This is a genomic window from Bradyrhizobium liaoningense (genome assembly GCF_018130825.1).
Classification (GTDB): Bacteria; Pseudomonadota; Alphaproteobacteria; order Rhizobiales; family Xanthobacteraceae; genus Bradyrhizobium; species Bradyrhizobium liaoningense_B.
In genome coordinates, this window is record NZ_JAFCJS010000007.1 from 57,672 (window position 1) to 115,342 (window position 57,671).

Consider the following 57,671-nt stretch of genomic DNA (forward strand, 5'->3'; position numbering starts at 1 on the left):
CTCCGTCGCCAACGTCTACGAGAACTCACACTCCATGAAGCCGCTGCTCTACAAGATCACCGGCGTGTGGGGAAACCATGAAGGCTCGATGCTGCTGTGGGTGTCGATCCTCGCGCTGTTCGGCGGGCTCGTCGCAGCGTTCGGCAATAACCTGCCGCTGTCGCTGCGCGCGCATGTGCTCGCCGTGCAGGCCTGGATCGCCAGCGCCTTCTATCTCTTCATCCTGGTGACCTCGAACCCGTTCCTGCGCATCGCCAACCCGCCGATCGAGGGACGCGATCTCAATCCGGTGCTTCAGGATATCGGCCTCGCCGTGCATCCGCCGATGCTCTATCTCGGCTATGTCGGCTTCTCGATCTCGTTCTCCTTCGCCATCGCGGCGCTGATGGAAGGGCGGATCGATGCGGCCTGGGCGCGCTGGGTGCGGCCCTGGACGCTGGTCGCCTGGATCTTCCTGACCCTCGGCATCGCCATGGGCTCCTACTGGGCCTATTACGAGCTCGGCTGGGGCGGCTGGTGGTTCTGGGATCCGGTCGAGAACGCCTCGCTGATGCCGTGGCTCGCCGGCACCGCGCTATTGCATTCGGCGCTGGTGATGGAGAAGCGCAACGCGCTGAAGGTCTGGACCATCCTGCTCTCGATCCTGACCTTCTCGCTGTCGCTGCTCGGCACCTTCCTGGTCCGCTCCGGCGTCATCACCTCCGTGCACGCCTTCGCCACCGATCCGACCCGCGGCGTGTTCATTCTGCTGATCCTGTGCCTGTTCATCGGCGGCAGCCTGTCGCTGTTTGCGGGCCGCGCCACGTCGCTGAAGCAGGGCGGCCTGTTCGCGCCGATCTCGCGCGAGGGCGCGCTGGTGCTGAACAATCTGCTGCTCACGGTCGCCTGCGCGGTGGTGCTGTTCGGCACGCTCTATCCGCTGGCGATGGAGATGCTCGCCGACTTCAAGATGTCGGTCGGCGCGCCCTTCTACAATCTCACCTTTGCTCCGCTGTTTGCCCTGTTGCTGCTCGCCGTGCCGTTCGGGCCGATGCTGGCGTGGAAGCGCGGCGATCTGCTCGGCGTGACGCAGCGTCTGCTTGCAGCGGGCGTCGCAGGCCTTGTCGCAATCGCCATTGCCTGGGGCTGGGCAAATGGCGGCGCTACGCTGGCGCCGCTGGGGATCGGGCTCGGCATCTTCGTCATTGCCGGCGCGGTCACTGATATCGTCGAGCGAACCGGCCTCGTGCGGCTGCCATTCGCAACGGCGCTGCATCGCGCCCGCGGCCTGCCGCGCTCGGCGTGGGGCACGGCGTTCGCGCATGCCGGCCTCGGCGTCGCGCTGATCGGCATCGTCTGCGAGACCACTTGGAACGGCGAATATATCGCGACCATGAAGCAGAACGAGGTCGCCCACATCGCCGGCTACGACGTGAAGCTCGACGGCCTGTTCCAGCGCCAGGGTCCGAATTACCGAGAGATGATCGCCGAGTTCAACGTCAGCCGCGACGGCGAGATGCTGAGCGTCATGACGCCGTCCAAGCGCAGTTTTACCACGCGTGGCTCCTCCACTACGGAGGCCGCGCTGCTGACGCGCGGCGCGAGCCAGCTCTACATCTCGCTCGGCGACGCCAATGCCGAAGGCGCGATTGCCGTGCGCATCTATCACAAGCCGCTGGTGCTGCTGATCTGGTGGGGGCCGGTGCTGATGGCGTTCGGCGGCGTGCTGTCGCTGTCCGACCGGCGTCTGCGGGTCGGCGCGCCGAAGCCGGCGCGGGCCAAGCAGCGCCTGCAGCCTGCGGAGTGATCCGATGCGCCGGATGATGGCCGCGTTCGTCGCGTTGATGCTGCTGGCTTCGCCCGCGGCGTACGCCGTGCAGCCCGACGAGATCATGTCGGATCCCGTAAAGGAGGGCCGCGCGCGCGAATTGTCGCGCGAGCTGCGCTGCATGGTCTGCCAGAACCAGTCGATCGACGATTCCGATGCGCCGCTGGCGCGCGACCTGCGCCTCCTGGTGCGCGAGCGCATTGCGGCCGGCGACAGCAATGCGCAGGTGCTCGATTTCCTGGTCGCGCGCTACGGCGAGTTCGTGCTGCTCAAGCCGCGCTTCGAGCGCCAGACCATTCTGTTGTGGCTGCTCGCGCCGCTGCTGCTGATCGGCGGCGGCCTGGCGCTGTGGCTGCAAATCCGCCGCCGCGCGCGAAGCGGTGCAGACGTACCGGCTCCGCCGCTCACTGCGGAGGAAGAGGCGCGGCTCGCCGCCCTGATGTCCGATGATGCGAAGTCGTCCTGACCTACGTAATGATACGTAGCCTGTCGGTCGCTGTGCGTTTCATCCTCTATTGACCTTTGTCTGGAAGCTTGTCGCGAGATTCGATTCCAGCCTCTGAGTCCCCGAGATGTTCGCGAACAGCAATCTGACGATCCGCTTCCTGGTCGGCGCCGTCGTCGCTGCATTATTGTTCCTGCTGGGCATCGGCGGCGGCACCGGCTTCGTCGCGGTGCTCTATCTCAACAACGAGATCACCAGCCTGTCGTCGGACTTTGCCGCGTTGAGCGGCCCCGCGCGTGACCATGCCATGCAGATCTACCAGCAGGCGCAGACCGCGTTCTCCTGGTTCCTGATCGCCTGCGGCGTGATCGCGGTCATAGCTGTCGCGATCTGCCTCACCACCTGGTTCGCGGTGCGCAACGGCATCCTCAATCCTCTGGCGGCGATCGTGCATGCCATGCGCGAGGTCGCCGACCAGAAGTTCGAGACACAAGTTCCGGGGCTCGGCGGCACCAACGAGATCGGCCTGCTCGCCGGCGCGCTCGAGGTGTTCAAGACCAATGGGCTGGAGCGGCGCCGCCTCACCGAGCAGCAGCTCCATGAGGCACAGCACCAGGCCGAGCGGTCGAAATTCCTGGACGCACGGATCAAGCGCTTCAACGATCTCGTCGCCAGCGTGGTCGACAGCGTGGCCGCGTCGGCCGTGCATCTGAAGCGCAACGCCGAGACGTTGTCGCGGACGGCCAACGACACCAGCACCAAGGCCAATGCGGTGGCGAGCGGCGCGAGCCAGGCCAGCGCCAGCGTGCAGACGGTTGCGGGCTCGGCCGAGGAGATGACGAATTCGATCGGCACGATCAGCCGCCGCGTCACCGATGCGACCCAGCGCGCCGAGGGCGCGGCGTCGCAGGCCGAGAAGAGCCGCGACACCATCCACACCCTGTCGGGCGCCGCCGACAAGATCGGCGAGGTCGTGCAGCTCGTGCAGGCGATCGCCTCGCAGACCAATCTGCTGGCGCTCAACGCCACCATCGAGGCGGCGCGGGCTGGCGAAGCCGGCAAGGGCTTTGCCGTGGTGGCCTCCGAGGTAAAGAATCTGGCGCACCAGACCAGCAAGGCGACGGAGGAGATCACCTCCCATGTCGCCAGCATCCAGGGCATCACCGCGGAGACGCGCGGCGCGATCGACGGCATCGCGAAGACGCTGTCGGAGATCTCGTCGATCATGTCCGGCATCGAGGTCGACACCGCCCAGCAGCGTACCGCGACGCAAGACATCACCCGCAGCGCGCAGGACGCCGCACAGGGAACCCTGGACGTCTCCAATCACATCGCCCAGATCACCTCGACCGCGGCGGAGACCGGGCGCATGGCGGACGAGGCACGGGATTCCGCCGTCGACCTGTCGCAGCAGGCCGAGACGTTGAAGCGTGAAGTCGACGAGTTCATCGTCAGCGTCCGGGCCGGTTAAGGCCGGCCAAGGCCTCGCTCGGCGCCGGTCACGGGAACTCGACTAAGTTCCTGTTGGGCCACGCTTTTCGGCCTGCGCTAAACTGCCGCATCCGCGCCGCCTCTTCATTACGAAAGTTTAACCCCGCCGCCAGCGCACGGTAAGGCGGGAGTCCCCATGTTCAGGTCCGCAAGGTGCCCGACATCCGGCACCAAAAGGAATTCAAGGCCCTGGAGATATCTGCATGACCGATCGTATCGACCTCTCGAACCTCCCGCCCTACCGGCAGCCGCGCCGGTCGGTCTTCTCTGCGCGCAAGCTCGCGCTGATGGCCTCGGTGGTCGCCGGCCTCGGCGCCGCCGTCTACGGCTTCAGCCCGTCGGTGTCGCCGGCCGACCTGTTCTCGAGCCCGGCGCATGCGCAGGTCAACAACGAGGTTCGCAAGGTCGAGCGTCCGGTCGGTTTCGCCGACATCGTCGAGCGCGTGAAGCCGTCGGTGATCTCGGTGAAGGTCAACATCAAGGAGAAGACCGCGAGCAACGATGATGGCGACGACGCACAGTCGCCGTTCCAGCCGGGCTCGCCGATGGAGCGCTTCTTCCGCCGCTTCGGCGGTCCGGATGGCATTCCCGGCCTGAAGGGCGGCGGCCGTGGCCGCGTCGTGCAGGGCCAGGGCTCCGGCTTCTTCATCTCGGCTGACGGCTTTGCCGTGACCAACAACCACGTGGTCGACGGCGCCGACAAGGTCGAGGTCACCACCGATGATGGCAAGACCTACACCGCCAAGGTGATCGGTACCGACCAGCGCACTGACCTCGCGCTGATCAAGGTCGAGGGCAGCTCCAATTTCCCGTTCGCCAAGCTTGCCGACGCCAAGCCGCGGATCGGCGACTGGGTGCTCGCGGTCGGCAATCCCTTTGGTCTCGGCGGCACTGTCACCGCCGGCATCGTCTCGGCCAGCGGCCGCGACATCGGCAACGGCCCGTATGACGATTTCATCCAGATCGACGCGCCCGTGAACAAGGGCAATTCCGGCGGTCCGGCCTTCGACACCAACGGCGAAGTCATGGGCGTCAACACCGCGATCTACTCGCCCTCCGGCGGCAGCGTCGGCATCGCGTTCTCGATTCCGGCCAACACCGTCAAGAGCGTAGTGGCCCAGCTCAAGGACAAGGGCTCGGTCAGCCGCGGCTGGATCGGCGTGCAGATTCAGCCCGTCACGTCCGACATCGCCGACAGCCTCGGCATGAAGAAGGCCGAAGGCGCGCTGGTGGCGGAGCCGCAGGCGAACGGTCCGGCGGCGAAGGCCGGCATCGAATCCGGCGACGTGATCACCGCGGTCAACGGTGAATCCGTCAAGGACGCCCGCGAGCTCGCCCGCACCATTGGCGGTATGGCGCCCGGCGCGACCGTGAAGCTCAACGTGCTGCACAAGGGCCAGGACAAGGTCGTGAATCTCACCCTCGGCCAGCTGCCGAACACCGTCGAGGCCAAGGCCGACCTCGACAAGGACAGCGGCAAGGGTGCGAACAAGGGCACCGACGTGCCGAAGCTCGGCATGACCGTTGCGCCCGCGAATTCCGTGGCCGGCGCCGGCAAGGAAGGCGTCGTGGTCACCGAAGTGGATCCGAAGAGCGCCGCGGCCGAACGCGGCTTCAAGGAAGGCGACGTGATTCTCGAGGTCGGCGGCAAGAGCGTGGCCACCGCCGGTGAAGTCCGCGACGCCATCAACGCGGCGCGGACCGACAACAAGAACAGCGTCCTGATGCGCGTGAAGAGCGGCGGCCAGTCGCGCTTCGTCGCGATCCCCCTCGCCAAGGGGTAAGCCTCAGGAGGCCCAGGAAACCAAGGAATGAAGGGTGTCGTCGGCATCAGTCGCCCCCGCCGCCGGCGCCCTTCGGGGGAGCAGCGTAAACTTCGCTTCCCCAGCCTACCTTCCGGTGGAATTACGCCCCCCTCCGTCGGAAGGCATAGGGCGGTGAGGTCCCCCCAGCTTCACCGCCCGCCTTTTTCTCGCTTCGACACTCTCCCGCTCGGCTTGCATGCGATTGCAGCTCGCGCCATGTTTAGAGAAGGTTGACCTCCTTGACCGCCGCCGAACGCACGATGCGCCTCCTCATCATTGAAGACGATCGCGAATCCGCCGACTACCTCGTGAAGGCGTTCCGCGAGGTCGGACACATTGCCGACCACGCCGCGGACGGCGAGGAAGGCCTCGCCATGGCCGAGAACGGCGACTATGACGTTCTGGTGGTCGACCGCATGCTGCCCAAGCGCGACGGCCTGTCGCTGATCGGTGCGCTACGCGACAAGGACAACGCGACGCCGGTGCTGATCCTTTCCGCGCTCGGACAGGTCGACGACCGCATCAAGGGCCTGCGCGCCGGCGGCGACGACTATCTGCCAAAACCCTATTCCTTCGCCGAGCTGCTCGCCCGGGTCGAGGTGCTGTCGCGCCGCCGCGGCGGCCCCGCCGAGGACACGCTCTATCGCGTCGGCGATCTCGAGCTCGACCGTCTCTCCCATCGCGTCGCCCGCGGCAAGGACGAGCTGACGCTGCAGCCGCGCGAATTCCGCCTGCTCGAATACCTCATGAAGCATGCCGGCCAGGTGGTGACCCGCACGATGCTCCTGGAGAACGTCTGGGACTATCATTTCGATCCGCAGACCAACGTGATCGACGTGCACATTTCGCGGCTGCGCTCCAAAATCGACAAGGGTTTCGATCGGCCGCTGCTGCACACGATCCGCGGCGCCGGGTACATGATCCGGGACGGCATTCGGTAGAGACGCCGGCGCCTCCAAGGTCCTCCAACTGGACCTTGCCGCGTCGGCGTCTATCGTCACTTCCGGCCAACGGTGTCACTATCGATCCGGTTGATGGCCGGGGGATTCCACACGCCTGTCAGCGCGTCCGACTTCGGCGCATAGAGACGCATGGTGAGGTTGAACGGACCTTTGGGTGCGGGTAGCCAGTTGGCTTCGCGATCGCTGCCGGGATTTTCATTCTGGAAATAGAGCGTCAGCGAGCCGTCGGCGTCGCGCTTGAACGGCATCCAGCTGCTTACCGCAAAGCGATTGACTGGATTGGCGACCTGGAAGCCTTCGTTGTCATACAGGGTGATCGACCAGAATGCATCGACCGGTGGCAGTCCGTCTTTGGCAAAGCGGATGATGTATTTGTTTGCGCCCTCGAGCGGCTTGCCGTTTTCATCGCCAACGCTACCCGGGTAGATCGCATCCTCCGGCAGATTGGCACCGAGTCCGACTTGGGCGACGATCGCGCGCTTCAAATAATAGGTCCCGTAAACGCCCATCGTGTCTGTGTTCATGGACCAGTTGTTTGCGACGCGCGCCAATGTCGGGACTTTCCATGCCATCAGCTTTTGCGCCTGCGCCGGCGCGCCGTCGATGGCTTTCCGTACCGTTGCGTCAACCTTGGCTATGTCGAAGCTCTTGCCCTGCTCGAAACCGATCCGCTTCATGCGCGCGAGGATCGGCTCATCGGTGATGTGTGGCGGGTTGATCTTGAGCAACTCCGCGGCATAAGCGAAGAACTTATCCCCCGCCATCGTGTCGACTTGCGTCTTCGGCGGCGTTTTGACGTCGACGCTGGGATCGATGGTTTGTGTAACGGCGACCGGGGGCTTGCCCCATCCAGACAGCGGCGTGATCTTGTAGCCCTTCTGCACCTCGTGAACTGCGGCATAGTCGGCGGGTCCATCGGTCTTGGTGCGACCGATGACCCAGACATGGGGCGTCGGCGCATTGATGCGCGTGAAGCCCGCCGGCACGTCTCCATTCCAGCCCGGCGGCACGACCAGGAAATTGGCCGCTTTGGTGCCTGTCGTGCGCATTCCCGGCGATGCAAACACATCGGACCACATGTCGAGCATCGGCAGCAGGTAATAGCGGCCACCGGTATCAGGAACCGAAACGACCATGGGCTCCTGCGTCAGGTCCAGCCAGGCGCTCGAATACAACGTGTCGAAATTGGGCCGTACCACTGCCCTCATGTCCGCGGTCGGGTAGGCCTGGATATTGTCGAACGTGTTGGGCGGGCCGCCCATTCCGCCGGTTTTGGGATCGGAATTGATGAGCTGCTTGCGTGTCACGTCCATCGTCACGAGCGGATAGAAATAGACATACGCTTCCGCGGCGATGACCTGTGCCTCGTCGGCAGAAATTGATTGAGCCGCGCTCGGCACCGATGTCGGGACCATGAAAATCAGGCCCGACAAGACCGCAGCCAGCGATGACAAATGCTTCGTCATGATCTTCCTCCTGGTTACCCCTGCAGTGGCGAGCAATTGCTTTCCTGCGGCGGAATATGTTCCCCATTTCCTTCAAGGACGGAGAAGGGACAGTGGACGAGCCAGCCAAGAAGCGAAGCGCCGCGGTCTGGTTGATCTACATCAATGGACGCCCGCGAGGGGTCAAAAACGGGGATCAAGCAATCCGCCGTCCCAAGGTCGGCTCCAGCTCCGAAAGCAGACCCAGGCAGCCCGCGAGATTGCACAGAATTAAGTAGAGAGGGGCCCCTTCTGCCTTTATCATGACAAGACGGTGCGGTTCGCGATAGCTCGATAAGGCATTGTGGCCGCTTGCCAAAAGGACCACCCCCTGAGAGGACGGCAAGGAAAATGGTTTTGAATTTACCGTTCTGCCAGTGCCGTAAATGATCCGTGACGGCATTCGGTAAACTCGTCCGCACCACGGCGTTCCGGCTGACGCTGGTCTATCTGCTGCTGTTCGCGATGTTCGCGGCCTCGCTGCTTGGCTATTTCGCCTGGAATACGCGGCGGCTGATCACCGAGGAAATCACGCAGACGGTGAATGCCGAGACCTCGGAGATCAACGAGATCTATGATCGCCGCGGCTTGGTCGGCCTCGTGCGAACGATCGAGTACCGCGCGCTGCGTCCGGGCGCCAACCTCTATCTCGTGACCACGCCGACCGGGCAGGCGATCGCCGGCAATGTCGGCTCGCTCGCGCCCGGCGTGATGGCCACGCGCGGCTGGACCGAGACCGCCTACCGGCGGATCGAGGACGCCGATGACCGCGATCATCGCGCACTGGTGCGCGTCACCGAGCTCGAGAACGGCTTCCGGCTTCTGATCGGCCGCGACCTTGCGGAGCGGCGGCGCCTGTTCGGCATCGTCGCCAAGGCGGCACAATGGTCGATCCTGATCGTCGTCGTGCTCGGCCTCGGCGGCGGCATCTTCGTCGCGCGCAGGGTGCTCCGGCGCATCGACGCGATGACCGGCACCGCGCAGCGCATCATGACCGGCGATCTCAGCGGACGTCTGCCCGTGGGGCGCAGCGGCGACGAGCTCGACCGCCTCGCGGAAAACCTCAACGCCATGCTGGAGCGGATCGAGGCGCTGATGGCGGGGCTGAAGGAAGTCTCCGACAACATCGCCCACGATCTCAAGACGCCGCTGACGCGCTTGCGCAACCGCGCCGAGGAGGCGCTGGCGAAATCGGGCTGCGAGGCCGATTACCGTGCGGCACTGGAGCGGACCATCGAGGAATCCGACGGGCTGATCCGCACCTTCAACGCATTGCTGATGATCGCGCGGGCCGAGTCCGGGCAGGCGCGCGGCAACATGGATGATTTCGACGCCGCGGAGGTCGCGGGCGGCATCCACGAGCTCTACGAGCCGCTGGCCGAGGACGACGGCATGACCTTGAAGGTCAAGGCCGATCCGACGCCGGTTCACGGCAACCGCGAGCTGATCAGCCAGGCGCTCGCCAATCTTGTCGAGAATGCCATCAAATATGGCAAGCCGGTCGCGCAGGCCGGCGGAACCGTCGTCAGCATGGACGCGCGGCAGATCACCATCGAGGCGAAGCGCGAGGGCGATCAGGTGCTGCTCAGCGTCGCCGATCGTGGCCCCGGCATTCCCGAAGCCGACCGCAAACATGCCGTCGAACGATTCGTCCGGCTGGAGGCGAGCCGCACGCTACCGGGCTCCGGGCTCGGCCTCAGCCTCGCCTCGGCTGTTGCGACGCTGCATGGCGGAGAATTGCGACTGGGCGATGCCCATCCGGGCCTCGTCGCCACGCTGGTGCTGCCGGCGCGCACGGGCGCGGGCGACAGGGTTGCTCCGCCAATACCGGATGTGCCACAGAAGGTGGCATGAACCACTCCGCGCCGGGAAACGCGGACAAGCATGGTGAGAGTCTGGCCGCACGCTTCGCGGAGGCTCCCCATATTGTCGCTTCCACAACCGACGAACGCCGTCTTGAAAACTGGCTGGCCGAGCTCGAGCCGGCACAATCGGCCCGTCTCGGAGCGTTGCTGGTTCATCCCTTCGCCCGGAATATCCTGGCCGGCATCGCGGAATTCTCGCCCTATCTGTTCGATCTGGTGCGCGCCGATGCGCTGCGCCTGATCCGGCTGCTCGAATGCGATCCGGATGCGCATCTTGCTGCATTGATCGCTGAGGCAAGGGGCGCGGTGTTCGCGGCATCCGACGAGGCCGAGGTGATGCGGCTGCTTCGCCGCATGAAGGCCGAGGCCGCGCTGCTGACCGCGCTGTGCGACATCGGCGGCGTCTGGCCGGTGATGCAAGTGACGGCGGCGCTCACCGACGTCGCGGTCTCCTCGGTGCAGGCGGCGCTGCAGTATCAGCTGCGGCAGGAAGCCGCACGTGGAAAGATCCTGCCGCCCAATCCGGAGGCACCGGAAGAGGGCTGCGGCCTGATTGTGCTCGCGATGGGCAAGATGGGGGCGGGCGAGCTGAACTATTCCAGCGACATCGATCTCATCGTGTTTTTCGATCCCGATGCGACGACGCTCGCGCCCGACATCGAACCGCAGCCGTTCTTCGTCCGCGTAACGCAGGGCATGGCGCGCATCCTGCAGCAGCGCACCTATGACGGCTACGTCTTCCGCGTCGATCTGCGCCTGCGGCCCGATCCGTCCTCGACGCAGGTGGCGATCTCGCGCGACGCGGCGCTGAATTACTACGAGCGGGAAGGGCGCACCTGGGAGCGCGCCGCGATGATCAAGGCGCGCGCCTGTGCCGGCGATGCCAGGGCAGGCGAGGCGCTGCTCGCCGAGATCGCGCCGTTCGTCTGGCGCAAGCACCTCGACTTTGCCGCGCTTGCCGATGTCCACGACATGAAGCGGCAGATGCAGACCTATCGCGGCCAGAGCGAGGTCGCGGTCGAGGGCCACAACGTCAAGGTCGGCCGCGGCGGCATTCGCGAGATCGAGTTCTTCGCGCAGACCCAGCAGCTGATCGCCGGTGGCCGCCATCCGCAATTGCGGGTGCGGCCGACGCACAGGGCGCTCGACGTGCTCGCGACCAGCAACTGGATCACCTTTGACGCGCGTGATGAGCTGACCACGGCGTACGAGTTCCTGCGCCGGGTCGAGCACCGCCTCCAGATGGTCGCCGACGAGCAGACCCATGCGCTGCCCGACGACAAAGAGGCGGTCGAGCGCTTTGCCCGCTTCTTCGGTTATCCCGATCGCGAGGCGTTTGCGCGCGACCTGCTGCGGCAGCTCGAGATCGTCCAGGGCCACTACGAAAAACTGTTCGAGGGCGATGATCCGACCGGCACGGCCAAGCTGCCGGCCCTGGACTACAGTGCGGGTCCCGATGACCCGCGCCTGCTCCAGCATCTGTCGACGCTCGGATTCAAGAAGCCCGCCGCCGTCGCGCAAACGTTGCGCGACTGGATCACCGGCGACTATCGCGTCTTCCGCAATGAGGCGACGCGCAGCGCCTTCATCGAATTCGTGCCGGCCCTGATCGACGGCCTCGCACATGCCGAGGAGCCGGATCGCGCCGTCGTGGCGTTCGATCATTTCCTCGGGGCGCTGCAGCGCGGCGGCCGGCTGATCACGCTGCTCGGCCAGAACCGCGATCTCGTCGCGCTGGTGGCGCTGGTGCTGGGCGCAGCGCCCAGGCTCGGCGAGATGCTGGCGCGGCAGCCGCAACTGATGGACGGCCTGATCGATCCACGCTTCTTCGGCGCGATGCCCGACCGGCAGGAATTGTCGGGGCGGTTAGCTGCGACCGTGCAGGACGCCGCCTCCTACGAGGAGTTCCTCGATCGCCTGCGCCTGTTCGGGCAGGAGAGCCTGTTCCTGATCGGCACGCGTATCCTGTCCGGCACCGTCTCGGCGCAGCAGGCGAGCACGGCCTTTGCCGATGTCGCCGAAGGTATCGTCCACACCGTGCATGGTCTCGTCGCCGACCGCTTCGCCGCCCAGCACGGCCGGATCAAGGGGCAGGAGACCGCGATCATCGCGATGGGCCGGCTCGGCAGCCGCGAGATGACGGCCTCGTCCGATCTCGACCTGATCCTGCTCTACGATTTCGACAGCGAGAACCCGGACTCCGATGGGCCGAAATCGCTGCAGGGCGCGCATTATTTCGCCCGCTTCACCCAGCGCCTGATCAGCGCCTTCACGACGCGCACCAATTACGGCGTGCTCTACGAGATCGACATGCGGCTGCGCCCGTCGGGGCGCGCCGGGCCGGTGGCGTCGAGTCTTGCCTCCTTCGCGGACTACCAGGCCAACGAGGCCTGGACCTGGGAGCACATGGCGCTGACGCGCGCGCGCGTGGTGTCGGCGTCGCCTGAGTTCCGGGAACGCATCGAGCGCGTCATCCGCGATGTCCTGACCCGCCGCCGCGATCACGCGATCATCGCCAACGACGTCGCCGACATGCGCGGCGCGATCGGCCAGGAGAAGGGCGAGACCGACTATTGGGATCTCAAATATGCCGCCGGCGGCATGATCGACATCGACTTCATCGCGCAATATCTCCAGCTCGTGCATGCCCACGACAAGCCCGAGATACTCGACGTCAGCACGATGCAGGTGCTGGACAATGCCTGCAGGCTCGGCGTGCTCGGACAATCGGAGACCGAGATCCTGCGCGCGGCGGCGCGGCTCTATCACGATCTGACGCAGATCCTGCGGCTCTGCGTCAGCGACCGCTTCAAGCCGGAAACCGCCGGCACCGATCTGCAGCGCGTCATGGCGCGCGCCGGCGATGCGCCGGACTTTTCCTCGCTGGAGGCGCGTGTGAAGGAAACCCAGAGCGAGGTGCGGCGCGTGTTCAGGGCGCTGCTGGAAGGGACGCCGTCAGCTTCAGCGCGGTGAGGGCTTCGCGCACGTTCGGCTCCAGGCCCGCGCCGCCGGCATCGAGATGGGCGAAGATCGCGCGCTTCATCCGGGGATCCCAGAACTTCTTGATGTGCTCGGCGATCCCCGGCACGGCCTTGTCATGGCCCTGGCTCTGGAAGAACTTGCCGATCTGGTTGGCCATGTAGATCAGGCGGTCAGGCGACATCGGCAACCTCCGTGGCATGGCGGGCGACAATCCGGCTGCCATGCGAAAACACTTCGAACCCGTCCTGGCGGGCAATGGCGATCAGCGTGATGCCCGCGGCTTCCGCGGTGCGCACCGCGAGCGCGGTCGGCGCGGAGACGGCGACCATCACCGGCGCGCCGATCGCGGCGGTCTTCTGCACCATCTCGACGGAGACGCGGCTGGTCAGCAGCACCATGCCGCCGCTTGTATCGGTGCGGCTGCGCGCCAGGGCGCCGGCGAGCTTGTCGAGCGCGTTGTGGCGGCCGACGTCCTCGCGCAACGCCGCGATGTTGCCGGCAGGAGACCAGAACGCAGCGGCGTGAACGGCGCGGGTCTGCAGGTTGATCGATTGCAGCGGCGCGATCGCCTGCATCGCCGCCATGATTTCTTCCGGCGTGAAGGTCTGCCCCTGCGGCACGACCGCTGCGGGCCGCACCGCTTCGGCAATGGACTCGACGCCGCAGATGCCGCAGCCGGTGGGACCCGCGACGTGGCGACGACGCTCGCTGATGAGTGCCGCATCTTCCGGTGCAAGCCACATCCTGAGTTCGATGCCGTCGTCGAGGCGGACCACCTCGAGCGACTTGATGTCGTCGACCGACTTGATGATGCCTTCGTCCAGACTGAAGCCGACGGCGAAATCCTCGAGGTTTTGCGGCGTCCCCATCATGACGGCATAGGTGCCGCCATTGTAGGTCAGCGCCAGCGGCGTCTCCTCGGGGATCAGCCGTGTTCCTTCGGACGTGGCGCCGTCGCGCCAGATCTCGCGGTCGATAGCCTGGACGGGCACGTGCATGCGGTTACTCCGCGGCCTCGGCCGGTACGATGCGGCGGGATTGCCGCGCCTGGGCGTCATAGGCCTTCTGCCAGTCGGACGGGCCGTTCGAGGGCGAGACCTGCACCGCGGTGACCTTGTATTCGGGGCAGTTGGTCGCCCAGTCCGAATAGTCGGTGGTGATGACGTTGGCCTGGGTGTCCGGGTGGTGGAAGGTGGTGTAGACGACGCCGGGAGCCACGCGATCGGTGATCTCCGCGCGCAGCGTTGTCTCGCCGGCACGGCTCTTCAGCCGCACCCAGTCGCCATCGCGCACGCCGCGCTGCTCGGCATCGTGCGGATGGATCTCGAGGCGATCCTCGGCATGCCAGACCACGTTGTCGGTGCGCCGCGTCTGCGCGCCGACATTGTACTGGCTGAGGATGCGGCCCGTGGTGAGCAGCAGCGGATAGCGCGGCCCGGTGCGCTCGTCGGTCGCGACATATTCGGTCACGACGAACTTGCCCTTGCCGCGGACGAAGCCGTCGATATGCATCACCGGCGTGCCCTCGGGCGCCTTCTCGTTGCAGGGCCACTGCACCGAGCCGAGCTCGTCGAGCCTGGCGTAGGAGACGCCGGCGAAGGTCGGGGTCAGCGCCGCGATCTCGTCCATGATCTCGGAGGGGTGGCTGTAGTTCATCTCGAAGCCCATCGCCTTGGCAAGGCCGATGGTGACCTCCCAGTCGGCGAGGCCGTTCTTCGGCGTCATCACCTTGCGCACGCGCTGGATGCGGCGCTCGGCGTTGGTGAAGGTGCCGTCCTTCTCCAGGAAGCTCGAGCCGGGCAGGAAGACGTGCGCGTAGTTCGCGGTCTCGTTCAGGAAGAGATCATGGACGATGACGCATTCCATCGCCGACAGCGCCGCCACCACGTGGCTGGTGTTGGGATCGGACTGCAGGATGTCCTCGCCCTGCACGTAGATGCCCATGAACGTGCCTTCGACCGCGGCGTCGAACATGTTGGGAATGCGCAGGCCCGGCTCGGGATTGAGCTTGACGTTCCACAGCGCCTCGAACTGGTCGCGCACGGCATCGCCCGAGATGTGGCGATAGCCGGGCAGCTCGTGCGGGAACGAGCCCATGTCACAGGAGCCCTGCACGTTGTTCTGGCCGCGCAGCGGGTTCACGCCGACGCCGGGACGGCCGATATTGCCTGTTACCATCGCAAGGTTGGCGATCGCGATCACGGTGGTAGAGCCCTGGCTGTGCTCGGTGACGCCGAGGCCGTAATAGATCGCGCCGTTGCCGCCGGTGGCGTAGGTACGGGCCGCCTCGCGCAGATCCTTCGGATTGACGCCGGTCAGGATGGCGGTGGCTTCCGGGCTGTTGTTCGGCTGGGCCACGAAGGCGGCCCATTCCTCGAACTCGGCCCAGTCGCAGCGCTCGCGCACGAAGGCTTCGTTGACGAGGCCCTCGGTGACGATGACATGCGCCAGCGCGGTCATCACCGCGACATTGGTGCCGGGCATCAGCGGCAGGTGCAGCGCCTTCACATGCGGCGATTCCACCATCTCGGTGCGGCGCGGATCGATCACGATCAGCTTGGCACCCTGGCGCAGCCGTTTCTTCAGGCGCGAGGCGAACACCGGGTGGGCGGAGGCCGGGTTGGCGCCGATCACGACGACGACGTCGGTGTCCTCGACCGAGTCGAAATCCTGCGTGCCGGCGGAGGTGCCGAAGGTGGTGGCAAGGCCATAGCCGGTCGGCGAGTGGCAGACGCGGGCGCAGGTGTCGACATTGTTGTTGCCGAAGCCGGCACGGATCAGCTTCTGCACCAGATAGGTTTCCTCGTTGGTGCAGCGTGACGAGGTGATGCCGCCGATGGCGTCGCGGCCGTACTTCTTCTGGATGCCGCGCATCCTGGCGGCGGCAAACGAGAACGCCTCATCCCAGGACACTTCCTGCCAGGGATCCTCGATCCGCTCGCGGATCATCGGCTTGAGGATGCGTTCCTTGTGGTTGGTGTAACCCCAAGCGAAGCGGCCCTTGACGCATGAATGGCCGCGATTGGCCTTGCCGTCCTTGTACGGCACCATGCGCACGACTTCCTCGCCGCGCATCTCCGCCTTGAAGGCGCAGCCGACGCCGCAATAGGCGCAGGTGGTGACGACGGAATGCTCGGGCTGGCCGATCTCGATCACCGACTTCTCCGTCAGCGTCGCGGTCGGGCAGGCCTGCACGCAGGCGCCGCAGGAGACGCATTCGGAGCCGAGGAAGCTTTCGCTCATGCCCGGCGAGACCCGGCTGTCGAAGCCGCGGCCGGAGATCGTCAGCGCGAAGGTGCCTTGCACCTCCTCGCAGGCGCGGACGCAGCGCGAGCAGACGATGCACTTGGAGGGATCGTAGGTGAAGTACGGATTGGACTCGTCCTTCGGCATCCAGTGGTCGTTGTCGCAGCCATGGGTCTTGGCGAAGACGTGGTTCTCGCCCTCATAGCCGTAGCGCACGTCGCGCAGGCCCACGGCGCCGGCCATGTCCTGCAATTCGCAATCGCCGTTGGCGCCGCAGGTGAGGCAGTCGAGCGGATGGTCGGAGATGTAGAGCTCCATCACGCCCTTGCGCAGCTTCTTCAGCCGCTCGGTCTGGGTGTGCACGACGAGGCCGTTCATGACGGGCGTGGTGCAGGAGGCCGGCGTGCCGGCGCGTCCCTCGATCTCGACGAGGCAGAGCCGGCAGGAGCCGTATGCGTCGACCATGTCGGTCGCGCACAGCTTCGGGATCTGGTGGCCGGCGTCCATCGCCGCCCGCATGATCGAGGTGCCCTCGGGTACGGTGACCTGGTTGCCGTCGATGGTCAGCGTCACCATCGTCGTCGATTTGGAGCGCGGCGTGCCGTAGTCGATTTCTTCGATCAGAGACATTGTCGTTCTCCTATTCCGCGGCCTGAAGCGTGGTCGGCGCCGGGACGAAGTCCTCCCGGAAGTGCTTCAATGCGCTGAGCACGGGGTAGGGCGTGAAGCCGCCGAGTGCGCAGAGCGAGCCGAATTTCATGGTGTTGCAGAGGTCCTCGACGAGCGCGAGGTTCTCATGGACGCGCTCGCCGTTGATGATCTTCTCGATGGTCTCGACGCCGCGGGTCGAGCCGATCCGGCACGGCGTGCACTTGCCGCAGGATTCCACGGCGCAGAATTCCATCGCGAAACGCGCCTGCCTGCGCATGTCGACGCTGTCGTCGAACACGACGATGCCGCCATGGCCGATCAGGCCGTCGCGCGCGGCAAAGGCCTCGTAGTCGAACGGGGTGTCGAACAGGGCGCGCGGGAAGTAGGCGCCGAGCGGGCCGCCGACCTGCACCGCACGCACGGGGCGACCCGTGAACGTGCCGCCGCCGATGTCGTCGACGAGCTCGCCGAGCGTCACGCCGAACGCGGTCTCGAACAGCCCGCCGTAGCGGATGTTGCCGGCGAGCTGGATCGGCATCGTGCCGCGCGAGCGGCCCATGCCGAAATCGGCATAGGCCTTGGCGCCCTCGGCGAGGATGAAGGGGATCGCGGCGAACGACAGCACGTTGTTGATGACGGTCGGCTTGCCGAACAGGCCGTGATGCGCCGGCAGCGGCGGTTTTGCGCGCACGATGCCGCGGCGGCCTTCGAGGCTCTCCAGCAGCGAGGTCTCCTCGCCGCAGACATAGGCGCCGGCGCCGACGCGCACTTCGAGATCGAAGCTGTAGGCGGAGCCGCCGATCTTGTCGCCGAGATAGCCGCCGCGCTTCGCGGCCAGGATCGCCGCGTTCATGGCCTCGACCGCGTGCGGATATTCGCTGCGGATGTAGATGTAGCCCTTGGTGGCGCCGACGGTGATGCCGGCGGTGGTCATGCCCTCGATCACCAGGAAGGGATCGCCTTCCATGATCATGCGGTCGGCAAAGGTGCCGCTGTCGCCTTCGTCGGCGTTGCAGACGATGAACTTGCGATCGGCTTTCGCCTGCGCGACGGTCTTCCACTTGATGCCGGTCGGGAAGCCGGCGCCGCCGCGGCCGCGCAGGCCGGACGCCGTGACTTCGTTAAGGATCGCGTCGGGACCGAGCGAGAGAGCACGCTCAAAACCCTTGTAACCGCCATGGGCGCGGTAATCGTCGAGCGAGCGCGGATCGATCACGCCGCAGCGGGCGAAGGTGAGGCGGGTCTGGCGCTTCAGCCAGGGGATCTCGTCGGTCGCACCCAGCCGCAAGAGATGCGGCGTGTTGCTGGCGAGCGCGTCGAGCAGGGAGGGGACATCGGTCTCGGTCACAGGCCCGAAGGCGATCCGCCCTTGCGGCGTTGCGACTTCGACCAGCGGCTCCAGCCAATACATCCCGCGCGAGCCGGTCCTGACGATCTCGATGGCAATACCGCGCTTGGCCGCAGCCTGCTCCAGAGCCAGCGCGACCTCATCTGCACCGACGGCGACCGCACCCGCATCGCGGGAGACGAAGAGACGCATGCTCATCGCTGTGCCTCCGCGACCAGTGCATCGAGGCGCTTCTGGTCGAGCCGGCCAATGAGGCGACCATCGAGCATTGCGGACGGCGCCGTCGCGCACAGGCCGAGGCAGTAGATCGGCTCCAGCGTGACGCGATCGTCGGCTGTCGTGTTGCCGAGGGCAACGCCAAGCTTCGCCTCCGCTCGCGCAGCCAGCGCATCGCCGCCTGCGGCCTGGCACGCTTCGGCGCGGCACAGCTTCAGCACGTGGCGACCGGCCGGCTTGTGACGGAAATCATGGTAGAAGGTGAACACGCCGTGCACCTCGGCGCGCGACAGATTGAGCGCCTGCGCGACCATGGGAATCGCGGCCTCCGGCACGTAGCCGAACGCCTCCTGAAGCGCGTGCAGGATGACGAGCGTCGCGCCTTCCTGTCCGGCATGTTCGGCGATGATCTCGGCGCCGCGCGCTTCGTCCCAAGGCTCGTAACGAGGTTCGTAAAGCGTTGTCATTGTTCGTTCTCAACCTGAGCGTTCCTTGAGCGCAAAGTATTTGGAATCGTTCGAAGATCAATAAAGCTGTCTCATGCTGCGATTGCGAATTCGGATCGATTTGCAACCACAATCGGTCGATACGAAATGGTAATGAAAACTGTTTCGGCTGCCGGTTTTTGCGTGTTGGTGCAGGCCCGGCATGCTAGCTTGCATGCCAACACAGAATCCGAGGGGACGACCGGTTGATCGACAAGCTTGAACTGCTGCTGGCGCTGGCGAAGGAGCGGCATTTCGGACGCGCGGCAGAGGCCTGCGGCGTCACCCAGCCCACCATGTCGACCGGGCTGAAGCAGCTCGAGGAGATCCTCGGTGTGATGCTGGTCCAGCGTGGCTCCCGCTTTCAGGGTTTTACGCCGGAAGGCGAACGGGCGCTGGACTGGGCGCGGCGGATCGTGGGCGATGCCCGCGCCATGCGTGACGAGATCAACGGCCTGAAGCACCAGCTCTCCGGCGAGATCCGCATTGCCGCGATCCCGACCGTGCTCGGCATGGTGGCGTCACTGACGACGCCGTTCCGCGCCCGGCATCCCGAGGTGCGTTTCAGCATCCGCTCGACGACCTCATCGGAGGTGCTCGGGTTGCTCGAAAATCTCGAGGTTGATGCGGGGCTGACCTATATCGAGAACGAGCCGATCGGCAAGGTCCGCACCATTCCGCTCTACAACGAGAGCTATCGCCTGCTGACTGCGCCGGACGGAATGTTCGGTGACCGCGAGACGGTGACCTGGAAGGAAGTGGGGCAGGTGCCGCTCTGCCTCTTGACGCCCGACATGCAGAACCGCCGCATCATCGACCGCGCGCTGCGCTCGGTCGGCGCGGAGGCGACGCCGACCCTGACCTCGAACTCGCTGCTCGTGCTGTTCACGCATGTGAAGACGGGGCGCTGGGCGAGCGTGATGCCGGCCAAGCTCGCCGAGACGCTCGGCCTGTCCGATACGGTGCGGTCGATCCCGATCATCGACCCCGAGGTCAATTACAGCATCGGCATGGTGATCCCGCAGCGCGATCCGATGACGCCGCTGATCGCGGCGCTGGTCAATGTGGCGCGGGAAGTCGCGCCGACGCTGCAATTGTAGAGCCTGTTGGGATAGGACGAGCAAGCGCCTCGTCCTTCGAGACGACCGCGGAGCCTGTCATCGGGCCGCGCTTTGCGCGGACCCGGTGGCGGTCTCCTCAGGATGAGGCTCCGCGCCATGGACTCCTTTGGCACTGCTGCCGCGCACGCTGCCCTCATCCTGAGGGCCCGCCGCAGGCGGGCGTCTCGAAGGATGGCCGCAGGCGAGCTTCCCGCCGTGCGCTAGGCGGCGGCCGATATCCCGGCGGACGCCTTGACGGCGTCGCGCGGCAGCGTCACGCGGACGACGGTGCCGACATCGATCTTCGAGCGCAGCCGCATCGAGCCGCCGTGGAGTTGCGCCAGCGAGCGGGCGATGGCGAGGCCCAGCCCCGAGCCGTGATAGGTCTTGGTGAGCTGGCTCTCGACCTGCTCGAACGGGCGGCCGAGCCGCGCCAGCGAATGCGGCGCGATCCCGATGCCGGTGTCGGCGATCATCAGCACGATCCTGTCGTCGAGCTGTCGGCTGCGGACCACGATGCGCCCGCCGTCGGGCGTGAACTTCACCGCGTTGGAGAGCAAATTGACGATGATCTGCTTGGTGGCGCGGCGGTCGGCGACGACGGAGATGGATTTTGCGATATCGGCATCGAGCGTCAGGTGCTTGTCCTGCGCGCGGCCGGAGACGACCCGCAGCGACTCCGCGAGCGTCCGTGCGAGGTCGAGCTCTTCCATGTCGAGCTTCATGCGGCCGGCCTCGATCTTGGACATATCGAGGATGTCGTTGATGACCTCGAGCAGATAGTGGCCGCTGGTCAGGATGTCCTGGCAATATTCCTGGTACTTCTCGCTGCCGAGCTCGCCGAACATGCCGCTTCCCATGATCTCGGAGAAGCCGATGATGGCGTTGAGCGGCGTGCGCAGCTCGTGGCTCATATTGGCGAGGAATTTCGACTTGGTCTGGTTGGCTTCCTCGGCGCGGGTCTTCTCGCGCTGGTACTTCTCGGCGAGGTCGGCGAGCTCGTTGGTCTGGCGCTCCAGGGCGGCCTGCGAGCGCTTGAGGTCGATCACGGTAGCGCGCAGGCGCAGATCGTTGTCGACCAGTTTCTGCTCGTGCTCCTTGATGCGGGTGATGTCGGTGCCGACCGAGACGTAGCCGCCGTCCTTGGTGCGGCGCTCGCTGATGTGCAGCCAGCTGCCGTCGTCGAGCTGCGCCTCGAAGGTGCGGGCACCCGGGCCCTGGCTCGCGGTCTCGTTGTGGCGGGTGCGCACCTCCGGCATGCGGCCGACCTCGAGCACGGTCTCGTAGGATGTGCCGGGGATGACGGCGCTGTCGGGCAGCTTGTGCAGGCGCTGGAAGTGCGAGTTGCAGAGCACGAGGCGGTCGCTGGCGTCCCAGAGCACGAAGGCCTCCGGAATGGTCTCGATGGCGTCGCGCAGCCGCAGGTCGGCTTCGACGGTCCGCTCGGCGAGGCTCTTCTGCTCGGTGATGTCGACCGCGATGCCGATCAGGTGCACGCTGGAATCGGTCGCGCCGCGCGTCTTTTCGCAGCGGACGCGCAGCCAGATCCAGTGACCGTCGACATGCTGCATGCGGAAGGTCTGGTCGATGTGGTCGATCTTCTCGGAGATCAGCTGGTCGGCGATCTCGAACAGGTCGATGTCGTCGGACTTCACCAGCGCGTTGACCTCGCCGAAGGTGAGGAGCTCGTGGCGGCCGTCGAGGCCGAGCATCGAGAACATCGACTGCGACCAGAAGATCCGGCCGCGCGACAGATCCCAGTCCCACAATCCGCAGCGGCCGCGGTTCAGCGCGGTGTCGATCCGGCCGCGCACGGCGTCGTTGATGAGATCGCCCTCGCGGGCGCGGGTGGATTGCCAGTGGAAGGCGAAGCCGAGGATCAGGACGACGAAGCCTGTCGTCGCCGACAGCGTGACCGAGAGCGCGGCGTCCGAGCCCCAGATCGGCTCGTTGCGCTCCTGGATCACGGTGACGAAGCCGGGCAGCGACTTGATCTGCCGCGAGGTCGCCATCGCAGCATTGCCGCTCGGCAGCGTCATGTCGGAGACGTTGCCGTCGCGCGGCGGCGCCGCGAGCAGCTGCGCCGTGGTGATGGCATCGAGCAGGCGGTCGTTGCCCGAAGGGTCACTGTCGATGGGAATGCGGGCGAGGAGGCGGCGGTCGATCCCGGCCGAGGTGACGATGACGTGGCGGCCGCTGGCTGTGCCCCAGGACGGGATCAGGTCGGGCAGCAGCGTCGGCAGGCGCTCGATGTTCTTCTGCCGCTCGATCCGCAACGAGGTGAGGCGGTCGATGCGCTCTGCGAGCAGATCGGCGAGCGCGGAGATGTCGTGCCGGATCACCATCCGCTTCTGGCGCGTCTGGTCGACGACCTGCACGAACGCGCCGAGGCAGATCGTGATCAGGAACGCGATGATGAGGGTCGGCACAGCGCGGCGCAACGCCGGCTCTGCGATCAGGAGCCGATGATAGGCAGGTTTCGCGATCGATTGCGCCAATCCCTTGATCGAATCGGATTGGACGCACGCGTTCGCGGCGTCTGCACGCGACATGCCTTCGGCCCCCTGAAAACCAGCTTGCAACTTGAGTTCGGAGGCAGCCCCACGTCGCTTCCGAATCAGACCGATTTGAATCCAGTTTTACCGGGCTGTCGAGAGTCAACGAATCGTTAACGCGAAATTATTCTTATCCAACGCGCAGTTCGCGCATCGCGCGTCCGCAAACCCGCGGGCGCGGGGAGTCCGAAACGAGAACGTGTGACTCCGCGCACATTGTATGTCACGCGCGCGGCGGTTCGGCGTGACTGATGACGCGCTTCACGCTCGGGAACGCGCGGCGCAACGCGCGCTCGATCGCATCGACATGCTCGTGCACCTTGATCACGCTCATCGACGGCGCAGCGCGGCAGTGGAAGTTGACGATCTCGCCGGCGTCGGTGTTGCGGACGCGCACATTATGGATGTCGTGGATCTCGCCTTCACCGGCGAACTCGGCCAGCGCGGCGGCGATGGTCTGCACCCTCTCCGGCGCGGCGTCGACGCCGAACGGCAGTTCCGGCTCCAGCGGCTCGATGTGGACGTCGACCTCCACGTCCTCGCCGAACTCCTCCTGGATGTTGCGTTCCAGCGTGTTGGCGATGTCATGGGCGGCGTCGAGCCGCATCCCGGCGTCGACCTCGAGGTCGATGCCGACGATCAGCTTGGCGCCGAGATCATGCACCGTGACGTGGTGGATGGCGAGGCTCGAATTGCGCGCGATCACCATGATGCGGTCGCGGACGGTCTCGTTGTTGCGCGCGACCGGGACCGGGGTGAAGGTGAGGTCGGCGTCGCCGAACGCCTTGTCGACGGCGGCCTGCGCCTTGCGCTTGATCTCCTCGATGCGGTCGATCGGGTAGGTCCGCGGCACCTTTGCGATGGTGTCGATGAAGGTGGTCGCCCCGACCATGCGCAGGCGCAGCCGCTCGACGTCGATCACGCCGGGCACGCTGCAGATTGCGGCCGTGGCCTTCTCCTGCGCGCCCTCCGGTGCGCGGTCGACCAGCGTCTGCACGGTCGAGCCGGCCATGCGCAGGCCGAGAGCGGCGATCATCACCGCGACCGCGGCCGCAGCCGCCGCGTCGCCCCACCAGAAACCGAGGGCGGCGAGGACCAGGCCCACGATCACGGCGCAGGAGCCCATCACGTCGGAGGCGAAGTGGAGCGCATCGGCGGCGAGCGCCTGGCTCCGGGTCTCGCGTGCGGCGCGGTGCAGCGCGCGGGCACGCCACAGATTGACGGCGATGTCGACCACGAGCACCACGAACGGCACGGCCGAGATGGTCGGCGGCGACGTTCCCTCGCGCAGCCGGCTATAGGCTTCGACCAGGATGCCGCCGGCGAGCACGTAGAGCAGGGCAGTGACGCCCAGCGCGGAGACGCTTTCCAGCTTGCCATGGCCGTAATGGTGCTCCTCGTCGGCCGGCTTGTCGGAGACCCGCACCACCGCCCAGGTGATGATGGTCGCGACCAGGTCGATCGAGGAGTGCAGGGCCTCGGAGATCAGCGCCAGCGAGCCGATCGCGATGCCGACCACGAACTTGGCCGCCGCCATGCCGCCGCTGGCGAAGATCGAGATGGCCGCGACCGAGGTTTTGTTGTGCTGTGCGCTCATGGCGGGGATTTAGCAGCCTAGAGCTGAACATCAAGCGACGATCCACAGCTCTAGTCGCAAGTGAGTTGCAGGAGCGAAGCTATTGCGAATGCTTCTGAATTGAATGGTGGCTTATGCTACGAGTTCAGTCTCGTAGGGTGGGCAAAGGCGCATAGCGCCGTGCCCACCATCCGTCCGTGATGGATACAGATCGTGGGCACGCTTCGCTTTGCCCACCCTACGGGACCGTCGCTTTGGCCGAGCCTGCCCCTTAAAGCGTCACCACGATCTTCCCCAGATGCTTGTTCGCCTCCATGTGCTCGAACGCCCTGTCGATGTCGTCGAACGCATAGACCTTGTCGATCGGCAGCTGCAGCTTGCGCGACTCGACCGCGGCCCAGATGTCCTTGCGGACCTCCTCAAAGATCTCGCGGACTTCCTCGATGGTCCGGGTGCGGAAGGTGACGCCGATATAGCTGATACGGCGCGCCGCATGCAGGTCGAAGTTGAAGTCGCCGTGCGTCCCGCCGAGCCGGCCGACATTGACGATGCGACCCAAAACCCTGGTCGCGGCGAGGTTCTGGTTGGCGACCTTGCCGGAGACCTGGTCGACGATGAGGTCGACGCCTTCGCCGTTCGTCGCCTTCAGCACCTCGTCGACCCATTTCGGGTCGGAGGAGTCGACCGCGAGGTCGGCGCCGTATTCCTTCAGCCGGCCGCGCCGATAGGCATCGGTCGACGAGCCGATCACGAGTCTCGCGCCCTTGAGCTTTGCAATTTGCATCGCCATCAGGCCGACGCCGGAGCTGGCACCCTGGATCAGCACGGCCTGTCCGGCCTGGACCCCGCCGACAGTGACCACCGCGTTGTGCATGGTCGCCAGCGCGACGGGGAGGGTGGCGGCCTCCTCGAAATTCATGTTCGAGGGCGCGCGGAACAGCCGGCCGTGATCGGCCAGCGTGTATTCGGCGAACGCCGCGCCGCCCGAGCCCATGATGCGGTCGCCGACCTTGACACCCTTCGCATCCGGTCCGAGCTCGGCGACCTCGCCGGCCCATTCCATGCCGAGCACGGTGCCGACGCCGCCGGCCGCGCCATGGGCGTGGCCCTTCCGCATGCCGGTGTCGGCGCGATTGAGGCCGCAGGCGCGGACCTTTACCAGCACCTGCGTGCCCTTCGGTTTTGGTTGAGCGACGTCGGAAATCCGAGCGCCGTCAGGGCCGTAGACGTAAGCCTTCATGAATTGCTCTCGCTTCTTGCAGTGATTATTCGGCGGCTTCGCGTTGCGGCTGAACGATCATTCCTTCCAGCCGGCTGCGGATGATCGCCTCCGCCTCGCGCACGATGCGGGAGACGAGCTCGGCGCAGCTCGGGATGTCCTGGATCAGGCCCTGGACCTGGCCCGCCGACCAGATGCCTTCGTCGGAATTGCCTGTCGCATAGACCATCTTGCCGCGGGCTCCCGCAACGAGTTCGCGGATGTCCTCGAACTTGGCACCCTCCTTCTCCATCGCGACGACCTTGGTCGAGACGGCGTTCTTCGCCACGCGCGAGGTGTTGCGCATGGTGCGGAAGATCAGCTCGGTCTCGCGCTCGTCATTGGCGACGATCTTCTCCTTGATGGATTGGTGGATCGGGCTTTCCCTGGTCGCCATGAAGCGGGTGCCCATGTTGATCCCTTCCGCCCCCAGCGCCAGCGCCGCGACGAGGCCGCGTGCGTCGGCAAAGCCGCCGGAGGCGATCATCGGGATCTTGACCTTGTTGGCGGCGGCCGGGATCAGGATCAGGCCGGGGGTGTCGTCTTCACCGGGATGCCCGGCGCATTCAAAACCGTCGATCGAGATGGCGTCGGCGCCCATCCGCTCGGCCGAGAGGGCGTGGCGGACGCTGGTGCATTTGTGCACGACCTTGACGCCGTGCTTCCTGAACTCGTCGACATGCTCCTGCGGCTTGTTGCCGGCGGTCTCGACCACCTTGATGCCGGCTTCGATGATCGCCGCGCGATACTCGGCGTAAGGCGGCGGCTTGATCGCGGGCAGGATGGTCAGGTTGACGCCGAACGGCTTGTCGGTGAGGTCGCGGCAGCGCGCGATCTCCTTGGTCAGATCCTCCGGCGTCGGCTGGGTCAGCGCGGTGATGAAGCCGAGCGCGCCGGCATTGGCAACGGCGGCCACCAGCTCGGCCCGTCCGACCCATTGCATGCCGCCCTGGACGATCGGGTGCTCGACGCCGACGAGCCTGGTGAATCGTGTCTGCAGCATGATCTGTTTCCCCCGCGCCCCGCGTGGCGCTCTGTTATCGTTTGATGGCAGCAGGATGCCGCCGGGGTCGGGAAATGTCTATTGCAGGGGTGTGCGGTAGAGGCGGGGTGTCATGCGGGGAGTGACGGGGATTCCGCCGGGCGGATAATTGGGGCGCGGCGCCTGCCACATTCACCGCCGTCGTCCTGGCGAAAGCCAGGACCCATAACCACAGGGAGATGTTGTTTTGCGCGATGGTGGCGACACACATCTTGTAGCCCGGATGAGCGAAGCGACATCCGGGATTCTCACCGCGAGTTGTCCCGGGTATCGCTACGCTCACCCGGGCTACCAAGAGCCTCAGCTTACTCCGTCGACAGCCGCACCATCTGCCGGCCGCCGTTCATTTCCTTGAGGCGGTTGACGAATTTTTCCGGACGTTGCCAGCGGTTGGGGACCTCCAGGCCCATGAATTCGGCGATGTCGCCGATGAAGCCCGTGCAGTTGGCGGTCTCGGCATTCCAGACCGGCGAGTTCGCCTGCAATTTCTTGATATAGGCGAACACGCGCTTGGCGTCGGCTTCGTTGAGATAGACGCGATAGCTCGCGGTCAGATATTCCGGATCGAGGTCGCCGTAGCTCGCACCGGTCTCGGACGGTACGAAGGTGATGTGACCGAGCACGTAGGCGAGCGTGTCGCCGGCCGGCGTGAGGCCCGCGACCTCGACCGCCTTCTCGCTGGTCTTGCCGTACCAGACGAAGGCGTGGCCCCAGCTTGCCGCCGTCCGGGCGCGGAAGTCGACATAGTAGGGGCCTTTCTCCGCGCGCGCGATGGGACGCCGCGTCGCTTGCGGTTGAGGCCGCGATGCGGTCTCGGTCGTGGCAAGCGCGTTTGCGTCGGCAACGCGCTTGTTCGCTTCGTGGGCCGAGGCCGTGGGCGTCGTGCATGCGATCATCGCCGCGAGGGCGAGCCCCGCGAGGATGCAGGATCCCGATCGATCAGCTGTGTTCGTCACGTTGAGCCCCCTCGACTTTCGGCCGCCTGCGCAGAGTCTGCGCGTCAGTAGCGCGCTGCGACCGGGCCGGGCGCCTTGCCGATCGGGGCCTTGCCGACCGGGCTCTTGCCAATCGGCATCTTGCCGATCGGGGCCTGCTCCGCCGGATAGACCGGCACAGGCTGCCGGCGCGGCAGATCCGCAGCGTTCGCAGCCGTCACCAGAGCAAGCGTGGCACCCAGAGCAAATACAATCTTCTTCACAGTCATACCCCTAGAAGGTTTGGTCCAAACACGGCAGTGCCGTGCCCCCCAGACACGCCTCACAGAAGGGCGCCCGAATGCGTCCAAGTTGCGGCGAGCGCGGGACATGTTGGCGGCATTGATCGGATGCGCGCAGATGTGATGTGTCTGGATGTTTCCGGGGGCTGCGACCTACAGCAGCGCCGCTCACCCGATCCGGTTCAAACTATTCCGGATCGTCGCGAAGATGCCGCCGATGTCCTTGCGCAACGCGTCCAGCGCGTTGAAATTCTCGAAGATGCGGGCGATGCGGTCTTCGACCTCGCGCTTGCTTTTCGTCAGCGCATCGACGCGCGAGGCCAGCGTCACGCCGGCGTTCACCTCGATCTCGCCGACGGTTTCGGCGAGCAGGTCGCGGGTGGTGCCGACCTCCGCGATCATCGCCTCGATACCGAACACCGGAGCCTTCAGCGGGACGAGGTCGGCCTGCGACTTCGACAGCTCTGTCTTGAAGGTGTTCAGCGTCGCCAGCGTCTCCTGCAACGCGCCGAGGCGCTGGCGCGACTGCAGGACGAAATCATTCAGCGCATTCTGGCGCTCGGTGAGGCTCCTGCCGTCGCCGTCGGTCTCGACGTCCGCGATCGCGCGTTCGAGCTGGCCCCGGCGCTGGCCGAGCTCCTCGAAGTCGAGGCCGATGGCTTTGAGGATGTTGGCGCTGTCGTCGATGCGGGCGAGGCGCTGCTCGATCTCGATCTTGTTCTTCGACAGCGTCTCGACGCGCGTGCCGAGCGGCGCTTCGCCGCCGGTCTCGAGCTCGTCGATGCTTTTTTCGAGGCGGTCATGGCTGAGGCTGAGCTCGCCGATCAGGGCGTTGATGCCGGCGTCGTTTGATCGCAGCGGCGCCAGCTCGGCATGGGATTTCGCCAGATCCTCCTTGTACTGGTTGAGGGTTGCGAACGTGTCCTGGACCGCGCTCACCCGCGTCAGCAATGTCGACACGTCGCGCGCGATGTCCTTCAGGCGGTCGGCGAGGTTGTTCTTGCGGTCGTCGGTCTCGAGGTCGTGCAGGGAGCGTTCGAGCTGGTTCTGGCGGTCACGGATCTCGGTGAAGACGGGCTCGACCGCGCGGCGCTGGTCGGCGACCTTGCCGACCATCTCGCGCAGCGCCTGCTGGCGGCGGCGGATCTCGGCGAGCTGGTCGTGCATGTCGGTGGCTTCGTTGCGGCCCTGCTGCAGCAGCGCGCGCTGCTCGGTCTCGCCGAGCTTGTCGTGAAGGGCGGAGACGGCCTGCCGTGGATCGCTCTCGATCAGGTGCTGGACGGTGGCGTCGAGGTGGTTTTGCAGGGCGTGGGCGACGACGACGTCTTCCCGGGTCTTCTTCAGGCGGTCGCGCAGCGTGTCGAGGCGCCGGTCTTGGCGCGAGAGCCGCCAGGCGGTTGCGCCGATCAGCGCCAGGCCTGCGGCCAGGATCGTGCCGGCCGCGAGCCGCTGCGGCATGGACAGGGCCGCGAACCACGCCGGCAGGTGACCGACGTCGTAACCGAACGCCTGCTGGGCGAGAAGCGCGAGGGCGGCCAGCAGGGCAAACCAGGCAACCAGGAAAAACAGCCACATCGTGAATTCCTCACGCCGGCACACATTTTCGCCATAGTTGCTATTGGAGAGCGGAACCGAGATCAAGCGGGGCGGGGCTTGCTGGATGCGTCTGGTCGCGCGAATCCACGACTGATTGCGTCAGCCGATCGATGGAAGGGCCTGGAGTTGCCGAGTTTTCCCGAATACGAGGTCCGTAGCCCGGATGGAGCGCAGCGCAATCCGGGGTCTGTACGCGCAGCGCCAATGGTCCCGGATTACGCTGCGCTCCATCCGGGCTACGGCGCTCATCCGGGCGACGGCGTCGTGTGCGCTATCACTTCCCGAGGAAGTTCGAGCGCATCTTGTCGGCGAACCAGACCACGAAGATCGCGGCGAACGAGAGAGCAAAGTATATAGCCGTCCACAAGAGTGCATTTTCGGCATTCGTCATGGCGTCCTCCCTGGCATCAGAAATCGATTGCCGGGAAGGATAAGGGCAGCCGCGACGGCGCGATTTGCGCAGGATCAATGTTGCCGCGCTGCGGCGAAAATGACCGGAGCGGCTACAGCCGAAATTCGTTGGTGAGCTCGCCGATGCCGTCGATCGCGACGGTGACCGTATTCACCGGCTCCTTCATCACCCCGACGCCGACCGAGGTGCCGACGGCGATGAGGTCGCCGGGGAGCAGGGTCATGTCGTGGGAAATCCTGCTCACCAGCTCCTGCGCGGTGAAGATCATGTCCGAGATCGGATAGTTCTGCCGCTCGGCGCCGTTGAGGATGGTGCGGACCACGAGCTTCGCCGGATCGAGGCCGGTCGCGATCACTGGCCCGAACGGACCGTAATCGTCGATGCCCTTGGCACGCGCCCATTGCGGGAAAGTCGGGTCGCTGGTCAGGATGTCGTTGGCGGTGATGTCGTTGACGCAGGTGTAGCCGAAGATGAAGCCGTCGGCTTCCGCAGGCGCCACGCGGGAGCAGGTCTTGCCGATGACGATGCCGAGCTCGCCCTCATAGGTGGTCTTGCCGTCGTAATAGGAGGGGCGGCGGATCACGGCGCCCGGCGTGGTGATGCTGGTGGTGGCCTTGAGCAGATAGAGCGGCTCCGGCGGCTCGGGCTGGTTGAGTTTTGCGGCAAGCGCGTGAAAGTTATTCCAGAGCGCGACGATCTTGCTGGGGGCGCAGGGCGCGAGCAGCTCGACTTCCGACGGCGCGAGTGTCCTGCCGGTGCTGGCATTGCGGCCGAACATCTCGCCCTCATGCACGCTGATGCCTGAGGATGTCAGCGTGCCGAAGCCGGTCGCGCCGCCATGCCGAAAACGGAGCCAGTGCTTGATCTCGCCCGCCATCACGCCACCGCCAGTGCGCGGGGATCAGCCGGCGCCGAGACGCCGTCATAGAGCCCGGCGATGCGGGCGCGCTGGGTCACCATCGCCAGCACCGAATCCAGTGCGGGCGTTGCGATACCGGTGAGGCGGCCCATCTCCTGTACCACGGTGACGAGCGGATCGATCTCCATTGGGCGGCCGCGCTCGAGATCCTGCAGCATCGAGGTCTTGTGCGCGCCGACCTTGCGGGCGCCCTCGATGCGGCGCTCGACGTCGACGCGGAATTTGACGCCGAAGGTCTCGGCGATGGCTTGCGTCTCCACCATGATCGCGCGCGACAGCGAGCGCGTGGCGGGATCGGTGCAGATCACGTCCAGCGTGGCATGGGTCAGCGCACTGATCGGGTTGAAGCAGACGTTGCCCCAGAGCTTCAGCCAGATCTCGTCGCGGATGCGATCGAGCACCGGGGCCTTCAGGCCCGCGGCGACGAACAGGTCGGCGAGGCGCTGTACGTCGGAGGTGATCTCGCCGGAGGGCTCGCCGAGCGGAAAATTGTTGCCGTAGACGTGGCGGATCACGCCGGGTGCCTCGATCTCGGTGGCGGGATAGACGATGCAGCCGATGGCGCGCTCGGCCCCGATCTCGCGCCATTGCCGACCCCCGGGGTCGATGCTCTCCAGCGTGGAGTTCTCGTATTGGCCGCCATGCTTGTAGAAATACCAATAGGGGATGCCGTTGACGGCGGTGACGATGCGGGTGTGCGGCCCGAGCAGCGGCTGCATCTTCTCGATCACGCCGGTGATCGAATGCGCCTTCAGCGTAATGATGATGTAGTCCTGCACGCCCAGCTCGGTGGGATCGTCAGTGCAGCGCGGATGCACGGTGTGCGTCTCCTCGCCGGCGAGCAGCGTCAGGCCGCGCTCGCGCATGGCGGCAAGATGCGCGCCGCGTGCGACCAGGCTGACGTCGGCGCCCGCACGTGCGAGCTGAACCCCGAGATATCCGCCGATCGCGCCGGCGCCGTAGATGCAGATTTTCATGAATTCTTCGCGAGCAGAGACCGGATTTTGGGACGAAAGATCCGGTCCGGCTCGGAAGGATCCGAGCCGGGGCCGGTAGTCGCAGGGGAAGTGTTGCCGCTGTAGTTTAGTGTTTGAGCATGATCTCGTCGGAAAACCGCTTACGCACTTTGCGCTAGCGCGGCCCTCCGGGTCCGGATCATGCTCTAGGCTGCCGCTTGCGGCGTGCCGTTGATGGCCTCGTCAACGGCAGCGGCGATGTCGCGCATGCTGATGACGGAGACGAGGCTGTAATCGTCGATGACCGGCAGGTGGCGGATGTGATGCCGGTTCATCAGGTGGCGGACGTGCTCGATCGTGTCCGAGGAGGTGCAGGACACCAGCTGCTGCACCGACACGAGCTGCGAGACCTTGACGTTGATGGCATTGGCGCCGTGCTCGGCGACGGCGCGCACCACGTCGCGCTCGGTGAACATGCCGACCGCGGTGTTGCCCTCGGAGCGGACCACGTCCTTGACCACCAGCGCGCTGATATTGTTGGCGCGCATCAGCTTGGCGGCGATACCCACCGTTTCGTTCATTCGCACCGTGACAACGCGCGGCGTCTTCTTGCGCAGAATGTCTCCGACCAGCATTGCGACCTCCCTGGGTGAATGACAGGAGGAAGTGTGGTATACATAATGCCAATCGTCAAGCGCTGGATTTGGCTGATCCGAAAAATCTTGCGGCAGCAATACTGACGTTTGTCGTCAGGCCAAAAAGAAAGGGGCGCATCGCTGCGCCCCTTTTGAAAGCTGTCGTGTGTGGTGGCTTACGCCGTCTCGGTCTTGGCGTTGCCCGTTGCGGTGTCGGCGCTCTCGGCTTCCTTGCCGAGGATGAAGGAGCGGCGCAGCGGCTTGATCACGAACAGCGCCATCAGCGCCGCCGTTGCGTTCAGCGCCACCGCCACCACGAACACCGCCTTCCAGCCATAGGTCGCCGAGATCACGCTGGCGAGCGGAACGAGCAGGGAGGCGGTGCCCTTTGCGGTGTAGAGCATGCCGTTGTTGGTCGTTGCGAACTTCGAGCCGAAGGTGTCGCCGCAGGTCGCGGGGAACAGCGAGTAGATCTCGCCGAACACGCCGAAATACACCGCGGTCGCGAGCACGAAGACAACAGGATTTTGGCCATAGGCCGACAGCGCCAGGAGCATCAGCGCAGCGGTGCCGAAGGCGATGAACATGGTGTGCTCGCGGCCGATCGTGTCGGAGACCCAGCCGAAGAAGGGCCGTCCGAAGCCGTCGAAGATGCGGTCGAGCGAGATCGCGAAGGTCAGCGCCGCCATCTGGAAGCCGGCCAGCGTCACCGGCGTGTCGGCGATCTTGTAGTCGTGCGCGATCGGGCCGATCTGTGCCGCAGTCATCAGGCCGCCGGAGGCGACCATGACGAAGACGAGGTACATCACCCAGAAAATAGGGCTGCGCAGCACTTGCGGCGGAGTGAAGTCGATCTTGGTCTGCGGCAAATTGAGCTGCTTCTTCTTCGGCGGAATCGAGATCCGCGGCGGCTGGATGAAGAAGGCGAGCACGAACACGATCACGCCCTGGCCGATGCCGAAGGTGAGGAATGCCTGCTGATAGCCGCTCGACGCGATCATGGTCGCGATCGGGACGATGGTGAGCGCGGCGCCCGCGCCGAAGCCCGCGGCGGTCGCGCCGGCGGCGAGGCCGCGGCGGTCGGGAAACCACTTCAGCGCGTTGCCGACGCAGGTGCCGTACACGGCGCCGGCGCCCATGCCGCCGACGATCGCGGCCGCGTAGAGCAGGGTGAGCGAGTCGGCGTAGGAGTTGAGCACCCAGGACAGCGCGATCATCACGCCGCCGAACATGATGACGATGCGCGGGCCGTATTTGTCGACGAACCAGGCCTCGACCGGCACCAGCCAGGTCTCGGTGACGACGAAGATGGTGAAGGCGAGCTGGATCGCGGCGCGTCCCCAATGGTGCGCGGCATCGATCGGATCGACGAACAGCGTCCAGCCGTATTGCAGGTTGGCGATCATCGCCATGCAGACGATGCCCATGGCGAGCTGGAGCCAACGGAAACCGGTGCGAAGAGGCGCGGCCGTGACGGCGCCGTCCGTGCTGGAAATCATCAAGAACCTCCCAACGCGCCTGTCTGGTCGCGCATCAGTTTGCCAAGATGACCTGATGTCGCAAATGTTGTGGCTTATCGTCGCAAGCGCGGCGGGGAGATTGGTATACCATATTCCAGAACGCAAGCCCTATCTCGCGCGACTCGTCACAAAATCTGCGGTTCCATTCGGCTGGCGGAGGCGGCAACAATTTCGCGCAAAACGAAAACGCCCGGCCGTGAGGCCGGGCGTCCTGCTCGAGGTGAGCAATTGTTGAAGCGCGTCAGAGCGTGGATTTGGCAACCACGATCTTGCGCCAGGGTTTCAGCACCGCGATCGCCAGCAGCGAAGCCAGGATGTTGGCGCCGGCCGCGATGATGAACACGCTGTCCCAGGTACCCGACGACTGCTGCATCAGGTTTGCGACCGGGACGAGCAGCGCGGCGGTGCCCTTGGCGGTGTAGAGCAGGCCGGCATTGGTGGTCGCGAACTTGGCGCCGAATGTGTCGGTGCAGGTCGAGGGGAACAGCGAGTAGATCTCACCCCAGGCGAAGAACACGAAGCCCGAGAGCAGCACGAACCAGACCGGATCGTGGCCCCAGAGATAGAGCATCCAGATGCCGAACCCTTCCATGCCGAAGGCGATGAACATCGTGTTCTCGCGGCCGATATTGTCGGAGATCCAGCCGAAGAACGGACGCGTCAGGCCGTTGAGCACGCGGTCGATGGTCGCTGCGAAGGTCACCGCGGTCATCGTCACCGCCATCAGCGTCACCGGCACGCTGTCGACCTTCCAGTCGACCGCGATCGGCTTCAGGTTCGCGGTGACCATCAGTCCACCCGCGCCGACGATCACGAACATGAAGTACATCAGCCAGAAGATCGGCTGGCGCAGCACTTCGGTCGGCTGATAGTTGCGCCGGGTCTGGATGATATTGGCATTCGCCACCACGCTCGGCACCTGGCCCGCTTTCGGTGCGAGCAGGAAGAAGGCGAGGATGCAGATGATGATGCCTTGTCCGAGGCCGAAATAGAGGAAGGTGGTCTGGAAGCCACTGTCCTTGATCATGGCCTGGATCGGCGCGACGGTGAGCGCGGAGCCTGCACCGAAGCCTGCCGCCGTGATGCCCGCGGCGAGACCGCGCTTGTCCGGAAACCACTTCAGCGCGTTGCCGACGCAGGTGCCGTAGACGCCGCCGGCGCCGATGCCCGCGATGATCATGCCGAGATAATAGCCGTTGAGCGAGGTGGCCTGTGCGTTGATCGCCCAGCCGATGGCGCAGAGCACGCCGCCGACGAGAACCACGATGCGCGGACCGTATTTGTCGACGAACCATCCTTCGACCGGCACGAGCCAGGTCTCGAACAGCACGAACAGCGTGAACGCCCACTGGATCGAAGCGCGATCCCAGCCGAACTTTTTCTGGATGTCGGGGACGAAGAACGTCCAGCCATATTGATAGTTGGCGATCATCACCATCGCCGCCACACCGATCGCCAATTGAGCCCAGCGATAGGCATCGCTTACGCGTGCGGCACTAGGAGCCGCAGCCGACTGCACCATGTCCGTCATAAAAAACCCTCCCGAACGCGCCGATCATTTTTATGCATGCGCTGCTCGCATCCTGGTATGCATTATGCCAAGATTCAAGCGAGGGACTGAGGGTGCGGCGAAATATCGCGGGATCAGTTCACATGCGCTTTGGCTGCGGAATTGTAAAGCCCCAATCGTTGCAGCATGCAGCGGCCGTAGCGGTCGCATGCACGCAAAGGCTTGAATTTGTGAGAGATCTCGGCTGTCGCGACGAGGCACAAGCAGGCTGTGGGAAGTCGATTTACTCGCGTGCGCACGTCGACATGCGCAGTTCCTCTTGCATGAATGGCGTCGTCAGATGACCGCACGATTCCTGGAATTCTTTATTCCAGAAGTCCGGGGTGCGGCGGATTTGACGCGACCTGCGGCGCATTGCGCCGGACGCGCGTCACGCCATCGACATGCGCAGCCGGCTGTAGCCCTCCTGGATCGCGGACCAGAACAGGGCGACCAGGCCGAGCGCCATGATCGTGCTGACGAGGCCGTTGGAGAAGAACACGCCGAGCGACCCCTGCGATCCCAGCAGCGATTGCCGGAAGGCTTCCTCCGCCTTGTCGCCGAGCACGATGGCGAGCACCAGCGGCGCGAGCGGATAGTTGCACTTCTTCAGGAGATAGCCGAGCACGCCGAACACCAGCATCAGCATCACGTCGAAGGTGCTGTTGTGCACCGAGTAGGCGCCGATCGCGCAGAGCACCAGGATCAGCGGGGCGATGATGCCGAAGGGCACGCGCAGGATCGCGGCGAAGATCGGCACGCAGGTGAGCACGACGATGAGGCCGGCGAGATTGCCGAGATACATCGACGCGATCAGGCCCCAGACGAATTCCTTCTGTTCGACGAACAGCATCGGGCCCGGCTGCAGGCCCCAGATCAGCAATCCGCCGAGCAGCACGGCAGCCGTCGGCGAGCCGGGCACGCCAAGCGACAGCATCGGCAGCAGCGCCGAGGTGCCTGCGGCATGCGCGGCCGTCTCCGGCGCGATCACGCCTTCGATCTCGCCCTTGCCGAAATTGTTGCCGCGCCGCGCCAGCCGCTTGGCGATGCCGTAGCTCATGAAGGACGCCGGCGTTGCGCCGGCGGGCGTGACGCCCATCCAGCAGCCGATCAGGCAGGAGCGCAGCGAGGTCATCCAGTAGGCGGGCAGCTCGCGCCAGGTCTGAAGCACGACGCGGAGGTTGATGCTTGCATTGCCGCCGCGGAACGCCAGCCCTTCCTCCATGGTCAGCAGGATCTCGCCGATCCCGAACAGGCCGATCACGGCGATCAGGAAGTCGAAGCCGTTGAGCAACTCGGTCACCCCGAAGGTCAGCCGCAACTGTCCCGTGATGGAATCCAGCCCGACCGCTGCAAGCGCAAAGCCCATCATCATGGCCGCGATGGTCTTGAACGGCGGCTCCTTGCTGAGGCCGACGAAGCTGCAGAACGCGAGGAAGTAAACCGCGAACTTTTCCGCCGGGCCAAATCGTAGCGCAAAGTCCGCGACCAGGGGCGCGACGAGGGTGATCATGATGACGGCGAACAGCGCGCCCACGAAGGAGGAGGTGAAGGCCGCTGTCAGGGCTTCGCCGGGTCTGCCCTGCTGCGCCATCGGATAGCCGTCGAAGGTGGTTGCCACCGACCATGGCTCGCCGGGGATGTTGAACAGGATCGAGGTGATGGCGCCGCCGAACAACGCGCCCCAATAGATGCAGGACAGCATGATGATCGCCGATGTCGGCGGCATGCTGAAGGTGAGGGGCAGCAGGATCGCCACGCCATTGGCACCGCCAAGCCCCGGCAGCACGCCGATGATGACCCCGAGCGTGATGCCGATGATCATCAGCATGATGTTGTAGGGCTGCAGGGCGACCGCGAAGCCGTGAAACAGATTGGCCAACTCTTCCATATCAACACGTCCTGCAGCAGCAATTGAATGAATGCGTAGCTCTTACAGACCGAGCCACTCCTCGAGCGGCCCCTTGGGAAGCGGGACCAGGAACCAGCGCTCGAACACGAGATAGGTCACAACCGGCATGCCGACCGCCACCGCGGCGACCGTCAGCCAGCGATAGCCGCCGAGCCAGCGCATGAACCAGGCGATGAACACCATCGAGGCGACGTAGAGGCCGACGAACGGCATCGAGCCGACATAGATGCCGGTGGGCACGACGACGCTCATGACCTGGCGAAGCTGGCCCCATTCCGCGAACAGCCGGCCGTCATCGCCGCGTTGCGCATTCCAGAGGTTGATGGCGCTCGCGCCGACGATCGCGGCGCCGACGTAGAAGGGGAAGAAGCCGGCACGCGGGCCTTCCGCGCCCCAGTTGATGCCGGCTTTCAGGCTTCCGAAGATCACCACCAGCCCGAAGGCGCCGATCAGCAGCGCCATGCCGATTTCCAAGGTCTTGTGTGCCGGGCCGGATTCGGAGCCGGATCGTTCAGTCATGGGACCTCCATGCGGAATCGCAAGTCTTCTGCGGTCGCGGCCGGCGGAAGGACGGCGAGCGTCCTTCGCCGTCGTCGATGTCGCGGCTCAATTCCCCGATGCGAGGAAGCCGGCTTCCTTCATCAGGCCCTCGTGGCGCTTCTCCTCCGCCTCGATCCACTTGGCGTAGTCGGCTCCGGCCAGGAAGGTCGTGTTGAAGGCGCCGCTCTTCATGAAGTCCTGCCACTCAGGCGTGGCGCGGACCTTCTTGAACAGCTCGACATAGTATTCGATCTGGTCCTTGGTGGCCTTGGGCGACATGAAGATGCCGCGCAGCATGAGATATTCCATCGCGAGGCCCTGGGACTTGCAGGTCGGAATATCCTTCCAGGCCTTGCCGTCGGCGATCGGCTCGTCATAGGCCATCGGCTGGGCATCGAAGACGCAGAGCGGGCGGAGCTTGCCGCCGCGCCATTGCGCGACCGCCTCGATCGGATTGTTGACGGTTGAATCGACGTGATTGCCGACGAGTTGGACCGCGACTTCGCCGCCGCCCTTGTAGGGGATGTAGGTGAATTTCGCGTCGATCACCTTCTCGATGCCGACCGTGATGATCTGGTCTTCCTGCTTCGAGCCGGTGCCGCCCATCTTGAACGAGCCGCTCGGAGCCTTCTTTGCAGCGTCGACGTAGTCCTTGACGCTGTTGTACGGCTTCTCGGCGTTGACCCAGAGCACGAATTCGTCGAGCGCCAGCATCGCGACCGGGGTGAGATCCTTCCAGTTGAACGGAATGCCCGTCGCCAGCGGCGTCGTGAACAGGTTCGACAGCGTGATGATGATCTTGTGCGGATTGCCCGACGACGTCTTCACGTCGAGAAAGCCTTCGCCGCCCGCGCCGCCGGCCTTGTTGATGACGACCAGCGGCTGCTTCATGAGATTGTGCTTGGTGACGATGCCCTGGATGGTGCGTGCCATCTGGTCGGCGCCGCCGCCGGTGCCCGCGGGCACGATGAACTCGACCGGACGAACCGGCTCCCAGGCAGCATGGCTTGCGCCGCTACTGACGCACGACATCGCGATTGCCGCCAAAGCGACATTCAGAACGAATGGCTTCATCTTGTTTCTCTCCCTGTCGAAACGCAGCCGCTCTCTGGCGGCTTGCGTCAGCCCATCTCATTCCAGATGCTTGGGGTCACCTTTTCGGTCGATCTCCCGTTGCAGTCCCAGCCAACACTTTATGAGCAGGGGACAGGGCCCGACATCCGCTCCTTTCGGCTAAGGCTCTGCCAGAATCCGGCGAGGATCACGGCAAGTGCGCTTCGCCCTCGGTCCTTCCTGTTCCCGTCCTGCACCTTCGATTGTGCAATCGTTCTTGGTTGCCGAATGGTATGCGAGATGCCAGCAGACAAACAATTGGACCAGCGGGTCAGGACGGCGGACCAATCGTCGCAGTTGTGTTCGCGAGGGGCTCAAAAACAAAATGGCCCCGCATGCGGGGCCATTTGATCGGACGTACGGTCCTCGAGACGTGTCCACCGGCGCGCCGTTCCGGCTGCGCGCGGAAAGCCTTCTCAGAGGCCGAAACGGGGCAGGTCGCCGTTGTGATTCGAGATCTCGGCGCTCGCCATCAGGAAGCGGTCGACCGCAGCCAGGAAACGGGTGAACAGCGAGCTAGAGGGGGCGAGGGCGACGGAGGCGGTCTTGGACATCGGAATTCCCTTTCTTGAGACGGTCAGTATTGCTGTCTCATTTCGAAGGGCAATCTATGTATACCAGATGCCAATGTCCATGCATGCCATTGCATAGCAGCATGCGATCTGCCGCATTGCAACATAATACTCCGTTAAAGCGGCGCTTCGGGCTTAAAATTGCCGACGGGACTACGCCGGGCGCGAGACTAGGCCCAAAACCCGTCGATTCCGGCCGGCCGGAGGACAGGGCCATCGTGCAAACGGGACACAAATCTAACCGCATTGCAGCATTTTTTGCCTTGGCAGCGCAGGTCAAAGCCGTTAGTGGTCTGCCCCCTTTTCCAGCCAACTGTCAGAGTGGTTCATGTCGAGCGCCTCGCCCGCCGTCTCGATCGGCATCGATTTTGGGACCAGCAATACGGTCGTAGCCCTTGCGGCGGACGACCGCCGGGTCGAGGCCATCCGCTTCGATCACGGCGGACAGCGCCATAGCACCTACGTTTCGGCGCTGTGCTTCTGGGAGGATCGGCCGGGTGCCGGCGCCCAGGCTGAAGGCGGCCCGTGGGCGATCGAGACGTTCCTCGAAGGACGCCATGTCTATCGCTTCCTCCAGTCGTTCAAGACCTTTGCCGCGAGCTCGAGCTTCCAGACCACGCAAGTGTTCCGGCAGCGCTTCAAGTTCGAGGACATCCTGGCGGCGTTCCTGCGGACATTGGCGCGGCATGGCGGCGAGAAGTTCGGCTTCGAGGCGGCCAACATCACGGTCGGCCGCCCGGTGCGCTTTGCCGGCGGCAATCCCGACGAGGCGCTGGCGATGCAGCGCTACCGGGCTGCGTTCGAGCGCTTAGGTGCCGGGCACGCCCGCTACGTCTATGAGCCCGTGGGCGCGGCGTTCTCCTTTGCCCGCAGGCTCGAGCGCGACGCCACCGTGCTGGTTGCGGATTTCGGCGGCGGCACCAGCGACTTCTCGGTGATGCGGTTTTCGCGCGCGGGCGGCACGCTTCGCGCCGAGCCGCTTGGACACGCCGGTATCGGCATTGCCGGCGACACGTTCGACTATCGCATCGTCGACCACGTCGTCTCGCCGCGGCTCGGCAAGGGCTCGAGCTTCCGCTCGTTCGACAAGGTGCTACCGGTCCCGAGCGGCCACTACACCAACCTCGCGCGCTGGCATCAGCTCGCGATGATGAAGAGCAACGGCGATCTGCGCGAGCTCCGCGAGCTTGCGCGCACCGCGCTGAAGCCGAAGCTGCTCGAGGATTTCATCACCATCGTCGACCTCGACCTCGGATTTTCGCTTTACCGCGCGGTGTCCGACGCCAAGGTCGCGCTGTCGGGGCAGGACCAGACCGACTTCCGCTTCAAGGGCGGCGGCGTCGACATCGGCGCGACCATCACCCGCAAGAATTTCGAATCCTGGATCGCCGACGATATCGCCCGGCTCGGCGCGACCGTCGACAAGGTGCTGGGCGAGGCCGGCATCACCGCGCGCGAGGTGGAGAAGGTGTTTTTGACCGGCGGCACGTCCTTCGTGCCCGCCGTGCGAAAGCTGTTCGCCGACCGCTTCGGCAACGAACGCTTGATGTCGGGCGACCAGTTCGAGTCGATCGCCTACGGCCTCGCTTTGATCGGACACAGTCCCGATCCGGACCGCTGGACCGCCAGCGGTGGGGTTGCGCCGAAGGCGGGCGCTTAGCCGCCCGCCTCCCTGCTCATTCTGATGCGCTACTGGTTGATCTCGGGCTCGACGAGTTTCGCCAGATTCCGCAGCGACTCCTGCCAGCCGAGGTAACAGGCCTCCGGCGGGATGACGTCGGGGATGCCGGCCTGCGTGATGTCGACCTCGGTGCCGACCGAGACCTTCTTCAGGATCACGGTGACCTGGATTTCGCCCGGCAGATTGGGATCGTCGAACCTGTCGGTGTAACGCAGGCGTTCGCCGGGGACGAGCTCGAGATATTCGCCGCCGAAGGAGTGGCTGTTGCCCGTCGTGAAATTCCGGAACGACATCTTGAAGGTGCCGCCGACCTTGGGCTCGAAATGATGCACCGTGCAGGTAAAGCCGTTCGGGGGCAGCCATTTCGCCATCGCATCCGCCTCTAGGAAGGCGCGATAGACCTTCTCCGGGCTGGTTGCGAGAACGCGGTGCAGGCGAACAGTGCTGGGCATGGTTGTTATCCTCAATGATTGATGGGCCCGATCTCGGCGTCTACAGCCCATTCATGTCTCTAGGACGACCGGGATGCCGCCGATCCGACACGATGGCTCGGATTTTCTTGCCGCCGCGCCGGCTAATTCGCTGCGACATCCTGCGGTGTCATCGTGAAGGCCAGCCGGTAGCGGCCGATGACCGGATTGTCGCAGACGCCGTACGGCTGAAGCGTCGACGGCGACAGCTGGTCGGCAACCGCGCGCTCGACTGCGTCTTCATCGTAACCGGACAGCAGCACGATCCAGTCGGCGGCGCCGTCCTTGCCGCGGATCTGCTGTTCGGTCGTGGGCGCGCTCGTCCTCGGCGTGTCCGTGAGGAGGAGGTGGGCGCCGGTCAGTCCCGGCTGCTGCGCCAATGCGCCGAGCGTCTCCGAGAGGTGCGTCTGCAACTCCGTCTCCCGTCCGACTTCCGGCGACAGCCTGATCGTCGCGAGCGAGGTCGCGACACCGCCGCCAAAGCTCGCCACGATCCGGCATTGGCTGCGGATCATGCCGAGATGATGCGGCATCATCCTGGTCGACCACGGTGTCGGCGCGTTGAGCCGGTCGAGATAGCCCCTCGATGTGAGAACCTCGTAATGCTCGAGTTCATAGAGCACGAAGAAGCCTTCGGCATCCGTCGTGCTGCTCCAGCGCGATCCGCGCCGGAAGCCGGGAATGCTCATCCGCTCCGGGAAATGTTCGTGGGAATGCCAGTCGCCGAACTCGGCGCGCTGCTCGGCGCGGACGCTCCACCACATCGCAACGGCGGCCTTGCCGAGCAGTGACATGCTGACCTCCAGTTTCGTGGCAGCTGCGGGACGCTTTCGTCAATCGCATGGTGACCCCTCCCGAACGACGAGCTTCGCTCAGTGGGAGCGCCTGATACGTTGCGGATCATATGACCCAGCCGACCCGGCTTGCCATAGCTGCCGATGCGCCGGGAATATTTAGCAATCAGATGTAGCAAGAGAACAGTGCAGCGCCATGATACCGGCGCGATGGGGATGAGGTTCCGGGAGTTTACGGAAAAGCGCTGCTCTTCCGTCTCCAACATCTCCGCTTCTGATCCGTCATCTCGATCTGTTGATCCATATCAAGCGCTTTTTCGGTTCCCGGAAAATGATGGCGGCTCATTTGAAGGGAGGAATTGCCATGAGCATTGCCCGATCCTTTCAGCTTGTCGCATTTTCACTGACCCTTGCGTTTTCAGCGCCAGCATTCGCACAACAAGCCGCGCCGGCTCCGGGCTCGCCCGCCGCGACCACCACCATTCCCGGCAATCAGCTGCCACCGCCACCGCCGCAGTTCGGCGGCAAGATCGAGCGCGATGCGCGTAATTCGACACCTTTCTGGCCCGCGCGCGTGGTGCCGCCCAAGGGCGCACCGAACGTGCTGCTCATCATCACCGACGATGCCGGCTACGGCGTGCCAAGCACGTTCGGCGGCGTCATTCCAACGCCTGCGCTCGACCGCATCGCACAAAGCGGATTGCGCTACACCAATTTCCATTCAACGGCGCTGTGCTCGCCGACGCGCGCGGCACTCATCACCGGACGCAACCATCACTCGGTGGGCTACGGCGTGATCGCCGAACAGGCCACCGGCTTCCCCGGCTACGATAGCATCATCACCAGGGACAAGGCCACGATCGGCCGGATCCTTTCCGACAACGGCTATCATACGGCCTGGTTCGGCAAGAACCACAACACGCCGGAATACCAGGCGAGCCAGGCCGGCCCGTTCGACCAGTGGCCGACCGGCATGGGCTTTGAATATTTCTATGGCTTCATGGGCGGCGATACCAATCAGTGGGAGCCTGGCAATCTCGTCCGCAATACCACGCCGATCTATCCCTATGAAGGAAAGCCCGGCTGGAACCTGGTGACGGCCATGGCCGACGAGGCCATCGACTACGTCAATCGCATGAACGCGCTATCGCCGGATACGCCGTTCTTCGTGAAATTCGCGCCCGGCGCAACCCATGCCCCGCATCACCCGACGCCGGAGTGGGTCAAGAAGATCGGCGACATGCACCTGTTCGATCAGGGCTGGAACAAGTTGCGCGACACGATCTTCGAAAACCAGAAGCGGCTCGGCGTCATTCCGCAGAATGCCAAGCTGACGCCGTGGCCAAAGGACCTGATCAAGGAATGGGATCAGCTTTCGGCCGACGAGAAGAAGCTGTTCATCCGCCAAGCTGAGGTGTTCGCGGCCTACGCCGCCTATGCCGACAACGAAATCGGCCGCGTGATCCAGTCCATCCAGGATATGGGCAAGCTCGACAACACGCTCATCATCTATATCGAGGGCGACAACGGGACGAGCGCGGAGGGGCAACCCAACGGCACGCCGAACGAAGTGGCGATGTTCAACCAGATCACCCCGTCGGTCGAGGACCAGCTCAAATATTTCTACGACGTCTGGGGCACCGACCGCACCTACAATCACATGTCGATCGGCTGGGCCTGGGCGTTCGACACGCCATTCTCCTGGACCAAGCAGATCGTCTCCCACTTCGGCGGGACGCGCCAGGGCATGGCGATCTCCTGGCCGGAAGTGATCAAGGACAAGGGTGGCATCCGCACCCAGTTCCACCACGTCATCGACGTCGTGCCGACCATTCTCGAGGCTGCGCAGATCAAGCAGCCGGACATCGTTGACGGCATCAAGCAAAGCCCGATCGAGGGTGTCAGCATGATGTACACGTTCGATGCCAAGAACACGAATGCGCCTTCGACGCACACGACGCAGTATTTCGAGATGTTTGCCGATCGCGCCATCTATAACGACGGCTGGATCGCCAGCACCAAGGTCTTGCGTCCGCCGTGGGTGACGATCGCGAAACTGCCGCGCCCGGGCGACTACCCCTGGGAGCTCTATGACCTGCGCAACGACTGGACGCAGGCCGAGGACGTCGCCGCCAGGAATCCGGACAAGCTGAAAGAGCTGCAGGCGCTGTTTTGGAAGGAGGCGGAAAAGTATCAGGTGCTGCCACTCGACTCGACGGTGGCCTCACGCATGATCACTCCGCGTCCGAGTCTCAGCGCCGGCCGCACAAGTTTTGCGTGGACGCGACCGATGACCGGCACGCCGAATGGTGACGCGCCGAGCCTGCTCAACTCCTCCTACAGCTTCAAGGTCGACGTCGACATTCCCGATGGCGGCGCCGAAGGTGTGCTGGTGACGCAAGGCGGCCGTTTCGGCGGCTATGGCCTCTATGTCCTGAAGAGCAAGCCTGTGTTCACCTGGAACCTCGTCGACCTCAAGCGCGTGCGCTGGGAGGGGCCGGAGCTCACACCGGGCAAGCACCTCATCGAGTTTGACTTCAAGTACGATGGTCTTGGAGCGGGCACCATGGTGTTCGGCAACTATACCGGCATCGGACAAGGCGGCACCGGGTCGCTCAAGGTCGACGGCAAGGTGGTGGCCACCGAGAAGATGGAGCACACGCTGCCGTTCATCCTGCAATGGGACGAGGCGTTCGACATCGGGTCCGACACCGGCACGCCGGTCGACGACAACGACTATCAGGCGCCGTTCGCCTTCACCGGCAAGATCAACAAGCTTGCGCTGGACATCGACCGACCCAAGCTGAGCCCGGACGACGTCAAGCGGCTGCAGGAGGCCGCCCGCGCCGCCGGTGATGGGCCATCTGCCGACGACGGACAAACTGCTTCGTCCGGGGCACAAGTGGGCACCGTTGGCCTGAGCCTTGTCGACAAGATCCAGGTCCGAATGGACAAGCGAGAAGGCTGTCGCAAGCAGGCCGAGGCGAAGGGCCTTGGTATGGTGGACCGCGTCAAGTTCGTTCAGGAGTGTGCCCGCCAATAGCTCGGCGCGAGACCGCGGGGAAGCCAATCGGCTTCCCGGCCAAATGCACGGGATGCGTGATCGGAGAAGCTCATGAAGAACGGTCGTTGGATCTTCATTTCAGCGCTTGCGCTGATCGACGTCTTGGCCGTCGGCCGCGCTGCAGCGCAGGGCGCGGCGGAGACGCTTCAGGGCATGCTTGCCGCACAAATCCGCTCGCAGGGGTTTACTTGCGACAAGCCGCTGGGCGCAACCAAGGATGCCGCGCGCTCGAGGGCCGATCATGGGGTCTGGGTGCTCAGATGCAGCAATGCGAGCTATCGGGTTAGCCGCTGGCCAGACATGCCCGCCAAGATCGAGCCGCTGCGGTGACGAAGCGCGCGGCGGTTCATGGCAGCGATCTTCACGTGTAAGCCAAACGACGGTTGAACGGCTGGAGCGGTAAGCAGACGTGGCACGAGGCTCGCGAAAGAACCGCAAGCGCGACAAGGTCCGTACGGCGCGAGCGCCTGAGCCAGATCATTCCTCACCGCAGTCACGGCCTGCCTCCGAGGGCACCACGAGGTGGTGGATCGCCGTCGCGAGCCTATTTGCCGCCGCGATCGCCGTCGGCCTGCTCTGGTTCGCGACGTCAAAGGCCCCGATCCAGCTTCCCGCAGCGGTCGAATTGGCCTTCGTCGGCAGCGAGTCCTGTGCCGGCTGCCACCAGGCAGAGGCGAAACTCTGGCGGACGTCGCAACACCGCCACGCCATGGATCATGCGACCGCACAATCCGTGCGCGGCGATTTCAACGACGCGACCTTCGACTACGCTGGCACCCGCTCGCGCTTCTTCCGGAAGAACGACAAGTTCATGGTCGAGACCGACGGGACCGATGGCAAGCTCGCGACCTTCGAGCTGAAATACACTTTCGGCATCGACCCGCTGCAGCAATATCTGATCGAATTCCCGGACGGTCGCATCCAGGCCCTGTCCATCGCCTGGGACACGCGGCCGAAAGAGCAGGGCGGTCAGCGCTGGTTTCATCTTTACCCGGACAGCGCGATCACCAGCAGCGATCCCCTGCACTGGACGAAACTGAACCAGAATTGGAATTTCATGTGTGCGGAGTGCCATTCGACTGATGTGCACAAGGGCTACGATGCCGACCGGGACAGGTTCGCGACCACCTTTTCCGAGATCAGCGTCGGCTGTGAGGCGTGCCACGGCGCGGGCTCGCGCCACGTCGCATGGGCACGCGGCAAACCGGCGGCGCGCGACGCCGATAACGGCCTGCTGGTCCGCTTCGACGAGCGCACCGGCATCACCTGGTCCGCCTCCGCGGGCACGTTGATGCCCGCACGCAGCGCGCCTGCGCCGGCCCTGCGCAAGGAAGTGGAGACCTGCGGGCGCTGCCACGCGCGCCGCGGGCAACTTTCGGAAGACTGGACACCGGGCCGACCGCTCTCTGACACCCACCGCGTATCGCTGCTCGACCGCCGGCGCTTTCATGCCGATGGCCAGATGCGCGACGACGAGGAGACCTACAATTACGCGCCGTTCAGGCAGAGCAGGATGTTCGCCAAGGGCGTCACCTGCAGCGACTGCCACGACCCGCACAGTGCAGCGTTGAGGGCGCCCGGCGATGGCGTGTGCGCCCAGTGCCATGCGCCGGCAAAGTTTGAATCCGTGGCGCACCGACATCACGCCGATGTCTCGCCGCAACCGAGCTGCGCGTCCTGCCACATGCCGGAACGCCGTTACATGGTCGTCGACCGCCGCCACGACCACGGCTTCCGGGTTCCGCGCCCCGATCTCTCGGTGCAGACGGGCGCACCGAATGCGTGCAACGACTGCCATCGCGACAAGCCGGCGGTCTGGGCAGCGCATCAGATCGAGGGCTGGTACGGGCCGGAGCGGCGCGGCCATCAGACCTATGCGCGGGCGTTTCAGGCTGCCTGGAGCGAGGCTGCCGACGCGCAAGCGCAGCTCGCCGCAATCGCTGGATCGGCTGACGTTCCCGGTATCGTCCGCGCCAGCGCGCTGGCGGAGCTTCCGGCGCCGATTCTCGATCCGATCCGGCAGGGGCTTTCCGATTCCGATCCGCTCGTGAGGCTCGGCGCGCTCGATCGGCTCGAAGGAGTGCCGGCCGATCAGCTCTGGCCGCTCGCTTCGCCGCATCTGGGCGATCCCGTGCGTGGTGTGCGCATTCGCGCCGCCGAACTTCTGGCCGTCATGCCCCCAGCACGCCAGCCAGCGGCCGATCGCGACAAGTTCATGCGGGCGGCTACCGAATTCTTTGTTGCGCAGAAGCTGAATGCTGATCGGCCGGATTCGCGAACGGCGCTCGGCGACTTCTTCCGGCGCCAGGCCAATCCCGGCGCGGCGGAGGCCGAATACCGCGCCGCCCTCAGGCTCGATCCCTCGTTTGCGGCGGCCGCCGTCAACCTGTCCGACCTGTATCGGCAGCTCGGACGCGACAGTGACGGGGAGAAAATCCTGCGTGAAGCGATCTCCACGTCGGCGCAGGACGCATCACTCCACTACGCGCTTGGTCTGACACTCGTGCGCCAGAAGCGCAGCGAGGAGGCCCTCGGCGAGCTGCATCGGGCTGCTTCTCTCGACCCCGGCCAAATGCGGTACGCCTACGTCTATGCTGTAGGACTGAACGGAATGGGTCGGCGCGACGATGCACTTTCCGTGCTGAGCCAGAGCCTGCGCGGACATCCGAACAATCTGGAGCTGCTTTCAGCCGCTTTGAACTTCAGCAGGGAAAAGGGAGACATCGCGGCGGCGCTTGGTTACGCCGAGCGACTGTCGCTCCTCCGGCCCGACGATCCACGATTGGCGAACCTCATCAGAGAGCTCAAGCGATAGCCGGCTCAGGAAGCGAGCCGCCCGTGCTGGCGGGCTTTCGCCAAAGGGCACGAAGCGCTCCGGCGCGTGTTTCTGATGATGACATCATGCCCCTGCTTTGCCCGACGGGGCAGCTGCCGTGCATGGGGTTGTTTTCCCGGTTTTCGTTTGAGCCCTTGCGACTGCACGCCTGCAGCATCCGCGCAATTTGCGAGCATGTGGGCCGATATACTTCGAAACATTTGAGCCGGATTTTTGCCTCCGGTCTCGGCGATGAGTCAGTCGTCGGTCGCGTCTTGCGACGTGGCCGCGCTACGAATCCATCGCATCAGGGGAAATTGCGACATGAAGCAGACGACGCTGCGTTACCGGGCCTTGCGCCGGGTCCGCAGCCTGCCAGCGGAGGCCGCCTCGAGATTGGTCGGAATGCCAGCCATCAGTCGGGAATTGAACAAGGCCTACGAAAGGGCGCGCGCATCTCACAGGCCGCGCCTGCCCAGGCTCTCGCCGCCCGACATGGACATCGTCGCCGGGCTGGAGAAGAACGGCGTCTACATCACCTCGCTCGACGAGCTGGATCTGCCCGGCACGGACGCGCTCTGGGCATCGGCAACCGGTCTCGCGGACGCCTATTCGCTGCGTGCCAGAACGGGCGAGTTTGCCGGTGACTATACCGTGCAGGTCGGCGCCGAGGACCTGATGCGTCATCCGCATATCGTCCGCTGGCCCCTCAACGATCGCATCCTCAACATCGTCGAGACCTATCTCGGCCTGCCTGCAGCTTATGACACGGTGAATCTCTTCTATACCCAGGCCGACGGCCGGCAGGTCGCGGCCCGCAGATGGCATCGCGATGTCGAGGATCGGCGGATGGTCAGGGTGATCGTCTACCTGCACGATGTCGATGAGGATACCGGCCCGCTTGAAATCCTGCACCGCTCCTTTCCCGGCAGCGACGTGCTCGACGGCGCCAACTTTCCGGTCCTGACGCAGGAAATGCTGGAGGAGAGACTGGGCTCGAGGCTGGATGCCAGCGACGTGACGACCTGCACCGGCGTGGCCGGCACCGTGATCTTCGCCGATGTCGCAAGCCACTACCATCGCGGCCGTCCGGCGGTCGCACGCGACCGTTGTGCGCTCTTCTACAAGTTCTTCTCGCGCACGCCGCTTCGACCGTTCTTCTGCGAACGGCATGTGTTCTCGCGGCAGCAGCTTTCCGAGCTGGCGGCCGGCCAGACGGCCCGGGCGCGCGATTGCATGCTGTGGCACTCACGCGTGCCTCTGCTCGCGAGGATCGTCCCACGGGCGCGGTATTAGCCGGATCGAGGCCACAATTCCGCTATCGTTGCCCGCTCAACTCCTGCGCGAAATCAGGGGGCTCCGTTGCGCAGGACACTTTGGGCTTTTGCCGTCGGGCTTCTTTGTCTTGGCTCACCCGCCAAGGCCGCAGGCATTCAGCTTCTCGACTCTGGTCCGGCGCTGTCAGGTGCGATTTGGTATCCCTGTGCGGCGGAGCCGACGCATGTGGCGCTTGGCAGTCTTGCGGTGCCCACGGTCGATTGGCTGCCGGGAGCTAAAGACTGTCCCATTACGGGGACCAAACTGCCACTGGTCATCGTCTCTCATGGCAATAGTGGCTATTTCGCGCTTCACCTCGACATCATCGAAGCGCTGGCGAATGCCGGCTTCGTCGTCGCCGCGATCAACCATCCCGGCAACAACGCCAATGACATGTCGGGGCGCGGAATGTCTGTCTGGGCGTCGCGTCCGGCGCAGATGGTCCGCCTGCTCGATTTCATGCTGAACGAATGGAAGGACAGGGCCGCGATTGATCCGGCCAAAGTAGGTCTCTTTGGCTTTTCGTTGGGGGGGCTTCACAGGGCTGGTTCTGGTCGGCGGTCAACCCGATTTTCGCAGGCTTGTTTGTAAGCCGGAGAGCAAGTCTGCGGTCTGCGACGAGTTGCGCTCCGGCGAGTTTCCTCCCGATCCACCGCATGATGCGCGGATCAAGGCCGCTGTAATCGTGGACCCGGCCGTGGGTTTCGCATTCACCTCTGAGAATCTGGCGGGCATCAAAATCCCGCTGCTGGTCTGGCGGTCTGAACTCGGGGGCGGTGGCGTGGACGCAGCGAGCGTCGCACGCGTGATCAGCAACCTGCCGGGCAAACCCGAAGGGCACGTCGTGCGGGCCGGCCATTATGCATTTCTGCCGCCCTGCACCGCGGAGCTCGCAGCATTGAGGCCACAGGTTTGCACCGATCCCGAGGGCTTCGACAGGGCGGGCTTCCACCGCGAATTCAATGCGGCGGTGGTGAAGTATTTCCGTGAGCAACTCGCTGGCGGAGATCACTGAGCTTCGAGCCCGGGGAGGCGAGGATGAGACGATTTGGCTGTGCGATTGCATTGCTTGGGCTTCTGCTGTTGCCGGCTTCGGCCGATACGGCGCTGCCGGGGTTCGTTCGGCAAGATCGGCTGATACCCGTCAGTTTGAACGATGGCAGCGAGGTCAAGCTCGAGACCATGATCGTTCGCCCGGACCGGCCCGGGCGCTTTCCGTTGGTCCTGCTGGTTCACGGTACAAATCCTGCCGCGGGACAAGCGTTTCGCGCCGCTGCCGCGCGACAATCGCCGGCCGATCTCCTCAATGCTGCCGTCGCGTTTGCACAGCATGGTTATGCCGTCGCGTCGATCATGCGTCGGGGGTTCGGTCGTTCAGAGGGCCGGTTCGCCGAGAGTCTTTCTGAACCATGCGACGACCGGGACTATCTTGCCGTTGGCCGGATCGCGGCGGAGGACGTCACTGGCGCTGTCGTCATGCTCCGCGGCGAGCCCTGGGTCGAGTCTGATCAGGTCCTTCTGATGGGGCATTCGACTGGCGGCTTTGCTGTGACGGCTGCGGCGGCGGGCAATCCTGCCGGCGTCGTCGGTGTTCTGAACTTCGAGGGTGCGCACGGTTCTGTCCCGGGTCACACCTGCAGCCCGGATCATCTCGTGGCGGACGCGGGCATCTTTGGCCGCACTGCGCGAATTCCGGCGCTGTGGGTTTATTCGGAGAACGATTGCAGTGCTCCGCCGGCGTTGGGCCGTCGCATGTTCGATGCCTACGTCGCCTCCGGCGCGTCAGCGCAGTTGCAGGTTTTGCCGCCCTTCGGTGTCGATGGCCATGCCATGGTGTCGATGGGACCCGCCGACATCTGGTGGCCTGCCGTCGAGAGCTTCCTGAACCAGTTACGCCTGCCGACGTCGGTGCTTGTCGAGTTGCCTCCGCGCGCGTCCATTCCGGCGCCGATGCCGCTCAACGTGGCGTGCACCGACTATTTCGACGCTTACGTGAAGGCATGGACCGACGCCAAAGCCTATGCCTGGAATCGCGAAGGTCATTGTTCGTCGGTGACCACTCGAACAGTCGAGGAGGCGAAGAGCGAGGCGCTGCGCCAATGCGTCGCCGCATGGAAGGAATGCTCGCTCTACGCAGTCGGGCAGGGGCTGGCGCCTGGATAGATCTCTCGCGCAACTATATCCCAACTGCTTTGGTGCAATTCCGCGCGCTATTCGGTTGCGGAGATCGCCGGTGCTGTTGCGGCAGCCCTTTGCGCGGGACGCCTCGCGCCGTCTGCAACGCGCTTCTTCGGCTTCACCACGATCAATCCATCGCGGATCGCCTGCTTCCGCGCCAGCTTTTTCACGCGCCGCACCGCATCGGATGGGTCGCGTGTGCGGGATGCTTGCTAGTCTCACGCCCCAAAGCCGGAAATGTTCCACTGAAGCCGTGGCGCAATTAAATCTGGTCAAGCCTTGCTAATGCCCATGGTGAGGTATAGCTTGATTTTATTCGTTCAGCCGCTGTGCTTGTTGAATGCGCCTGCGGGCTCCTTTTCCAGAGACATCGACGAATTGAATCGATCTGCGTGAGCGTCACGCGGAATGCGCGTCTACGCGCTTTGGAGAGGAAGAATGGCGACAGGTACTGTGAAGTGGTTCAACGGCCAGAAGGGCTTTGGATTCATTCAACCCGACGACGGCGGCAATGACGTGTTCGTTCACGTCAGCGCAGTCGAGCGGGCTGGTCTTGCGGGTCTCGCCGAGGGCCAGAAGGTCAACTTCGAGACCAAGACCGACAAGATGCGAGGCAAGGTCAGCGCTGAGAATCTCTCGCTGGCTTGAGCTCTGGACTGCCGTTTCACGGATGTACTGAAACGGCCATGCGACCCGCTCGATCCCTGGGATTGAGCGGGTTTTCTCCGTTGCCGGGCAGGGTGAAAGATGAGCGCCAAGATGAGCGCCAAGAGATGAGCGCCAGGAAATCGGCCGAACCGTCCCCGGAATCCATCGCGCGGTCCGAGCGTCAGCGCCTGGCCGCTGAAGAAGGTGCACGCGCGATCGCGGATGTCGAAAGACGGGCGATCGACGTTCGCAAGAACATGGCGCGGCTTCGCGGGCTGCGTGAGGCCAAGGAAGCCGCTGAGCAAGCGGCCGAGGCCGACGTTCGCGCATCGTTGCCCGCGCCAGCACCGAAGAAGCGGATGAGGAAATTGCCGCGATAGCCGAACTCGACAGCGTCGGCGAAATCTGGGGAAGGCCGGTCACATGCCGAGGAGTACGGGTCGTGCCTAGGATCAAGCCGGACGACGGCGGTACAATCACCTTCTTTCTCGCGCTCGGCGCAGGCCGACAGCTATGCCGTCTTGCGACGACGTTTCAGACGCAGAGGCAGGCCTTCAGCTATCTTCAGAAGTACCGGACGGAGTTCGAGCGTATCGCGCGGGCGCGACTGGCTTCCGGCGAGCTCGAGGACGGCGTCGTCGTCCTCTCGATGCTCTAAATCGCGCGGGCTCAGCATGCGGGGGAGAGGCAGACCACGCAAAGTGCGCCGACAGCGCAGCTTCGACCTCGGCAGCTCTATGGTCCGTCAGATTCAGTCCCTCTTCGTCCACGGCGAGTGCCTTGCCGTCCCTGATGTCGAAGTAATAATGCGGCACCGGCATTGCCTTATCTGGGACGATGTCCCCGCTGGGCTTCTCGAGCTAGCCGTTCCGCTTTCAGGCGCTCGCGATTTTCATGAAGAGACTGTTGCGCCTTCGCATAGTCGGTCATCGGCTTCTTGGTCTCGACCGGCTTGAATGCCTTGTGGGCCTCCCGCAGAGCCCGGGACGCGGGATGATCTCTCGTCATTTCGACCTCGATTGGATGGATAGGCGCGATCTCGAAACGCGCCGGACCCGGCGTGTCCGGCTCGCGGCCGGTAGCGATCGACTTGTCGTCGGATGGCCGCCTGCGCTCCCACGGGCGCACCGGTGCAGAGAACAACGGGGCAGGACCCCGTCTGTTCCCTGGAGCCGGCCTTAATTCGGCGTCGATCGCTTGCCGGAGGATCGCAGTGCTATCGTCTGGCGCCAACGAAAAGGCCGCCGCAACTGTAGGCCGCAGGCTGGTAGCGTGTGGGACAGAACGTTCGCTTTTCCCGACGATGGCATAGTACCCCTGTTTTGCCCGACGGGTCAAAGCTATTTTCGCAGAATCAGAAATTTCCCCTGGTGCCAAGGGGGTGGCTACTGTGCATGGGGTTGTTTTGCCACTTTTTAGTTTGCGCCCTGCGGCTTCACGCCTTCGCAAGCAAAAAGGGCCGCCCCTTCGGGCGGCCCTTTCGTCGTTCTCTGACAGACTCGCTTACTCGGCGGCCTGCTTCTGCGGCGGGTCGAGCGCGCCGGACTTGTGGATGTCGGCGACCTGGTGATCGCTGAAGCCGAGCACCGAGCGCAGGATCTCGTCGGTGTGCTCGCCGAGCAGCGGCGAGCGGGTCACTTCGGCCGGCGAGTCCGACAGCTTGATCGGGTTGCCGACCGAGATGTACTTGCCGCGGGTGGGGTGGTCGACCTCGACCACGGTGCCGGTCGCGCGCAGCGACTGGTCTTCCGCGATCTCCTTCATCGACAGGATCGGACCGCAGGGGATGTCGTCCTTGTTGAGGATCTCCATCGCCTCGAACTTGGTCTTGGTCATCGTCCACTGCTCGATGCGGGCGAAGATCTCGTTGAGCCGGGGCAGGCGGGCCGGGGGCTTGGCGTAGTTCGGATCGGTCTTCCAGGTCGGCTCGCCGATCACGTCGCAGATCTTCTCCCAGACCGGGGCCTGGGTGATGAAGTAGATGTAGGCGTTGGGATCAGTCTCCCAGCCCTTGCACTTCAGGATGCGGCCGGGCTGGCCGCCGCCGGAATCGTTGCCGGCGCGCGGCACGGCATCGCCGAACGGAATGCCTTCGCCGAACTGGCTGTATTCCTTCAAGGGGCCGTGGGCGAGGCGCTGCTGGTCGCGCAGCTTGACGCGGGCGAGGTTGAGCACGCCGTCCTGCATCGCGGCGGTGACGCGCTGGCCCTTGCCCGAATGCGTGCGCTGATAGAGCGCGGTGACGATGCCGAGCGCCAGGTGCAGGCCGGTGCCGGAATCGCCGATCTGCGCGCCGGTGACGAGCGGCAGGCCGTCGCGGAAGCCGGTGGTGGAGGCGGCGCCGCCGGTGCACTGCGCGACGTTCTCATAGACCTTGCAGTCTTCGTACGGTCCCGGGCCGAAGCCCTTGATCGAGGCGACGATCATCTTCGGGTTGATCGACTGGATCTTCTCCCAGGGGAAGCCCATGCGATCGAGCACGCCGGGGCCGAAATTCTCGACCAGCACGTCGCACTTCTTGATCAGCTCGGTGAGGACTTCCTTGCCCTTGGGGTTCTTGGTGTCGAGCGTGATCGAGCGCTTGTTGTGGTTGAGCATGGTGAAATACAGGCTGTCCACGTTCGGGATGTCCTGCAGCTGGCCGCGGGTGATGTCACCCACGCCCGGGCGTTCCACCTTGATCACGTCGGCGCCGAACCAGGCCAGCAGCTGCGTGCAGGTCGGTCCGGACTGGACGTGGGTGAAGTCGAGAATGCGAACGCCCTCGAGCGCTTTGGTCATTAGGTTGCTCCGTACTCTGTCTGCCCCTGCACCCGGCAGGGAATAAGGGTTGAGGGGTGGACTTACTTCTTCTTCTGCAGGACGCTCTGCGGATTGAGGTTGCCGATGCGGCCGCTCTCCGAGCCCGCGGCCGGATCGATCACCGCGTTGATGAGCGTCGGCTTGCCGGACTTCATGGCCTCGTTCACGGCGCGCTTGAGCTCGTCGGGCGAGGTGGCGTTCACGCCGACGCCGCCGAAGGCTTCCATCATCTTGTCGTAGCGCGCGCCCTTGACGAACACGGTGGTCGCCGGATCGTCGTTGGCGCCGTTGACGTCGGTGCCGCGATAGATGCCGTCATTGTTGAAGATGACGACGCAGATCGGCAGGTTGTAGCGGCAGATGGTCTCGACCTCCATGCCGGAGAAGCCGAACGCCGAGTCGCCTTCCACCGCGAGCACGGGATGGCCGGTCTCGAGCGCAGCCGCGATCGCCTGGCCCATGCCGATGCCCATCACGCCCCAGGTGCCGACGTCGAGACGCTTGCGCGGCTTGTACATGTCGATGACGCCGCGGGCGAGGTCGAGCGTGTTGGCGCCTTCGTTGACGAGGATCGCCTCGGGATACTCCTTGATGACGTTCTTCAAGACGCCGAGCGCGCCGTGATAGTCCATCGGCGACTTGTTGTTCATGAGCTTCGGCGCCATCTTGGCGACGTTCTCTTCGCGCTTGGTCGAGACGGCCTTGGTCCAGTCGGCCGGCGCGGTCCAACCCGCACCGATGGCCTGGTTGAAGGCCGAGACCACCGAGCCGATGTCGCCGACGACGGGCGCGACGATCTCGACGTTGGAGTCCATCTCACGCGGTTCGATATCGACCTGGATGAACTTCTTCGGCGTTTCGCCCCAGCTCTTGCCCTTGCCGTGGGAGAGCAGCCAGTTCAGCCGCGCGCCGATCAGCATGACGACGTCGGAATCCTTCAGCACGGTCGAGCGGGCCGCGCCGGCGCACTGCGGATGCGTGTCGGGGAGCAGGCCCTTGGCCATGCTCATCGGGAGGAACGGCACGCCGCTCTTCTCGATGAAGCTCTTGATCTCCTCATCGGCCTGCGCGTAGGCCGCGCCCTTGCCGAGGATGATGAGCGGACGCTTGGCGCTCTTGAGCACGTCGAGCGCGCGCTTGACCGAAGCGGGCGAGGGGATCTGCGCGGGCGCAGCGTCGATCACCTTGACCAGCGACTTCTGGCCGGCTTCGGCGTTCATCACCTGACCGAACAGTTTTGCCGGCAGGTCGAGATAGACGCCGCCCGGACGGCCCGAGACCGCGGCGCGGATGGCGCGGGCGAAGCCGATGCCGATGTCCTGGGCGTGCAGCACGCGATAGGCCGCCTTGCACAGCGGCTTTGCGATCGCGAGCTGGTCCATTTCCTCGTAGTCGCCCTGCTGGAGGTCGACGATCTCGCGCTCGGAGGAGCCCGAGACCAGGATCATCGGGTAGCAGTTGGTGGTGGCGTGGGCGAGCGCGGTGAGGCCGTTGAGGAAGCCGGGCGCCGACACCGTGAGGCAGACGCCGGGCTTCTTGGTGAGGTAGCCGGCGATGCCTGCGGCGTAGCCGGCGTTCTGCTCGTGGCGGAAGGAGATCACGCGAATGCCGGCGGCCTGCGCCATGCGGCCCAAATCCGTGATCGGGATGCCCGGCACATTATAGATGGTGTTGATGCCGTTCAGCTTGAGCGCGTCGATGACGAGATGGAAGCCATCCGTCAGCTCCTGCTCGGTGCCCGGTGCTTCGGACTTGGTCGCGGTATTCAGCATGGGCCTTGTCTCCCTGGTCTCAAGTAACGGGGCGAATTTTTCGCCCTTCTGGTGAACGTTGCTAAGTGAAGAGTTCCTGGCCGTGCGCTTCGACGTAAGCGGCAAGGCCAAGGGTGTGGTCGCGGGCGCGCTTCTCGGCGAGCTCGGTATCGCGCGCTTCGAGCGCTTCGATCATGCCGAGATGCTCGGGCAGCGAGGTCGCGGTGCGGTCCTTGCGTCCGATGGTCAGTTGGCGGTAGCCGCGCACGTGCAGCAGCAGGTCGTTGGTGAGATCGACCAGCACCGGCGATTCCGACAGCGAGATCAGCGCTTGGTGGAAGGCGATGTTGGCCTTGGAATACTCCTCCACATGATCCTCGGGCAGGCGGTCCTTGCCGAAGTCCTTGAAGAAGTCGCGCAGCGCGGTGATGTCCTTCTTGCGCGCGGTGGTGGTGATGAGGCGCGCGGCCATGCTCTCCAGCGCCGCCCAGGCGCGGATCATGTCGACGATCTCGCTCTTGGTCCTGCGCACCACCATGATGCCGCGGCGCGGCACGGTCTTCACGAAACCGTCCTGCTCGAGCATCGCGATGGCTTCGCGGATCGGCGTGCGGCTCACACCCAGGCGTTCGGACAACGCGCGCTCGTCGAGCATCACCGGCTCGGGCGTCGAATAGATGTCCATCTTGAGGATGGCTTCCTTCAAGGCGTCATACGCCTTGTTCTTGAAGCTGCTCTCCGGGGCAATACGAACGATTGCGATGTCTGCCTCGGCCATGTTCGGCAACGCCTTGGTTGGTTTCCGTAGTGACACGACGAATCTCCTCCAGTGGGAGTCGTCTTTTACAGGAATATTAACGGGAAAGTTTTTGGCATACCACATGCCAGAATGT

At 64.8% G+C, this 57,671-nt stretch carries 48 protein-coding genes (1 of these 48 only partly in view); 19 read left to right on the forward strand and 29 right to left on the reverse strand.

Annotated elements, in window-relative coordinates; genetic code table 11:
- The 5 genes from JQ603_RS27820 to JQ603_RS27840 form a co-directional block, all read left to right on the forward strand.
- Window positions 1-1,786, forward strand: partial view of a heme lyase CcmF/NrfE family subunit gene (locus JQ603_RS27820; RefSeq protein ID WP_212343966.1) — the 3' portion only. It extends 197 nt beyond the left edge of the window; the window shows 1,786 of its 1,983 coding nt (coding positions 198-1,983); the start codon falls outside the window, past its left edge; the stop codon is at window positions 1,784-1,786.
- Between the two features lie 4 nt (window positions 1,787-1,790).
- Entirely contained in the window at window positions 1,791-2,273 is a 483-nt protein-coding gene (locus tag JQ603_RS27825; protein WP_212343967.1) for a cytochrome c-type biogenesis protein, read from the forward strand.
- Window positions 2,274-2,379: 106 nt separating this feature from the next.
- Entirely contained in the window at window positions 2,380-3,723 is a 1,344-nt protein-coding gene (locus tag JQ603_RS27830; RefSeq protein WP_212343968.1) for a methyl-accepting chemotaxis protein, read from the forward strand.
- A gap of 223 nt (window positions 3,724-3,946) precedes the next feature.
- Entirely contained in the window at window positions 3,947-5,527 is a 1,581-nt protein-coding gene (locus JQ603_RS27835; protein ID WP_212343969.1) for a Do family serine endopeptidase, read from the forward strand.
- 281 nt (window positions 5,528-5,808) lie between these two features.
- A complete protein-coding gene (locus JQ603_RS27840; RefSeq protein WP_080136885.1) occupies window positions 5,809-6,489 on the forward strand; it encodes a response regulator transcription factor in 681 nt (226 codons plus the stop codon).
- 56 nt (window positions 6,490-6,545) lie between these two features.
- Here JQ603_RS27840 and JQ603_RS27845 read toward each other — a convergent pair whose 3' ends face one another.
- Window positions 6,546-7,976 (reverse strand): DUF1254 domain-containing protein, encoded by a 1,431-nt coding sequence (locus JQ603_RS27845; RefSeq protein ID WP_212343970.1) that lies wholly within the window; start codon window positions 7,974-7,976, stop codon window positions 6,546-6,548.
- Between the two features lie 411 nt (window positions 7,977-8,387).
- On the opposite strand from JQ603_RS27845, the gene JQ603_RS27850 reads away from it, so the two are divergent.
- The gene (locus tag JQ603_RS27850) at window positions 8,388-9,848 is read left to right on the forward strand and encodes a sensor histidine kinase (protein ID WP_212343973.1); all 1,461 of its coding nucleotides are present in this window, start codon (window positions 8,388-8,390) and stop codon (window positions 9,846-9,848) included.
- Window positions 9,845-12,832 carry a bifunctional [glutamine synthetase] adenylyltransferase/[glutamine synthetase]-adenylyl-L-tyrosine phosphorylase gene (locus tag JQ603_RS27855; RefSeq protein WP_212343975.1) on the forward strand — a complete coding sequence of 996 codons (2,988 nt, stop codon included), beginning with the start codon at window positions 9,845-9,847 and terminating at the stop codon, window positions 12,830-12,832. The genes JQ603_RS27850 and JQ603_RS27855 overlap by 4 nt, the downstream gene beginning before the upstream one ends.
- Here the strand turns inward: JQ603_RS27855 and JQ603_RS27860 are convergent.
- The 5 genes from JQ603_RS27860 to JQ603_RS27880 are packed head-to-tail and all read right to left on the reverse strand — an operon-like array spanning window position 12,789 to window position 18,769.
- Entirely contained in the window at window positions 12,789-13,022 is a 234-nt protein-coding gene (locus tag JQ603_RS27860; RefSeq protein WP_212343977.1) for a formate dehydrogenase subunit delta, read from the reverse strand. The two genes, JQ603_RS27855 and JQ603_RS27860, sit on opposite strands and share 44 nt — an antisense overlap.
- Window positions 13,012-13,839 carry a formate dehydrogenase accessory sulfurtransferase FdhD gene (fdhD, locus tag JQ603_RS27865; RefSeq protein ID WP_212343979.1) on the reverse strand — a complete coding sequence of 276 codons (828 nt, stop codon included), beginning with the start codon at window positions 13,837-13,839 and terminating at the stop codon, window positions 13,012-13,014. Before fdhD ends, JQ603_RS27860 begins: the two co-directional genes overlap by 11 nt.
- Window positions 13,840-13,843: 4 nt before the next feature.
- A complete protein-coding gene (fdhF, locus tag JQ603_RS27870; RefSeq protein WP_212343980.1) occupies window positions 13,844-16,717 on the reverse strand; it encodes a formate dehydrogenase subunit alpha in 2,874 nt (957 codons plus the stop codon).
- Between the two features lie 10 nt (window positions 16,718-16,727).
- Window positions 16,728-18,284, reverse strand: a complete 1,557-nt coding sequence (locus JQ603_RS27875; RefSeq protein ID WP_212343982.1) for a formate dehydrogenase beta subunit — start codon at window positions 18,282-18,284, stop codon at window positions 16,728-16,730.
- Window positions 18,281-18,769 carry a formate dehydrogenase subunit gamma gene (locus tag JQ603_RS27880; protein WP_212343984.1) on the reverse strand — a complete coding sequence of 163 codons (489 nt, stop codon included), beginning with the start codon at window positions 18,767-18,769 and terminating at the stop codon, window positions 18,281-18,283. Before JQ603_RS27880 ends, JQ603_RS27875 begins: the two co-directional genes overlap by 4 nt.
- A 224-nt stretch (window positions 18,770-18,993) precedes the next feature.
- On the opposite strand from JQ603_RS27880, the gene JQ603_RS27885 reads away from it, so the two are divergent.
- The gene (locus JQ603_RS27885) at window positions 18,994-19,887 is read left to right on the forward strand and encodes a LysR family transcriptional regulator (RefSeq protein ID WP_212343986.1); all 894 of its coding nucleotides are present in this window, start codon (window positions 18,994-18,996) and stop codon (window positions 19,885-19,887) included.
- A 221-nt stretch (window positions 19,888-20,108) separates the two neighbouring features.
- Here the strand turns inward: JQ603_RS27885 and JQ603_RS27890 are convergent, their stop codons facing one another.
- The 16 genes from JQ603_RS27890 to JQ603_RS27965 form a co-directional block, all read right to left on the reverse strand.
- Window positions 20,109-22,439 (reverse strand): ATP-binding protein, encoded by a 2,331-nt coding sequence (locus tag JQ603_RS27890; protein ID WP_212343987.1) that lies wholly within the window; start codon window positions 22,437-22,439, stop codon window positions 20,109-20,111.
- A 226-nt stretch (window positions 22,440-22,665) separates the two neighbouring features.
- A complete protein-coding gene (locus JQ603_RS27895; protein WP_212343997.1) occupies window positions 22,666-24,039 on the reverse strand; it encodes a cation-efflux pump in 1,374 nt (457 codons plus the stop codon).
- Window positions 24,040-24,289: 250 nt separating this feature from the next.
- A complete protein-coding gene (locus JQ603_RS27900; RefSeq protein ID WP_212343999.1) occupies window positions 24,290-25,258 on the reverse strand; it encodes a zinc-binding dehydrogenase in 969 nt (322 codons plus the stop codon).
- Between the two features lie 25 nt (window positions 25,259-25,283).
- Window positions 25,284-26,279 carry an NAD(P)H-dependent flavin oxidoreductase gene (locus tag JQ603_RS27905; RefSeq protein WP_212344000.1) on the reverse strand — a complete coding sequence of 332 codons (996 nt, stop codon included), beginning with the start codon at window positions 26,277-26,279 and terminating at the stop codon, window positions 25,284-25,286.
- A gap of 344 nt (window positions 26,280-26,623) precedes the next feature.
- Window positions 26,624-27,274, reverse strand: coding sequence for a hypothetical protein (locus JQ603_RS27910; RefSeq protein ID WP_212344002.1), 651 nt, complete (start codon window positions 27,272-27,274; stop codon window positions 26,624-26,626).
- A 44-nt stretch (window positions 27,275-27,318) separates the two neighbouring features.
- Complete coding sequence (locus JQ603_RS27915; RefSeq protein ID WP_209965301.1) at window positions 27,319-27,522, reverse strand: hypothetical protein; 204 nt, start codon at window positions 27,520-27,522, stop codon at window positions 27,319-27,321.
- 180 nt (window positions 27,523-27,702) lie between these two features.
- Entirely contained in the window at window positions 27,703-29,109 is a 1,407-nt protein-coding gene (locus JQ603_RS27920; protein WP_212344004.1) for a hypothetical protein, read from the reverse strand.
- Between the two features lie 524 nt (window positions 29,110-29,633).
- Window positions 29,634-30,419, reverse strand: coding sequence for a fumarylacetoacetate hydrolase family protein (locus JQ603_RS27925; RefSeq protein WP_212344006.1), 786 nt, complete (start codon window positions 30,417-30,419; stop codon window positions 29,634-29,636).
- Window positions 30,419-31,438, reverse strand: coding sequence for a 2-dehydropantoate 2-reductase (locus JQ603_RS27930; RefSeq protein WP_212344008.1), 1,020 nt, complete (start codon window positions 31,436-31,438; stop codon window positions 30,419-30,421). The genes JQ603_RS27925 and JQ603_RS27930 overlap by 1 nt, the downstream gene beginning before the upstream one ends.
- A 185-nt stretch (window positions 31,439-31,623) precedes the next feature.
- Window positions 31,624-32,052, reverse strand: coding sequence for a CBS domain-containing protein (locus tag JQ603_RS27935; RefSeq protein ID WP_212344010.1), 429 nt, complete (start codon window positions 32,050-32,052; stop codon window positions 31,624-31,626).
- A 176-nt stretch (window positions 32,053-32,228) separates the two neighbouring features.
- Window positions 32,229-33,551: an oxalate/formate MFS antiporter gene (gene oxlT / locus JQ603_RS27940; RefSeq protein ID WP_212344012.1), complete on the reverse strand. Its 1,323-nt coding sequence runs from the start codon at window positions 33,549-33,551 to the stop codon at window positions 32,229-32,231.
- A 262-nt stretch (window positions 33,552-33,813) separates the two neighbouring features.
- The gene (gene oxlT, locus JQ603_RS27945) at window positions 33,814-35,103 is read right to left on the reverse strand and encodes an oxalate/formate MFS antiporter (protein ID WP_212344014.1); all 1,290 of its coding nucleotides are present in this window, start codon (window positions 35,101-35,103) and stop codon (window positions 33,814-33,816) included.
- Window positions 35,104-35,512: 409 nt separating this feature from the next.
- Entirely contained in the window at window positions 35,513-37,012 is a 1,500-nt protein-coding gene (locus JQ603_RS27950; protein WP_212344016.1) for a tripartite tricarboxylate transporter permease, read from the reverse strand.
- 42 nt (window positions 37,013-37,054) lie between these two features.
- On the reverse strand, window positions 37,055-37,552 hold the full coding sequence (locus tag JQ603_RS27955) for a tripartite tricarboxylate transporter TctB family protein (protein ID WP_212344019.1): 498 nt from the start codon (window positions 37,550-37,552) through the stop codon (window positions 37,055-37,057).
- 87 nt (window positions 37,553-37,639) lie between these two features.
- The gene (locus JQ603_RS27960; RefSeq protein ID WP_212344020.1) at window positions 37,640-38,647 is read right to left on the reverse strand and encodes a Bug family tripartite tricarboxylate transporter substrate binding protein; all 1,008 of its coding nucleotides are present in this window, start codon (window positions 38,645-38,647) and stop codon (window positions 37,640-37,642) included.
- A 455-nt stretch (window positions 38,648-39,102) separates the two neighbouring features.
- Window positions 39,103-39,240: a hypothetical protein gene (locus JQ603_RS27965; protein ID WP_212344022.1), complete on the reverse strand. Its 138-nt coding sequence runs from the start codon at window positions 39,238-39,240 to the stop codon at window positions 39,103-39,105.
- Window positions 39,241-39,586: 346 nt separating this feature from the next.
- On the opposite strand from JQ603_RS27965, the gene JQ603_RS27970 reads away from it, so the two are divergent.
- A complete protein-coding gene (locus tag JQ603_RS27970) occupies window positions 39,587-40,918 on the forward strand; it encodes an Hsp70 family protein (RefSeq protein WP_212344024.1) in 1,332 nt (443 codons plus the stop codon).
- 29 nt (window positions 40,919-40,947) lie between these two features.
- On the opposite strand, the gene JQ603_RS27975 is transcribed toward JQ603_RS27970, so the two are convergent.
- Both JQ603_RS27975 and JQ603_RS27980 read right to left on the reverse strand, forming a co-directional pair.
- The gene (locus JQ603_RS27975) at window positions 40,948-41,391 is read right to left on the reverse strand and encodes an SRPBCC family protein (RefSeq protein ID WP_212344025.1); all 444 of its coding nucleotides are present in this window, start codon (window positions 41,389-41,391) and stop codon (window positions 40,948-40,950) included.
- Window positions 41,392-41,513: 122 nt separating this feature from the next.
- Entirely contained in the window at window positions 41,514-42,203 is a 690-nt protein-coding gene (locus JQ603_RS27980) for a hypothetical protein (protein WP_212344026.1), read from the reverse strand.
- Between the two features lie 364 nt (window positions 42,204-42,567).
- Between JQ603_RS27980 and JQ603_RS27985 the strand changes: the two genes are divergently transcribed.
- The 10 genes from JQ603_RS27985 (at window position 42,568) to JQ603_RS28025 (ending at window position 52,883) form a co-directional block, all read left to right on the forward strand.
- Window positions 42,568-45,246, forward strand: a complete 2,679-nt coding sequence (locus JQ603_RS27985; protein WP_212344027.1) for an arylsulfatase — start codon at window positions 42,568-42,570, stop codon at window positions 45,244-45,246.
- A gap of 72 nt (window positions 45,247-45,318) precedes the next feature.
- On the forward strand, window positions 45,319-45,597 hold the full coding sequence (locus JQ603_RS27990; protein ID WP_212344028.1) for a hypothetical protein: 279 nt from the start codon (window positions 45,319-45,321) through the stop codon (window positions 45,595-45,597).
- A 79-nt stretch (window positions 45,598-45,676) separates the two neighbouring features.
- Window positions 45,677-48,082: a cytochrome c3 family protein gene (locus JQ603_RS27995; RefSeq protein WP_212344029.1), complete on the forward strand. Its 2,406-nt coding sequence runs from the start codon at window positions 45,677-45,679 to the stop codon at window positions 48,080-48,082.
- 324 nt (window positions 48,083-48,406) lie between these two features.
- Complete coding sequence (locus JQ603_RS28000; protein WP_212344031.1) at window positions 48,407-49,378, forward strand: hypothetical protein; 972 nt, start codon at window positions 48,407-48,409, stop codon at window positions 49,376-49,378.
- A 66-nt stretch (window positions 49,379-49,444) separates the two neighbouring features.
- On the forward strand, window positions 49,445-49,990 hold the full coding sequence (locus JQ603_RS38150) for an alpha/beta hydrolase family protein (protein ID WP_245003904.1): 546 nt from the start codon (window positions 49,445-49,447) through the stop codon (window positions 49,988-49,990).
- A gap of 106 nt (window positions 49,991-50,096) precedes the next feature.
- Window positions 50,097-50,414 (forward strand): hypothetical protein, encoded by a 318-nt coding sequence (locus JQ603_RS38155; protein ID WP_245003905.1) that lies wholly within the window; start codon window positions 50,097-50,099, stop codon window positions 50,412-50,414.
- Between the two features lie 23 nt (window positions 50,415-50,437).
- A complete protein-coding gene (locus JQ603_RS28010) occupies window positions 50,438-51,562 on the forward strand; it encodes an alpha/beta hydrolase family protein (RefSeq protein ID WP_212344033.1) in 1,125 nt (374 codons plus the stop codon).
- Window positions 51,563-52,015: 453 nt separating this feature from the next.
- Window positions 52,016-52,225, forward strand: a complete 210-nt coding sequence (locus JQ603_RS28015) for a cold-shock protein (RefSeq protein ID WP_080135923.1) — start codon at window positions 52,016-52,018, stop codon at window positions 52,223-52,225.
- Between the two features lie 125 nt (window positions 52,226-52,350).
- The gene (locus JQ603_RS28020; protein ID WP_212344035.1) at window positions 52,351-52,605 is read left to right on the forward strand and encodes a transcriptional regulator; all 255 of its coding nucleotides are present in this window, start codon (window positions 52,351-52,353) and stop codon (window positions 52,603-52,605) included.
- Between the two features lie 62 nt (window positions 52,606-52,667).
- Complete coding sequence (locus JQ603_RS28025; RefSeq protein ID WP_212344037.1) at window positions 52,668-52,883, forward strand: hypothetical protein; 216 nt, start codon at window positions 52,668-52,670, stop codon at window positions 52,881-52,883.
- Here JQ603_RS28025 and JQ603_RS38520 read toward each other — a convergent pair.
- The 5 genes from JQ603_RS38520 to JQ603_RS28040 form a co-directional block, all read right to left on the reverse strand.
- Window positions 52,780-53,046, reverse strand: coding sequence for a DUF6894 family protein (locus JQ603_RS38520; RefSeq protein ID WP_433996657.1), 267 nt, complete (start codon window positions 53,044-53,046; stop codon window positions 52,780-52,782). The two genes, JQ603_RS28025 and JQ603_RS38520, sit on opposite strands and share 104 nt — an antisense overlap.
- Window positions 53,047-53,050: 4 nt before the next feature.
- Window positions 53,051-53,233: a hypothetical protein gene (locus JQ603_RS38160; RefSeq protein ID WP_245003930.1), complete on the reverse strand. Its 183-nt coding sequence runs from the start codon at window positions 53,231-53,233 to the stop codon at window positions 53,051-53,053.
- 495 nt (window positions 53,234-53,728) lie between these two features.
- Entirely contained in the window at window positions 53,729-55,006 is a 1,278-nt protein-coding gene (gene frc, locus JQ603_RS28030) for a formyl-CoA transferase (RefSeq protein ID WP_212344039.1), read from the reverse strand.
- A 62-nt stretch (window positions 55,007-55,068) separates the two neighbouring features.
- Entirely contained in the window at window positions 55,069-56,799 is a 1,731-nt protein-coding gene (gene oxc, locus JQ603_RS28035) for an oxalyl-CoA decarboxylase (RefSeq protein WP_212344048.1), read from the reverse strand.
- 61 nt (window positions 56,800-56,860) lie between these two features.
- Entirely contained in the window at window positions 56,861-57,556 is a 696-nt protein-coding gene (locus JQ603_RS28040) for a GntR family transcriptional regulator (RefSeq protein ID WP_164936202.1), read from the reverse strand.
- Window positions 57,557-57,671 lie beyond the last annotated feature (115 nt).

Coding starts and splice junctions, on each gene's coding strand:
- JQ603_RS27825 (WP_212343967.1), top strand. CDS start 1,791: ATGCGCCGGATGATGGCCGCGTTCGTCGCGTTGATGCTGCTGGCTTCG.
- JQ603_RS28000 (WP_212344031.1), top strand. CDS start 48,407: ATGAAGCAGACGACGCTGCGTTACCGGGCCTTGCGCCGGGTCCGCAGC.
- JQ603_RS27980 (WP_212344026.1), bottom strand. CDS start 42,203: ATGTCACTGCTCGGCAAGGCCGCCGTTGCGATGTGGTGGAGCGTCCGC.
- JQ603_RS27830 (WP_212343968.1), top strand. CDS start 2,380: ATGTTCGCGAACAGCAATCTGACGATCCGCTTCCTGGTCGGCGCCGTC.
- JQ603_RS27880 (WP_212343984.1), bottom strand. CDS start 18,769: ATGACAACGCTTTACGAACCTCGTTACGAGCCTTGGGACGAAGCGCGC.
- oxlT (WP_212344012.1), bottom strand. CDS start 33,551: ATGATTTCCAGCACGGACGGCGCCGTCACGGCCGCGCCTCTTCGCACC.
- JQ603_RS28020 (WP_212344035.1), top strand. CDS start 52,351: ATGAGCGCCAGGAAATCGGCCGAACCGTCCCCGGAATCCATCGCGCGG.
- JQ603_RS27985 (WP_212344027.1), top strand. CDS start 42,568: ATGAGCATTGCCCGATCCTTTCAGCTTGTCGCATTTTCACTGACCCTT.
- JQ603_RS27955 (WP_212344019.1), bottom strand. CDS start 37,552: ATGACTGAACGATCCGGCTCCGAATCCGGCCCGGCACACAAGACCTTG.
- JQ603_RS27930 (WP_212344008.1), bottom strand. CDS start 31,438: ATGAAAATCTGCATCTACGGCGCCGGCGCGATCGGCGGATATCTCGGG.
- JQ603_RS27845 (WP_212343970.1), bottom strand. CDS start 7,976: ATGACGAAGCATTTGTCATCGCTGGCTGCGGTCTTGTCGGGCCTGATT.
- JQ603_RS27900 (WP_212343999.1), bottom strand. CDS start 25,258: ATGAAGGCTTACGTCTACGGCCCTGACGGCGCTCGGATTTCCGACGTC.
- JQ603_RS28015 (WP_080135923.1), top strand. CDS start 52,016: ATGGCGACAGGTACTGTGAAGTGGTTCAACGGCCAGAAGGGCTTTGGA.
- frc (WP_212344039.1), bottom strand. CDS start 55,006: ATGACCAAAGCGCTCGAGGGCGTTCGCATTCTCGACTTCACCCACGTC.
- JQ603_RS27835 (WP_212343969.1), top strand. CDS start 3,947: ATGACCGATCGTATCGACCTCTCGAACCTCCCGCCCTACCGGCAGCCG.
- JQ603_RS27975 (WP_212344025.1), bottom strand. CDS start 41,391: ATGCCCAGCACTGTTCGCCTGCACCGCGTTCTCGCAACCAGCCCGGAG.
- JQ603_RS27855 (WP_212343975.1), top strand. CDS start 9,845: ATGAACCACTCCGCGCCGGGAAACGCGGACAAGCATGGTGAGAGTCTG.
- JQ603_RS27970 (WP_212344024.1), top strand. CDS start 39,587: ATGTCGAGCGCCTCGCCCGCCGTCTCGATCGGCATCGATTTTGGGACC.
- JQ603_RS27935 (WP_212344010.1), bottom strand. CDS start 32,052: ATGCTGGTCGGAGACATTCTGCGCAAGAAGACGCCGCGCGTTGTCACG.
- JQ603_RS28010 (WP_212344033.1), top strand. CDS start 50,438: ATGAGACGATTTGGCTGTGCGATTGCATTGCTTGGGCTTCTGCTGTTG.
- JQ603_RS27840 (WP_080136885.1), top strand. CDS start 5,809: ATGCGCCTCCTCATCATTGAAGACGATCGCGAATCCGCCGACTACCTC.
- JQ603_RS27890 (WP_212343987.1), bottom strand. CDS start 22,439: ATGTCGCGTGCAGACGCCGCGAACGCGTGCGTCCAATCCGATTCGATC.
- JQ603_RS27860 (WP_212343977.1), bottom strand. CDS start 13,022: ATGTCGCCTGACCGCCTGATCTACATGGCCAACCAGATCGGCAAGTTC.
- JQ603_RS38160 (WP_245003930.1), bottom strand. CDS start 53,233: ATGACGAGAGATCATCCCGCGTCCCGGGCTCTGCGGGAGGCCCACAAG.
- JQ603_RS38520 (WP_433996657.1), bottom strand. CDS start 53,046: ATGCCGGTGCCGCATTATTACTTCGACATCAGGGACGGCAAGGCACTC.
- JQ603_RS27960 (WP_212344020.1), bottom strand. CDS start 38,647: ATGAAGCCATTCGTTCTGAATGTCGCTTTGGCGGCAATCGCGATGTCG.
- fdhF (WP_212343980.1), bottom strand. CDS start 16,717: ATGTCTCTGATCGAAGAAATCGACTACGGCACGCCGCGCTCCAAATCG.
- JQ603_RS27990 (WP_212344028.1), top strand. CDS start 45,319: ATGAAGAACGGTCGTTGGATCTTCATTTCAGCGCTTGCGCTGATCGAC.
- oxlT (WP_212344014.1), bottom strand. CDS start 35,103: ATGACGGACATGGTGCAGTCGGCTGCGGCTCCTAGTGCCGCACGCGTA.
- JQ603_RS27895 (WP_212343997.1), bottom strand. CDS start 24,039: ATGAGCGCACAGCACAACAAAACCTCGGTCGCGGCCATCTCGATCTTC.
- JQ603_RS27950 (WP_212344016.1), bottom strand. CDS start 37,012: ATGGAAGAGTTGGCCAATCTGTTTCACGGCTTCGCGGTCGCCCTGCAG.
- JQ603_RS28040 (WP_164936202.1), bottom strand. CDS start 57,556: ATGGCCGAGGCAGACATCGCAATCGTTCGTATTGCCCCGGAGAGCAGC.
- oxc (WP_212344048.1), bottom strand. CDS start 56,799: ATGCTGAATACCGCGACCAAGTCCGAAGCACCGGGCACCGAGCAGGAG.
- JQ603_RS27965 (WP_212344022.1), bottom strand. CDS start 39,240: ATGTCCAAGACCGCCTCCGTCGCCCTCGCCCCCTCTAGCTCGCTGTTC.
- JQ603_RS27875 (WP_212343982.1), bottom strand. CDS start 18,284: ATGAGCATGCGTCTCTTCGTCTCCCGCGATGCGGGTGCGGTCGCCGTC.
- JQ603_RS27925 (WP_212344006.1), bottom strand. CDS start 30,419: ATGGCGGGCGAGATCAAGCACTGGCTCCGTTTTCGGCATGGCGGCGCG.
- JQ603_RS27905 (WP_212344000.1), bottom strand. CDS start 26,279: ATGCTGCAGACACGATTCACCAGGCTCGTCGGCGTCGAGCACCCGATC.
- fdhD (WP_212343979.1), bottom strand. CDS start 13,839: ATGCACGTGCCCGTCCAGGCTATCGACCGCGAGATCTGGCGCGACGGC.
- JQ603_RS27915 (WP_209965301.1), bottom strand. CDS start 27,522: ATGACTGTGAAGAAGATTGTATTTGCTCTGGGTGCCACGCTTGCTCTG.
- JQ603_RS27920 (WP_212344004.1), bottom strand. CDS start 29,109: ATGTGGCTGTTTTTCCTGGTTGCCTGGTTTGCCCTGCTGGCCGCCCTC.